Here is a 56,240-nt window from a genome sequence, read left to right as displayed (position 1 = left end):
GACCTCGGCCGCGGCGTCCTCGCCCAGGGACATCAGCAGCACCGCTGCCCGGGTCATGCCATCGATGGGTTTATCACTTGGCATCTTTGCTCATCCAGGTACGCAACACCATGGCCACTGCGCGCGGGTCTTTGCTGGCCATATCGCGGGCGCGTTTCATGTTGTCCTCGAAACGATCCATTTCCTTGGCCCTGGCATGCTCCTGGGCCTCGCGCACCGCTTCCTGCCGTTCGATCTCGGCCACTTCCGGGTCGATCGGCGGGTTCATATAGCGTTCGTAGATGGGCCGCACCAGGGAACGCCACACCCATATCGCCAGTATCGCGAGTACGAGCCAGCCCAATGCCGTCTTGGCCAGGGATATATTGGACGGATCCTTCCACCACGGTGTCGTCGGTTCGGCATCGTTGAACTGGCTGTTGACCACGTTCAGCGAGTCGCCGCGCGCCTCGGAATAGCCCATCGCTTCCTTGACCAGCGTGGTCAGCTTGTTCAGCTGGTCGGCCGGCATGGCCTTGGGCTCGCCATCCTTGTCGGGCAGGTAGTTGATGACCACCGCGACCGACAGGCGCTTGACCGAGCCGACCGGCTGCTTGATATGGCTGATGGTGCGATCGACTTCGTAGTTGGTCGTGTTCTCGCGGCGTGTGGTCGACGGACCCTGCTGGGCGGCGGTGGCGGTCTGCGCCTGGCCGGCCTGGCCCTGACCCTGGGCCTGGCCCGGCTGCTGCTGGGCGCCCGGCTGGCCGGGACGCTGGCCCGGCTGCGTCGCGGGGGGATTGGCGATGGGCGCCTGGGCGGCGGCTGGCGGTTCGTTGCTCAACGCACCGGGCACGCCCTGGGCGGGGTTGACGCCGTTCTGCTGGGAATCGTTGGTCTGCTGGCTGCGCACGGCGGCCTGGCCCGGTTCCTGGTTGGGCCGGTAGACTTCCGACGTTTCCTCGCGCCGGGAAAAATCCATATCGACGCTGGCCTGGGCGTGGACGTTACCCGGGCCCACCAGGGGGTTCAGGATGGCCAGGATGCGTTCGACGGTGCGCTGCTCGGTTTCGCGCACGTAGCGCGTCTGGTCGGCGTCCATGCCGCGGCCTTCGCCGCTGGGCGAGGACAGCAGTCGGCCGTTCTGGTCGACGATCGACACATTGCCGACCGTCAGTTCCGGGACGCTGGAGGCCACCAGCCACGAAATGGCCGATACCTGGGAGTCACCGATACTGCGGCCGGGGTACAAAGTCAGGATGATCGATGCCGTCGGAGGACGACGGTCGCGCACGAACAGGGTCTGGCGCGGCAGTGCCAGGTGCACCCGGGCATGCTGCACGGCGTTCATGGATTCGATCGAGCGGGCCAGTTCGCCTTCCAGGCCACGCTGGTAGTTGATCTGTTCGGTGAACTGGCTGGCGCCGAAGCGGGTATTGTCCAGCAGCTCGAAGCCGACCGAACCGCCGCGCGGCAAACCCTGTCCTGCCAGCTGCAGGCGCGCGTCGTAGACTTTTTCGGCGGGCACCAGGATCGCGGTCCCGGTTTCGTTGAAGCGATAGGGCACGTTCATCTGGTTCAGGGCGGCGACGATGGCGCCGCCGTCCCGGTCGTCCAGATTGGAGAACAGTACCTTATAGTTGGGGTCGCGTCCCCACATCACCGCCGCCACGATGAGCGCGACGACCGCCGCCGCCGCTCCCAGCAATAGCGGTTTCGGGACGGTCCGCAGCTTCTCCAGCACGGGAAACCGGGACATCAGGGACGAAGTCAGTGTGGCCTGCTGGTTCATCGGCTGCCCCCGCTCGCCAAACGGCGCGAGTTCCGGGGATGTACGTGGGGGGAGGGCAAGTTACACATGCAACGTGCTTCGGGTATCGGAGCGTGGATTATGGCCGGGGGGGACGACATCCCAAGGGCAGAAAAACCTGGGTTTTTGGCGTCATTTGCCATTTATGTCTTGCGCGATACAAGAGCCGCGCGTCAAGAAGCCGAAATATCGGGTTTTTTGACTTCATTTGTGCCATATGAGGATGGCCGCGGGACGGTAGTCTCTCGCCACCGACAATAAAGGATAGAGTTGCCATGGCAATAGCCGGACTGGCTGGTATCGAAAACATGCTGGAGCAGATGCGACAGGTCGTTCGCGTCGCGCAGGACGGCACGCCGGACGGCGTGGGCGGCGCGGGGCAGGTTGGCGACGGTTTCGCAGCGGAGCTTCAGCGATCCCTGAAGCGGGTATCCGGCGCGCAGACTGCCGCCGTGACCCAGGCCAAGGCGTTCGAGCTCGGCGCCCCCAATGTTTCCTTGAACGACGTCATCGTGGATATGCAAAAAGCCAACGTCGGATTCCAGACGGCGGTGCAGGTGCGCAATCGCCTTGTGGCGGCTTACAAGGAAATCTCGTCCCTGTCGGTGTGAGACTTGCCGGTTTTGTGCAAGAATCCTGCCCGTGCGGCACGCTTCGGACTAATTCCGTTATCGCCGTCGACGGTGTGCGATGCTTGACACTCTTACATTGCTTGTCGTAGCCGTAATCCAGTTCGAGATCATCGGCGTCGTGCTGCTGACGACATGGTTCATCTCCCGGCGCGCGCGCGGCGCCCTGGGGGGCGGCGGAGCCATGGCGCTGATCGCGGCGATGTGCCTGTTGCCGGTCTGGTATCTATGGGATGCCGGTATCGCCCAAATCGCCGGGTTTCATTGGATACTGCTTACGTTGATCGTAGTGGTGCCTTCCGGCCTGCTGCTTTTCCTCGCACTGCACCTGGTGCGCTCGGAAGCCATTCTGCGCGCCGTGCGCATTACGCGCAGCGGCCAGAGCGTGCTCGGCCTCTCGCAGGTCGCCGATTCCGAGGCCCTGGAAGAGGACCTGCGCCAGGCCATGCAGGAAGCGGGGCAACTTTATGTCCACTATCAGCCTATCTACAGCGCCGGTACCCGCACGCTGGTCGGCTTCGAGGCGCTCCTGCGCTGGAACCACCCGCATCGAGGGTTGGTCGCGCCCATGCAGTTCATTCCGCTGGCGGAACAGACGGAACTGATCGTGCCGCTGGGCGCCTGGGTGCTCGAAACCGCCTGCGCCGAGGCGGCCACCTGGCCGGAACCCTGGTATCTGTCGGTCAATCTTTCACCGGTGCAACTGGAGAAAATCCAGCTGGTGCGCGATGTGCGGGCCGTCCTGGATCGCACCGGGCTGGCCGCCGAACGGCTTGAACTGGAGATTACCGAAGGCGTGCTGGTGGCGGCCGAGGGCGGCGAGATCTCGCGCCTGGCCGAATTGCGCCGCGCGGGCGTGCGGATCGCCATCGACGATTTCGGAACCGGCTATTCCAGCCTGGGCTATCTGCGCCAGCTGCCGTTCGACACTATCAAGATCGATCGGTCTTTCGTGCGCAACCTGGAAAGCGATTCCAGTGCCCAGGCCATCGTCGGTACCATCGTCGAACTATCTCGCCGCCTGAATCGCGAGATCGTCGCCGAAGGCGTGGAGACGGAAGGGCAGTACGCCATCCTGAACGCGCTGCAATGCCACCGCGTGCAGGGATGGCTGCTGGGCAAACCCATGCCCCCGGAAGAGATTGCCGTGCACTATTTCCCCACCACCCCCGAGGAAGCCGAAGTCCGGGAAGTGCCCTGGGTGGACGGGCCGGACACGGCTTAGGGCGGAACGGGCGCACGCCCCGCCCGGGCCAAGCCGGGGCGGCATCGGGCGCAAGGCGCCTTGGATCAGTTTGCCGTGCGCGCTTTTTCCAGGCGCCACACCACCTGTTGCAGCCACGCTTCCTGGCGTCCGTTCAACGCGGCGAATTCCGCGCCGATATGCGTCAGCGGATCCTGGATGCTCAGGCTGGGGCGCAGGGGCGGAGCAGCGCCGGTGGCCGCCGACGAGGCCGGGTCCGCCGCGTTCTCGTCGGCCGCCGGCAACGGCTGGCCGGACAACGGGATCACCGTGCGGACCTGCAGGTCCGTCGTGATGTTGCCGAAGTCGCCGAAGTCCAGGTAAACCTCTTCCATGATGGCGCCCGCGGCCGGTAGCTCGGCCGCCATGCGCTCCACCCGCAGCCCGATACCTTCCACCGAAATGTCGCGGACCGCGAATAGGATGGGCTTGGACTTGGGGTCCGGGCGCCATTGTCCGGCGCAGCGTACCGTGGTGCCTATGATGGACGCGCGGAACAGCTTGCGCCGCTGGATGCGCGAGACACGTTCCGGCAAGGGCGATACGAAGGCCGCGCTGCCATCGTCGAAGCGCACCAGTTCGGGGCGCGGGACCCGGAAGTGGATCTGGACGCCGCCGTAGCCGTTGCCGTGGAATTGCAGCACGGTGCCGACACGCAGGCCGCGGCTATCGTTGGCGGCGAAATCCGAGCCGGCGAAATCGCGCGGGCGCCAGAAAAAATGATCGGTTTGCTTGTCGATGCCCAGCACCAGTATGGCGGTCTCGCGATCGGCGGCGTCGCGGACCAGGGTGGTGCAGTCCTGGTGGGTAAGTTCGAAGATGGCGGAGCGTATTTCCTCCGGCCGCGTCAGCAGAAAGTCCGGTTCAGGCTCTTTCAACGGCATGGCGATTCCAGCGTAGAGATCAATCGATTTTGTTGGGTGGCATGCCCGGCAGCGCTTTGTCGGGCCTTGCTTCGAGTCGGTAAAGCCACGCCAGAAGCTCGGCGACCGCCAGGTACAGCTGGGGCGGTATGTGCGCGTCAAGGTCCACCTGCATCAACAGGCCGACCAGTTCTGGCGACTGATGTACGTACATGCCGTTCTCGCGCGCCGTACGTATGATCGTGTCGGCGAGCGTTCCATAGCCCTTGGCGACGACGCGCGGCGCGGCCTCGCCATCCTGGTAGGAGAGGGCGACCGCGGCAGGGCGGGCCGCCTCATTGTCGCCCGCGGAAGAAGGCTGGCTCATGGCAGGGGTTCCGGTTCGGGCGCGTGCGCACTGACGGACAATTGGGCCAGCTGCAGGCCGGCGTTTTCCAGGCGGTGGCGCAGGTCGTTGCCGCCGGCGGCGATCTCGCTCTGGCTCTCGGGCGCGACGATCTGCAAGGCCAGCCGCTGGCCGGACAAGGAAAGGCTGACCTCCACGGTTCCCAGACGAGGCATGCTCAGAACCATCCGGGTCGACCAACCCGCGGGCGTGTCGGCGGCCGCATAGGCGTTTTCGTCGCGCGGCTCGCGCCGGATCTCCCACCACATGTCCGTGCCAGGCCAAGCCGTGCCTTCCCATGCCAGCGTCTGGTTGGCCAATACCTCCAGTTGCTGACGCACCAGCAGCGTGGCATCGGGGTGAATGCCGGGCGGCGGGGCGGGCGCATGGCCGGGCGTGGATGCCGACCAGGTCGATACCGTACCGCCGGCAGGCGATCCATCGGCCTGCGCCATGGTGGGCGCGGCGCTGGTGGGCAGGTTGAAGCGGGGGTTGTCCGCCAGGATGGACTGCTTGGGCACCGGCGTCTGGATGGACTGGGCCTGCCCGGGATCCAACGCGGCTTGCGGCTCGCCGCGCAGCTGGCCGATGCCGCGCTGCCCATAGGCGACGTCGCTCAGGTGCGATTCGTAGAACAGCCCGCTGTTTTCGATGGCTTGGCGCAGCGCTTGGGCTAGCGGGCCGGGTTGCGGGCCGCTGGTACCCAGGGCCGTCGCGCGCGCCGCATCCGCGCCCTGCGCGCCTGCGCTTTGCCGTGGAGCCGCGGCCGTACCGGCTGGATCATCGGCGGGCAGCCGTGCGGCCCGCGCAGCGGCGGCCTGGTCCGCGCCGCCTGCCGCGGCATTGCGCGCGGATCCCGCGGACGCGTTCATTCCGGGGTCGTCCGCTCCGGCATCCTGCTGTCCGCCATCATCGCCCGGCGGACCCTGCACGGCCTTCGGTCCGTCCTGGGTCGTGCCCGCGTGGGCGGGACGTCCGCCGGCACCTTGCGGTGCGCCGTCGCGGCCGGCATCCGGTCCCTCTTCGTTGGACCATAAAGGGGCCTTACCCGCCAGGGCGGGTGCGCTTTCGGGATACTGGGCCAGCAATGTCAGGATGACGCGCGCCGTCTGTCCCAACGTGGTGGGGGCGGACGGGGTGGTATCGGTGCTGACGAATCGGCTGCGCAGCGCGGCGGCCAGATCGGCCTGTTCGGCGGCTTCGCGCAGCGCGGCGCGTTCGCGTCCGGTCAGGTTGCCCAACTGGTCGGCGCCTCGGCCCTGCGGATCCGGGCGCAGGCCATCGGCGCCGCCGGGTGGAATAACCGCGTCGCGCAAGGTCGTCCCGTTGGCGTTCCCGTGCTGCGCCAACTGCGTTCCCAGCACGGCGTCCAGCCGCTGCACCAGCAGCGAACTGAGCGCGGTAGGGCCCACGCTCATTGCCGCACCCTCGTGTCGCTACACGGCGCCTCCCCGAGGAGGGGAGTGTTCCCTTCGGGCGGCCGGGCGGGAACACGAATGGGTGTACCCACCTGTCGCTTCGCGACATCCTCCCCGAGGGAGGGAGTGTTCCCTTCGGGCGGCCGGGCGGGAACACTCATGCCACCGGCGCCTTGAATCCATAAGCGTTGAGGGCGGCTTGTTGGCGTTTCATGCGGCCCAGAAGGTCGCTCATGCGCGCCAGTTCGGGGATCGCGAGATCGCGGGTGTTGGCGTCGTTCTCGAGGATCTGCACGAGCATGTCATGCTTCTGGCGGCGTTCCGCGTCGTCCAGCGGCTCCGTCACACCGATGGTGCGCAGGCGTTCGACCATCTCACAATATGTTTGCCCGAACTGCAGGACGCTGCTCCAGTCCTGAGCGCGGGCGGAATTCAGCATTGCCGCGGTGATCGCGACGATCTCGCGATAAAGCTCAAGAATGATTTGCGGGGACTGGGACGACATAGATGGCCTTGTGGAGGCGACTGGTGATGTTTATTAGGGTCGCGGGGATCAGGTCCTGGCGGCTTCGCCGGGGCGATCCACCGATGTCTGCCACGCTTCCTGAAGTTGGGCGAGCAACGTGTCGGCCGTTTCCAGCAGCGCAGGGTCTGCTTTCAGATTGGCATTGATCAGGGTGCGGAGAACATAGTCGTACAGGTTGTTCAAGTTGGCGGCGACTTCGCCGCCGGCTTCCAGGTCTAGCGCCTGCTTCAAACCTTCGTCCACCAGCCGGATCGCCTTGCTGAGGGTGGCGGCGCGCGCCGCGCCATTGCCCTGCTCGATATGGATGCGCGCCTGGCCGATGGCCGCGCGGGCGGCCGTGTAAAGCAGCGTGATCAGCCTTTCCGCGCTGGCGCTCATCACCTGCGTTTCGAGTCCTACATCCGCGTACGAGCGCACGGAGTAGGCGTTATCGGGACGGCGGGATGCGTAGGCCATTATTTGTTCGAATTCGAAAGAGCGGCAAACTGCTGCGTCAGGTAAGAACTCGTGCTGTTCATTTGGGCGACGAAGGCATCGAGCTGCACGAACTGCGCGCGGGTATTGGCGATATCGGCGTCGATACGGTCGTTCACGCTGTCGTACTGGTCCTGCAATGACTTCTGCGTCGCCGTCAGTCCGGTCGTTCGCGTGTCAAGCAGGCCGCCCGTGCCCAGGATGCCCGTGATCGCGGTGCCGAGGCTGGTGCCCAGGGCGGTCAGGATGTCGCCGACATCCTTGGGGTTGCTGGAAAGCGAGTCGTTCAACGAATGCAGGTGCGTGCTGTCGATCGTATTCAGGTTCAGGGTCAGCGTACCGTCGCTCGGGTTGGTGGTAATGCCCAGGTCCTGGATCGTCTTCAGCGTGTCCGTACCGGAGGCCAGCACGCGCAGCGCGCCGGATAGCGTGGACGAAATGGAACGGGTGGTGCTGTCGCCGGTCAGCGCCGACCCCTGGTTCGTCGTGGGATCGTACTTGGTCAGCGACGTCACCAGCGTCTGCAGGGTGTTGTAGGCACTGACAAAGCCCTGCACCGCCGTGACGACGCCGGAGGAGTCGGTCGCGACGTTGACCGTCACCGGGCCCGTTGTCACGTCGCTGAGCGTGATGGTGACGTTGTCGATATTCTTGTCCAGCGTATTGGAGCCACTGACGATCTGGACGCCGTTGATGGTGGCCTTCGCGTCGGTCGCCTCTTCCTGTTGCGTCATGCCGCCGGTGGGCGTCGCCGATGCGTCGTAGCCGATGGCGTTCTGGATGTCGGCATTGGTCGAGGTGATTGTGGTCACCGCCGCCTTCGTGCCCGTCGACGACGATGTCAGCTGCAGGTAGCTATTGCCGTCGCCATCGGTCAGGATGGCCGCCGTCACGCCGGCTTTGTCGTCCGCATTGATCGCCTTCGCGATGCCGTTCAGCGAAGTGTCCTTGCTGACGTCGATGGTCTTGCTGGTGCCGTCGGCCAGCGTCACGGTGATGGTGCCGCCAGTGCCGATCTTGGCGGTGCGGTCCGCGATTGCGCCGGACTTCAACTGTTCCGCCGTGGCCAATTGATCGACCGTGATCTTGTACTTGGCCGGCGTGGCGCCAGCCTGAGTCTTGACGGTAAACGCCGTGCTGTCGCCGACGATGGTCGCCGTCGTTGCGTTATAGGTTTTGGGATCGGCCAGCGTGGTCGCCGCCGTCTGCAGCGTTTCGATCGCTTGTTGAAGGGTGCCGTAGGCGGAGAGCTGGGTGGTGACCAGCGTCTGCTGGTTCTGGATGGGAACCAGCGCCAGCTTCTCATTGTCCTGCAGGCTGTCCAGGATGCCCTGCAGGTCCAGGTTCGAACCGGAACCGAGAGATGTGATCGGCGGAAGAGAGGAAGTGGCCATCGTGCTGTTTCCTTGATGCGCTTATTCTGTCAAACACCCGGCCGGCCCGATACGTCGGGCAAGCGGCATAAGGCGGGCTTGTTCGGTGCTTTCCGTGAATGCCGGTAAGGAAGGGCGCCTGCTCAGGCGCTGGTTTCCACCCCGCCTCCTTGCAATTTGGTGATCATTTTGGCGATGTTCAGCACGGTTTCGCTGGGGATCGTCCTGAGGACGTCCCCGGTTTTCGAGTCCTTGATGGAAACTACCACCCGATGAGTGTCGGGATCGATGTCGAACTGCATTTGCGTCGACCACGCTTCCATTTGCTCGTTGATTTTCTGCAGCGCGCGGTCCAGCGGCAACTGCTGCTCCGACGACTGGCCGGAAAAGCCTCCGCCGGTGGACGCGCCACCCGTGCCGGCGCCTTTTTGGGCGTCTCCGGCCGGGGTTGCCAGAACGGCGGCATCGGGCAGCGGTGCGGGATTTGCCTCGGCGGGCTGGACCGGGAGGGCCGCGGGGGCGATAGGGCTGACAGCCATAAGGACTCCACTTTCTGCTGTGCGTCGATGACGCGGGTTTCTGGGTAGACAACCTCGTAACGGCAGCTCTGCGGGAAACTTTAGCCTGACGGGACAGCCTTATCCGGAAGCCGCCCCTGTTAAAATCCGGTTTGCTTCAGCTCGATTTTCCGCCATGTCCCTTTCCGTCCGTCCGGCCGCCGATGCCACGCTCTCCCAGTGGCTGGCATACCTGGAATCGCTGCATCCGAAAACCATCGATCTCGGCCTGGATCGGGTCCGCCAGGTGGCGCAGCGCCTGCGGATCGAATTGGACTGCGTCAAGATCGTCGTCGGCGGCACCAACGGCAAGGGGTCCACCTGCGCCATGCTTGAGGCCATGCTGCTGGCGGCGGGTTTCAGGACGGGCTTGTATACCTCTCCGCATCTGATCGATTTCAACGAACGCGTGCGGGTAAATGGCGAACTCGCCTCGGACGCCGACCTGGTGGCGCAGTTCCAGGCGGTGGAAGCCGCGCGGGGCGATACCTCGCTGACGTATTTCGAATTCACCACACTCGCCGCCCTGCGGCTGTTCGCGCAGTCCAGGCTGGACGCAGTGGTACTCGAAGTGGGCCTGGGCGGCCGCCTGGATGCCGTCAATATCGTCGATGCCGATTGCGCCGTCGTGACCAGCGTGGACCTGGACCACATGGATTGGCTGGGCGACACCCGCGAAAAGATCGGCTACGAAAAAGCGCACATTTATCGTCCCGGTCGGCCCGCCATCTGCGCCGACCCCGTGCCGCCGCAAAGCCTGCTCGACCATGCCGCGGCCATCGGCGCCGACCTGTGGCTGTTCGGGCGCGATTACAACTATTCGGGCGATCGCCAGCAATGGGCCTATGGCGGTCGCGCCCAGCGCCGCAGCGCGCTGGCATATCCCGCCTTGCGCGGCGCCAATCAGCTGCTGAATGCCGCCGCCGCTCTGGCCGTGCTGGAAGCCCTGCGCGACCGTCTTCCGGTACCGCAGCAGGCGGTGCGGCAGGGCTTGCTGCAGGCCACGCTGCCCGGCCGCTTCCAGATACTGCCGGGCCAGCCGACCGTCATCCTGGACGTCGGCCACAATCCGCACGCGGCAGCCGTCCTGGCGCAGAACCTCGACAACATGGGATTCCATCCTTATACCTACGCGGTGTTCGGGATGCTGAATGACAAGGATGTGGCGGGCGTGGCGGCCAAGCTGGCCGGCCGTATCGACCGCTGGTATTGTGCCGGCCTGCCCGGGCCGCGCGGCGGCAGCGGCGATGGCCTGGCCGAGCAGGTGCGCGCAGCGCTGCCGGCCCCCGGCGCCGGGGACGACGTGCCATTGATCGCCGCCTATGCCGATCCGGCCGCGGCCTATGCCGCGGCGCGCGCCCAGGCGGGCGAGGGTGATAGAATCGTGGTGTTCGGATCGTTCTTCACGGTCGCCGCCGTGCTCCAGTCGCTGGGGCGTAAATCCTGAGTTTTCCACCGCGCATCGGCGCGCCGGCTGCAAGGAATTCGTGCTTCATGGGCTTGTTTAATCGGAAAGATTCCGCAGCCGACGCGCAGACGGGCCGGCCGCGCCCGTCCGTATCCAGCGAGGCCCAGGCGGCCGAGCTCCGTTCCCGGGCGCGTCGCCGCCTTGCCGGCGCTGTCGCCCTCGTGCTGGCGGCAGTCATCATCCTGCCGATGGTGCTGGATTCCGAACCGTCGCGTGTCAGCGACGATATCCCCATCCGGATTCCTGACCGCAACTCGCCATACCAACCGCCGGTTTCCGACCCCCAGGCACCCGCCGCCGATAATGGCGCCGCCAGTGGCGCGACGCCTGCCACGGCGGGCGTCGCCGCGCCTGCGCCTGCCACACCGCAGGGCCAGGCAGGGGGCCAGTCGTCCCCGACGGGACAGCAGCAGGATAGTACCGGGCAACAACAGGCAGGCGCCTCGCCGCCCCCGGCCCAAGCCCGCTCGGATGCCTCTCGCGGCGCCGATCCAGCGCATGCCGATGCGGGACGCGCCGCGCCGCGTCCGGACACGCGCACAGAGACCAAACCCGAAAGCCGGCCGGAAAGCCGGCCCGAAGCCAAACCCGCCGCCAAGCCGGAGCCGACCCCCCGTACCGACGACGGCAGCAAAGCGCTGGCGCTGCTGGAGGGCCGAGGCACGGCGCCCAGCGCGCCGAAGACGGCCCCGGAAGCCCGATCCGGCGCGGACGCCAAGGGCAATTTCGTGCTGCAGATCGCGGCATATACCACCCAGACCGACGCGCAGGCGCGCCGCGACAAGCTGCACGCAGCCGGCGTCACCAATGCCTTCGTCCAGGAAGCCAACGTCGGCGGCAAACAGCAATACCGGCTGCGCGTGGGGCCGTTCCCCTCGCGTGAGGCGGCCCAGGCGGCCCAGGCGAGGCTGCGCACCCTGGGCTATGACAACGGTTTCATTGCCGCGCAGTGACCGGGTTCGATTTCGTCGTGCTGGCGATCATCGCCGTATCGGGGCTGTTGGGGCTGGTGCGCGGTCTGCTTAAGGAAATCCTGTCGCTGCTGGCGTACATCCTGGCTTTCGTGGCGGCAATCTGGTGGGGGCCCACGGTGTATGGCTGGCTCGCTCCGTGGATCGAAACGACGGTGCTGCGCATGGGCGCGGCCTATGCCGCCGTGTTCCTCGTCGTGCTGCTGGGCGTGGGGCTGGTCAATATGACATTGTCCGCGCTCATCCGTACGACTGGCCTGTCGCCGGCGGATCACGGCCTGGGCGGCTTGTTCGGGCTGGTACGGGGCGCGCTCATCGTGCTCGTACTGGTGACGGTTGCCGGTTATACGCCGCTGCCCCAGGAGGCCTGGTGGCGCGACGCGATGTTTTCCCATACGGCCACAGAAGCCGTCAAACATACCAAAGTGTGGCTTCCGCCTTCGCTGGCGTCGATGCTGCCATATTGAACGTGGCCGCTTTGCCGCCATATTTCGGATAGAACGCAGTAGGATCAACAGGAAATTGCCATGTGTGGAATCGTAGGGGTCGTAGGGCGCGGGCCGGTCAACCAGCTGCTCTACGACAGTCTGCTGCTACTGCAGCATCGGGGCCAGGACGCAGCCGGCATTGCCACCGAACAAGGTAGTCAATTCAACCTTTACAAGGCGCATGGCCTGGTGCGCGATGTTTTCCGCACCCGCAACATGCGCGCGCTGCCGGGCACCAGCGGGGTCGCGCAGGTACGCTATCCCACCGCCGGCTCCAGCGCCAGCGAAGAGGAAGCCCAGCCTTTCTACGTCAATGCGCCGTTCGGCATCATGATGTCGCACAACGGCAACCTGACGAACTGGCGCGAATTGCGCGAATCCCTGTTCCGCATCGACCGCCGCCACATCAACACCAATTCCGATTCCGAGGTCCTGCTGAATGTGCTCGCGCACGAATTACAGTCGGCGGCCAGCGGTATTTCCCTGGACGACGATGCGATGTTCCGCGCCGTCGCGGCGGTGCACCGCCGTGTGCGCGGCGCCTACGCCGTGGTGGCGCAGATCGCCGGCTATGGGCTGCTGGCTTTCCGCGATCCCTACGGCATACGCCCCCTGTGTATCGGCCGGCAGGAAACCGAGCAGGGCGTCGAATGGATGGTTGCCTCGGAATCCGTTGCCCTGGAAGGCAGCGGATTCAACTTCGTGCGCGACGTGGCTCCCGGCGAAGCCGTATTCATCGACCTGGACGGCAAGTTCTATAGCCGCCAGTGCGCCGAAAACGCCCAGCTCGTTCCCTGCATTTTCGAATACGTTTACTTCGCCCGCCCCGATTCGCTGATGGACGGCGTTTCCGTCTATGACGCCCGTCTGCGCATGGGGGAATACCTCGCCGACAAGGTGGCGCGCAGCCTGCGCCTGGGCGACATCGACGTGGTCATGCCCATTCCGGACTCCTCCCGTCCCGCTGCCATGCAGTTGGCCGCGCGGCTGAACCTGGATTACCGGGAAGGCCTGATCAAGAACCGCTACGTCGGTCGCACTTTCATCATGCCCGGCCAGGCCGTGCGCAAAAAGTCGGTGCGGCAAAAGCTCAACGCCATCGGCCGCGAATTCCAGGGCAAGAATGTTCTGCTGGTCGACGATTCCATCGTGCGTGGCACGACCAGCCGTGAAATCGTCGATATGGCACGTGCCGCCGGTGCCAATAAGGTGTTTTTTGCCTCCGCTGCGCCGCCGGTGCGTTTTCCCAATGTCTACGGTATCGACATGCCGACGCAGCGCGAGCTGATCGCCACCGGTCGCAGCGACGAGGAAATCGCGCGCACCATAGGCGCCGACGCGCTGGTGTACCAGGACCTCGCCGATATGCAGCAATCGGTGCGCGACCTGAATCCGGCGATGTCCCGCTTCGAGGCATCCTGCTTCGACGGCCAGTACATCACCGGGGATATCACGCCGGAATATCTCGAGCGCCTGGGCCAGAGCCGCAGCGAAACCGACGAAGAGTCGCGCGGAGGCCTGTTGTTCAACATGGGCTACGCCGCCAACGACGCCTGAACCGACGCGCCGACGCGGGGATCCGCCACACTGGCTGCGGTGGATCCGGCGCCTGCCGGCGCGTCACGGCGCGGCGTCAGGCGCGCTTGAACAGCGCGCGCAGGCTCAGCAGCGCCAGGATCGCGAACAGCGCCAGGCTCCACAGGGCGTATTCGACGCCCAGCACCTTTACCGTGGCATCCATGCAGGTTGCGTAGATGCCGAAGACGGATGGCACCGCGGCATCCAGTCCGCTACCGGCAATGAATTTGTCCGCGAAAGTCTGCGCGCACGACAGCAGCTTCGACGCGACGGTGTATTGGTAATAGGCGGCCCATATCCCGCACACCGCCAGGATAAGCGCGAGCAGCGCTCCCACTTTCCGCAGGGCCGGCCCCGCGAACGCCAGGACCAGGCATACGACGCCGATCACGATATAGATCAGGCGCTGCAGTACGCACCATGCGCAAGGTTGCAGCCCGAAGACGTATTGGGACACAAGCGCGATGCCGACGGCGCCGAAAGCCAGGATGGCAATCAGTGTCAGCGTGCGTTGCGAAGTCGATGGCATGACGGTTTCTATCCTGTGACGGGAAACGGAAGGGGGCGCGGCCGCCGCGCACGCGTGATGCGTCGCGGCGACGGGCCGGCTAATTCCGGCCGACGGCCGGGACCTGAGTGTAGGCTTCGACAAGCACACTCAGCAGGAGTTCGTGCACGCCGTCCCAGACGATCTGCACGCCCAGGCACAACAGTACGAAGGCAGAGAGCCGCATGAAGACGGCGGTGCCGTTATCGCCCAGGCGGTAGAGGAACTGGGCGGCAAAGCGCAGGCACACGTAAAGCGTCAGGGACGTGATCAGGATGCCGGGCAGCGAACCCGCCAATTTGACCAGGCTGACGATGCGGTCCGGCTCGCGCAGCGATGCGCCTACCGTGATGGCCGCCGCGATGGAGCCCGGGCCGCAACTGATGGGAAACGTCAGGGGATAGAAGGCTCGCGCCCTGGCCATTTCCGGGGTGAAGGATTCCGCCGCGCGCGCCGCGTTGCGGGCGCCGGCGTCGGGAGAATTCACCAGCCGCCACGCGCTGGTGATGACCAGCAGGCCCCCGCCGACACGGACAATGGCCAGCGACAAACCGAAAAAAGTCAAAAGAACGTTGCCGGCCACCATCGCGATGGTCAGCATCACGCCCACGTTGATGGCGACGCGCTTGGCCAGGGCCGTCCGCGTCGCGCTGGAGGCGCCTTCGGTCAGCGTCCAGAAGATCGGCGCGACCGCCGGGGGATTCAGGAAGGGCAGCAGCGTGGCCAGCGCGAATAAAAAACTACGGCCGAAGACCAGCAGATATTCGTGCAGGAACATGGATAAAAGTGGCCGGGCCGAATGGACAAGTGGCGATTGTAGGGGGACGCAACCCTTTCCGCCATGCCGGCATGGCGCTAATCGGACGTTCACTTCCGCCGTCGGGATGATGGAATTTTCCGCTGGAGAACATTCTGATAGCGGTTGCCGAACGATGGCCGAGGGCCGCGACCGCGACGGGAGAGGATGAGGCGGGCGCAGCAGGGACGGGCGCAGAATCAGGGGCGGCCCTTTCCGGCTTCTTCAGGCGAGGCCGGCATCCCTGGCGGTGCGCCGGTCAGGCGGCCGCGCGCTGCGTGCCGTCTCCGGCGAGTGCATCCAGGATCGCGCGTTCGAATTGCATCTGCGTCCGCGGCCTTTCCAGGGCTTCGCCTTCGATAATGAAGACGTCCTCCACGCGATCGCCCAGCGTCATGACCTTGGCCATCTGCAGGTTCACGCCGTGTTCGACGAAAACCCGCGCCAGTGCATGCAGCAGGCCGGGCCTGTCCGTTGCCGTGACGGACAGGCGCCACGATTTGCTGCGCTCGTCCGGCTGCAGCTCGGCCTGCGGCGGAACCGGGAATACGCGCGACATGCGTGACTGCCGCGAGCGCCCGTAAGGTGCCGTCCGGGTCGTACCGGCCTGCGAGAAGGTGCGCGGGTCCTTCAGGCGTACCGCCAGTTCGTGTTCCACCAGCGCCGCCTGCGCGCGCAGGTCGCTGGCGCCGTCGGGCAGCAGCACGATGAAGCTGTCCAGTGCCCAGCCGTGCCGCGTCGTGTGGATGCGGGCGTCCTGGATACTCAGGGACTTGGCGTCGAAATATCCGCAGATGGCGGCGAACAGGTCGGGCGTGTCGCGCGTATAGACCATGATCTGCAAGCCTTCGCTCTGCTCCGTGGGGCGTGCCTTAACCACCGCATGTTCCGGCGCGGGCTGGTGGTACAGATGGCGCGTATGCCAGGCGATATCCGATGCGTCGTGGCGCAGGAAGTAGGCGACGTCCAGCTGCTTCCAGAACGCTTCCCGCGCGTCGTCGCGCAAGCCGGCCAGGCGCGTCAGTCGCGCGGCCTCTGCCTTGCGGTGATTGAGCACGGTACTGGCGTCGTGATGTGCGCCGCCCAGCGCGCCCAGCGTCAGGCGATACAGATCTTCCAGCAACTTGCCTTTCCAGGCATTCCAGACCTTGGGACTGGTACCGCGGATATCGGCCACCGTCAGCAGATACAAGGCGGTAAGGTGGCGCTCGTCTTTCACCGAGGCCGCGAATTCGCGCACGACTTCCGGGTCGGACAGGTCGCGCTTCTGCGCCACGGTGGACATCAGCAGATGCTGGCGGACCAGGAATTCGACCAATTCCGCGTCTTCCGGAGACAAACCGTGCTCGTGGGCGAACTTGCGTACTTCCCGGGCGCCCAGTTCGGAGTGATCGCCCCCGCGGCCTTTGGCGATGTCGTGGAAAAGCGCCGCGACATACAGCAGCCAATGGTGGTCCAGTTCGGAAATCAACTGGCTGGCGAAGGGATACTCCTGCGCGTGCTCCGGCATGGTGAAGCGCCGCAGGTTGCGGATCACCGTCAGCGTATGCTGGTCTACCGTATAGACATGGAACAAATCATGCTGCATCTGGCCGACGATGCGGCGGAAAACCGGCAGGTAGCGCGGCAGGATGTTCAGCATCGTCATGCGGCGCAGTTCGTGCACGATGCCTGAGGGCTGCTGCAGGATCTGCAGGAACAGGCGGCGGTTGACCGGATTGCGGCGAAACTGCGCATCGATGCGATGCCGCGCGTGCCAGATCGCGCGTACCGTGCGTGCCGACATGCCTTTCAAATGGGGATGCTGCTGCATCACCAGAAAAGCCCGCAGCAGCAGCGTCGGATTGCGCTCGAAGGCGTCGTCGCGGATGATGTCCAGCCGGTCATGCAGGCTGCGGAAGTCGTCATCGATATCGCGCGCGTCGGAGGCGGGGCGGGGAAACAGCCTTTCCTCGATATTCTGGACCAGGATGGAATTCAACTGCGTGACCAGCCTGGCCGCCCAGTAGTAGCGCTGCATCATCAATTCGCTGGCGCGCCGCGTGGCGGTGGCCTTGATGCCGTAGACCTCCGCCAGCGCGGGCTGCAGGTCGAACAGCACACGATCTTCGCGCCGCCTGGACATCAAATGCAGTTCGATGCGCAGCCGCTTGAACGCCTGTTCCGCGCGCCGCAGGCCGCGTGCTTCGGATTCCGTCAGCAAGCCCGCCCTGGCGATCTCCCGCCAGCTTTCGCCGAAGCCGGCCGCGCGCGCCATCCACATGATGACCTGCAGGTCGCGCAGGCCGCCCGGGGATTCCTTGCAGTTCGGTTCCAGCGCGTAGGGCGTGTCCTGGTAGCGCGCATGGCGTTGCTGCATTTCGGCGCGCTTGGCGCGAAAGAACACGGCGGGATCCAGGCGCGCCCGCATGGCCGCATCGAAGGTTTTCATCAGGGCGCGATTGCCCGCCAGCCAGCGCGATTCGAGCAGGGCTGTTTCGACCGTAATGTCCGCGTCGGCCTCGCGTTCGCAATCGGCGATGGTCCGCACGCTGTGGCCAGGCTCCAGCCCGAGGTCCCACAGGGCCGCCACCAGCCTTTCGATGGCAGATTCTTCGTCCGGAGACGGCCGGTGCGGCAGCAGGATGAGCAGATCGACATCGGAATGCGGATACAGCTCGCCGCGACCGTACCCGCCTACCGCGGCCAACACTGCGCCGGGCGGCAAAGGACATTGCTTGATCAGGTCCCGCAGCGTCTGGTCTGTGATGCGCCGTAGCTCGTGCAGCAGCGGATCGGGCCGTTCGTGCTCGCGGAAGGCCGCGATGGCTGCGTCGCGCCGGGCGCGCATGCGCGCGCGCAGCGCCGGCAGATCGGCGACGGCAGCGTCGGCCGACGGCGCGAAGGAAGGTTCGGCTTGCGTACTCATACGGCGGGGTCCTTCCGGTGTCGGCGGCGCTCAGGCCACTGGAACGGGGATACTTTCCGTCACGAACTCGGGCGGGGCGGGCATTCCGGGCGAGACGGTCAGGACCTCGTAGCCGGATTCCGTCACCAGGATGGTGTGTTCCCATTGGGCGGACAGGCTGTGGTCACGGGTGACGACCGTCCAACCATCCGAGAGCTGACGGATTTCACGCCGTCCCGCATTGATCATGGGTTCGATCGTGAAAATCATGCCCGGGACCAATTTCACGCCGGTTCCGGGCTTGCCATAGTGCAGGACCTGGGGATCTTCATGGAAGCGCCGTCCCACGCCGTGGCCGCAAAATTCCCGCACCACGGAAAAACCGTTGCCTTCGGCATGCTTCTGGATGGCATTGCCGATGTCGCCCAGCGTGGCGCCGGGGCGTACCTGGCGGATGCCCAGCCACATGCATTCATAGGTGATGTCGGACAGGCGGCGTGCCAGGATGGACGGCTCGCCGACATAGAACATCCGGCTGGTATCGCCGAACCAGCCATCCTTGATGATGGTGACGTCGATATTCAATACGTCCCCATTTTTCAGCACCTTGTCGCCCGGGATGCCGTGGCAGACCTGATGGTTGACCGAAGTGCAGATGGCGCCCGGGAAAGGGGGGTAACCCGGAGGCGCATACCCAACGGTGGCGGATTTGACCTGCAACTCCGTGGTCAGATAGTCCAGCGCCAGGCGGTCCAGCTCGCCTGTCGTGACGCCGGGCTTCACGAAGGGCGTCAGGTAATCCAGTACGCGAGCGGCGTCCTGGCAGGCCAGGCGCATTTTGTCGAGGTCGGCGGGGTCGGTGACTATGCCCATGTATCAGCTTGAGGATTGGCTTGGAAAAATAGTAGAATTATAGGCTTCCCTGAAAAAGCAGGGGGAAGTCGTTCGGGTAATCAACTCAGTGATCTGGTTCGGTGAGCTGACTCGATGATCTGACTCGACGGCTGCTTTGTCGACTGCTTTGAAATCGCGCGCCACGCCAACGAGGGTGTCGAAGGTAGTGCCGGTTACGGTCCCTGGGTCCCTGGGTCCCAGGACCGCGGTGTACCGGACGATACGGGCATGGCGCAAGTCCAAACCCTTGGAGATTACTATGTCCCTCATGCGCGAAATGCTGGAAGCCGGTGTCCACTTCGGTCACCAGACCCGTTACTGGAACCCGAAGATGGCCCCGTTCATCTTCGGTCAGCGTAACAAGATCCACATCATCAATCTCGAACAGACGGTTGGCAAGTATGTCGAAGCCACCAAGTTCGTCAAGCAATTGGCCGCCCGGGGCGGCAATATCCTGTTCGTCGGCACCAAGCGCGCCGCGCGCGAGCTCATCGCCGCCGAAGCCGCCCGTTGCGGCATGCCCTACGTCGATGCCCGCTGGCTCGGCGGCATGCTGACCAACTTCAAGACGGTCAAGACCTCGATCAAGCGCCTGAAGGATATGGAAGCGGTGGTCGCCGAGGGCGGCGCCGAGCGCATGATCAAGAAGGAAGGCCTGCTGTTCCAGCGCGAGCTGGAAAAGCTGAACAAGTCCATGGGCGGTATCAAGGATATGACCGGCCTGCCTGACGCGATGTTCGTCATCGACGTCGGCTACCACAAGATCGCCATCGCCGAAGCACGCAAGCTGGGCATCCCGGTCGTGGCCGTGGTCGATACCAACCATTCCCCGGACGGTATCGATTACGTCATCCCCGGCAATGACGACTCCGCCAAGGCCATCGCGCTGTATGCCAAGGGCATCGCCGACGCTGTGCTGGAAGGTCGCGAGCAGAACCTGAACGGTCTGGTCGAAGAGGGTGGCGAGGGCCAGGAAGAGTTCGTCGAAGTCCAGGACGGCCAAGCCTGATTTTAAAGGGTCCGCGGCGCCGGCAAGCCGGCTTGCCGCCGCCGCGTGGGGCAAGGCCCGGGCGTCCGCATGGACGCGCCCCCCGTATCGAAACGCCATGCCCCGGCTTGCCGGGGCATGCTTTAGGAAGAATGGAGCGAACATGGCTGAAATTACCGCCTCGATGGTCAAGGAACTGCGCGAGAAGACCGACGCGCCCATGATGGAATGCAAGAAGGCGCTGACCGAAGCCCAGGGCGACCTGGCTCGCGCCGAGGAAATTCTGCGCGTCAAGCTGGGCAACAAGGCCAGCAAGGCCGCCGCGCGCGTCACCGCCGAAGGGCTGATCGGCCTGTATATCTCGCCCGACGCCAAGCAAGGCGCCGTCATCGAAGTCAATTGCGAAACCGACTTCGTGGCCAAGAACAACGACTTCGTGGCCTACGTCAATACGCTGGCCGAGCTGGTCGCGACCAAGAACCCGGCCGATGTGGCCGCGCTGTCCGAATTGCCCCTGGAAGGCGGCACGGTGGAAACCGTTCGTACCGCCCTGGTCGGCAAGATCGGCGAGAACATCTCCATCCGCCGCTTCCAGCGCATGGAGACCGCCAATAAGCTGGCCAGCTACGTGCATAGCGGCAAGATCGGCGTGCTGGTCGACTTCAACGGCGCCGACAGCGTCGGCAAGGACCTGGCCATGCACATCGCGGCCACCAAGCCCAAGGCGCTGAACGCCGACGGCGTGCCGGCCTCCGATATCGCTACCGAGCGCTCCGTCGCCGAGCAGAAAGCCGCCGAATCGGGCAAGCCCGCCGAAATCGTGGCCAAGATGGTCGAAGGGTCGGTGCAGAAGTTCCTGAAGGAAGTCACGCTGCTGTCGCAGCCCTTCGTCAAGAACGACAAGCAGACTGTTGAGCAGATGTTGAAGGCCGAAAGCGCCGGTATCGCCGCTTTTGCGCTTTTCATCGTCGGCGAAGGTATCGAAAAGAAAGCCACCGACTTCGCGGCGGAAGTCGCCGCCGCCGCTGCCGGCCGCGCCTGATAAGCTTCCTTATCCGTACGCATTGCAGCTTTTTTATTACAGGCCGGCGACTGACCGGCCTGTTTCTTGTCTTACACTTCCGTCGGGTCGTTTCCAGGGATATCGCTCATGGCCAGCAGATCGTATAAGCGGGTTCTTCTAAAACTGTCCGGCGAAGCGCTGATGGGTGAGGACGCGTTCGGCATCAACCGCGCCACCATTGCCCGGATGACCGAGGAAATCGCGGAAATCGTCAACCTGGGCGTGGAGTTGGCCATCGTCATCGGCGGCGGCAATATTTTCCGCGGCGTGGCGCCGGGTGCCCAGGGCATGGACCGGGCCACGGCCGATTACATGGGTATGATGGCCACCATCATGAACGCCCTGGCGCTGCAGGATGCGCTGAAACACCGCAGCGTCGATACCCGGGTGCAGTCGGCCCTGAATATCGAGCAGGTCGTCGAACCCTATATCCGCCCCAAGGCGTTGCGGTACCTGGAAGAGGGCAAGGTGGTGATCTTCGCCGCCGGCACCGGCAATCCGTTTTTCACCACCGACACCGCGGCCGCGCTGCGCGGCGCCGAGATCGGGGCGGAAATCGTCCTGAAGGCGACCAAGGTGGATGGCATCTACAGCGCGGATCCCAACAAGGATCCCACCGCCACGCGGTATTCCCGCATCAGCTTCGACGAAGCCATCGTGCGCCGTCTCGAAGTCATGGACGCGACTGCGTTCGCGCTGTGCCGCGACCAGAAGCTGCCCATCAAGGTGTTTTCCATCAACAAGTCAGGCGCGCTGAAGCGCGCGGTGACCGGTGAAGATGAAGGTACCCTGGTACACGTTTGAATTGAAGGAGTCGCAATGAGCGTCGCAGACATTAAAAAATCGGCCGAGTCCCGGATGGCCAAGTCCATCGAAACGCTCAAGGTCAATCTGTCGAAGATTCGTACCGGCCGCGCGCATACCGGTATCCTGGATCACGTGCACGTCGAATACTACGGCTCTCCCGTGCCGATCAGCCAGGTGGCCAACGTCAATCTGGTGGACGCGCGCACGATCAGCGTGCAGCCCTACGAGAAAAACATGGCCGGCCCGATCGAGAAGGCCATCCGCGAATCCGACCTCGGCCTCAATCCCGTCTCGATGGGCGAAACCATCCGCGTGCCCATGCCCGCGCTGACCGAGGAGCGTCGCCGCGACCTGACCAAGGTCGTCAAGAACGAAGGCGAGGACGCCAAGATCGCCGTCCGCAACCTGCGCCGGGAAGGCAACGAGGCCTTGAAGAAGCTGGTCAAGGACAAATCCATCTCCGAGGACGAGGAACGCCGCGCGCAGGACGAAATCCAAAAACTGACCGATCGCTGCGTTGCGGAAATCGACAAGCTGATCGCCACGAAAGAAGCGGAGATCATGACCGTTTGACGCGAAACCCGCGCACGATCTTTTCATCCTCATGACTATCAGTTCCACCCAGGCGGTGCCCCAGACCTCGGCCATCCCGAAGCATGTCGCCATCATCATGGACGGCAACGGCCGCTGGGCGACGCGCAGGCACCTGCCGCGCACCGCCGGGCACGCCAAAGGCGTGCAGGCCGTGCGGCGCGTCGTGGAAGCTTGCGGGCGCCGCGGCGTCCGCTACCTGACCCTGTTCGCCTTCAGTTCCGAAAACTGGCGCCGGCCGGCCGAAGAAGTCTCGCTGCTGATGCGGCTTTTCGTGCAGGCGCTGGAACGGGAAGTCGGCAAGCTGGATGCGCAGGGTGTGCGGCTGCATGTGGTGGGCGACCTTGCTCCCTTCGAGCCCCGCCTGCGGGACCTGATCGAACAGGCCCAGGCACGCACGGCGCACAACGACCAGCTGCATCTGTCGGTCTGCGCCAACTATGGCGGACGTTGGGACATCCTGCAGGCCATGCGCCGCATGGTCTCGGAAAACCCCGCCCTGGCGCAGGCGCCGGAGCAGATCGACGAAGCCACGCTCAGCCGCTACCTTTCCATGGCCTGGGCGCCCGAACCGGACCTGTTCATCCGCACCGGCGGCGAGCAGCGCATCTCGAACTACCTCATCTGGCAGCTCGCGTATACCGAGCTCTACTTCACCGATCTCTACTGGCCGGATTTCGGCGCCGCCGAATTGGAAGAGGCCTTCGAGTGGTACCGGACCCGGGAAAGGCGCTTCGGGCGCACCAGCGCCCAGGTCAATGCAACCACGAATCGCTGATCGGGTACTGTTCCAATAAAAAGGCGGCAGAATACGCCATACCCGCCATCGCGGCGGGCTGCCCCAGACCAGGAGACTTCATGCTGCGCCAGCGTATCGTCACAGCCGTCATCCTTCTTGCCGTCCTGGCCGCCACCATGGCGGCTCCGACGCCCTGGCCCTTCATGGCCCTGCTTGCGCTGGCGACGGCCTGTGCCGGCTGGGAATGGGCGCGCCTGACATTGCCCGCGCAAGGCGGGCCCGGGGCCGTGGTCGTCGGTGCCGCGCTGGGTATCGCGGCCTTGTGCGTGACGGTCTGGTGGACGGGCGGCAGCCGCTACGAATTCGCCGACGAGGCGTCGCGCGCCTTGCTGTTCAATTGGTTCGTCCCCTTGTCGGCGCTGCTGTGGATCTTCGGCGGGACGACCGCGGTGGTGCGCGGGCGCAGCGATGCGCCGCCGGCCAGTATGGCCCTGACGATGTTCGCCATCCTGGCACTGATGGCGGCATGGGCGGTGCTGGCCCTGCTTTTCATGATGCGTGGGCCGGTGTTCCTGCTGACTCTGCTGGCCCTGGTATGGGCGGCCGATATCGCCGCCTACTTCGGCGGGCGCGCGCTGGGGCGGCACAAGCTGGCCCCGCGCGTCAGCCCCGGAAAAACCATCGAGGGGGCCATCTGCGGCATCCTCGCAGCCGTCGCGTGGATTGGTATCAGCAGCCATTGGGACGGCACTTTCGGCCATGCCCTGGTCGAGCGCTGGACGCTGTGGGGCGCACTGCCGATCGCGGCGCTGCTGGGTGCGGTCTCCATCATCGGCGACCTGTTCGAATCCTTGCTCAAGCGGCGCGCCGGCCGCAAGGACTCCAGTAACCTGTTGCCTGGGCACGGTGGGGTCTATGATCGCATCGACGCCATCCTGCCGGTGGCGCCGATAGCCTTGCTTCTCAGTGGAGTATTGTTTTGACTGCGTTTCAGCGTATCGCCGTGCTGGGTTCCACGGGATCGATCGGCGAAAGCACCCTGGACGTGATTGCCCGGCATCCGGACCGCCTCGCGGTGCATGCGCTGTCCGCGCATAGCCGCATGGAGAAGCTGGCGGAGCAGGCACGGGCCAGCGGCGCGCGTGTCGTGGTCGTGCCCGATGCGGCAGCCAGGGAGCGGTTCCTCCTGGCCTGGGGCTCGGATACGCCGCTGCCGCAGGTCCGGGTAGGCGCCCAGGCCCTGGCCGATACGGCCGCCGATCCCGATTGCGATACAGTCATGGCCGCCATCGTGGGCGCGGCGGGCCTGCCTTCGGCGCTGGCGGCGGCTCGCGCCGGCAAGCGCGTACTGCTGGCCAACAAGGAAGCGCTGGTCGCCGCGGGCTCGTTGTTCATGGGCGCGGTCCGCGACCACGGGGCCGAACTGCTGCCCATAGACAGCGAGCACAACGCGATTTTCCAATGCCTGCCCCATGGCGAGCGCGCCTCGGCCCCCACGCGTCCCGCCGCGGGTGTGCGCCGGCTGATCCTGACGGCGTCGGGCGGGCCATTCCGCCAGCACGATCCCGAACTGCTGCACCGCATTACCCCGGCACAGGCCTGCAAGCATCCGAACTGGAGCATGGGACGCAAGATCTCGGTCGATTCCGCCACCATGTTGAACAAGGGCCTGGAAGTTATCGAGGCCCATTGGCTGTTCGCCATGCCGCAGGATCGCATCGAGGTCCTGGTCCATCCCCAGAGCGTCGTGCATTCCATGGTGGAGTACCAGGACGGTTCCGTCCTCGCGCAATTGGGCCAGCCGGACATGCGTACCCCGATTGCCTACGCGCTGGGCTTTCCCGACAGACTGGCCAGCGGGGTGGGCTTGCTCGACCTGGCCCGCCTGGGACGCCTGGATTTCGAAACGCCCGACCTGCGGCGCTTTCCTTGCCTGCGTTTGGCGTTCGACGCCCTGGCGGCGGGGCAGGGCGCCTGCATCGCGCTGAATGCCGCCAACGAGATTGCCGTGGACGCCTTCCTGCGCGAACGCCTGCCCTACACCCGTATTTCCGCCGTCATCGCCGAGACCCTGGAGTGGCATGCCGGTCGGCCATCTGTTACCCTGAACCACCTCGACGACGTCCTTGCGGAAGATGCTGCGGCCCGTGCGCAGGCTGAACAAATCCAGGCGCGTTCCGTCCCCGCCGGCCACTGATTAGCCGTCTCGCCGGGCCGCTCCGCCCCGGCGCCCGCGCGGGTGGCCGGGTGGTCTCACCAATTCGGTACTCGCTACATGCTTTTCACCTTGCTCGCCTTTGCCGTCGCGCTGGGCATCCTGATTACCTTCCACGAGCTCGGCCACTATTGGGCGGCCCGGCTGTGCGGCGTACGGGTGCTGCGATTCTCCATCGGCTTCGGCCGCGTGCTCCTGCGCCGGGTCGACCGCCATGGCACGGAATGGGCTGTGTCGGCAATTCCGCTGGGCGGCTACGTCAAAATGCAGGACGACCCGCCACCGGGCGCGACGGCGGCCGAGGCCGCGCAGGCTTTCCATCCCCAGCCTGTGGGCAAGCGCATCCTGATCGTCGTCGCCGGGCCGGTCTTCAACCTGATCCTGGCCGTATTCCTGTACGCCGGGCTGAACTTCGCGGGCGTACAGGAGCCGGTCGCCCTGGTTGCCCAGCCCGCGGCCGGCACGGCGGCCGCTCGCGCCGGTTTCCAGGCGGGCGACCAGATCGTTTCGATCGACGGGCAGGCGATAAACTCGTGGAACGACGCGCGCTGGCAGTTGATGGATCATGTTTCCACCGGCGGTCGCATCCAGATCGGCGTGAAAACTGCGCATGGTGTGGCCCAGGAGCGCGATCTCACCCTGGGTGAAAGCTCCCTGGATCCGGCGCAGGGCGATCCCTTGGCGCTGGCCGGCCTGCGCTTGCGCGAACCGCAGCCCGTGGTGCGCGGCGTGATCGCCGGCAGTGCGGGGGAGCAGGCCGGCCTGCGTGCCGGCGATGTCATTCTGGATGTCGACGGCAAACCGGTGCAGGATGTCAGCGCGGTGGTGGGCAGCGTGCAGCAGCGGGCCGGCCAGCCGGTGCCGCTGCGTGTTCGGCGAGATGGCGCGGACGTCACCCTGACCGTGACGCCGCGGGCCGAACGCATTGAAAACGGCGAAACGGTCGGGCGCATCGGCGTTCAGTTAGGCGGCGACGTCCCCATGGTGAGCGTGCGCTACGGCCCGGTGGACAGCCTCTGGCAGGGCGCCACCCGCACGGCGGATACGGCGTGGTTCTCGCTACGCATGATGGGGCGCATGGTCACGGGCGCCGTCTCGTGGCGCAACATCAGCGGGCCGGTCACCATCGCGGACTACGCGGGGCAGACAGCCCGCGTCGGCCTGGCGGCCTATATCGCTTACCTCGCCTTGATCAGTATCAGCCTGGGCGTACTTAACCTGTTGCCCATTCCCATGCTGGATGGGGGGCATCTGCTGTATTACCTGATCGAAATCGTGCGCGGCAGCCCGCCGCCTTCACGTTGGCTGGACATCGGCCAGCGTGCCGGGTTGGGCCTCCTTGCGGGGCTGATGGGCCTGGCGCTATTCAATGATTTCGCGCGGCTTTTCACCTAGGTGGTCATCGACGGACGCCCGCGGGACGGCCTGCGCCTTTCGCTTGGGCGTGTTCTGCCTTAAAATCCCCCGCCATTTGCACCAATAACTCCGCCGTTTGGACCACCAAGGATCGCCCAGGATGTTTTTCCGCTGGATGTTTAAGCCCAACAAGGGTGTTTGGGCGGGCCTCATCGCCATGTTGCTGCTGTTGCCGGCAATGGCGCAGGCCTTCGAACCCTTTGTCGTCAAGGACATCCGGGTGGAGGGCATACAGCGTATCGACGCCGGCACGGTCTTCGGCTACCTGCCGTTCAAGGTGGGCGACACGTTCACGGAAGACACCGCCACCGAATCGGTGCGCCGCTTGTACGGCAGCGGTTTTTTCAGCGACGTTCGCATCGATACCAACAACAATGTCGTGGTCGTGGTGGTGCAGGAGCGCGCGACCATCGCGTCGATCACGTTCAACGGCATGCGGGAATTCGACAGCAAGGCGATTCTCGAGTCGTTGCGCAACGTCGGCTTCGCCGAGGGGCGCATCTTCGACCGGTCCATGCTGGAACGCGCCGAACTTGAACTCAAGCAGCAGTACATGTCCAAGGGCAAGTACGGCGTGGAGGTCACTTCCACGGTGACACCGCTACCTCGTAATCGCGTGGGTATCAGCTTCGACATTTTCGAAGGCGATGTGGCCCGTATCCGCGAAATCCATTTCGTCGGCAACAAGGCCTTCTCGCAGAGCGAATTGCTGGACCAGATCCAGATGACCACGCCGGGCTGGCTGACCTGGTACACCGACACCGACAAGTATTCGCGCGAAAAGCTCGAAGGCGACGTCGAACGCATCCGCTCGTTCTACCTGGATCGCGGCTACCTGGAAGTGGCGGTCGAGCCGCCGCAGGTCACGATCTCGCCTGACCGCAAGGACATCTTCATCACCTATACGCTGCACGAAGGCGAGCCCTACAAGGTTCGCAGCGTCAAGCTGGCGGGCAACCTGCTGGGGCTGGACAAGCAGATCGAAGCCTTGCTGCAGGTCAAGCCGGGCGAAACGTTCTCCGCCGCCAAGACGAACGATAGCGCCAAGGCCATCACGGATTACCTGGGCCAGCTCGGCTACGCGTTCGCCAACGTCAATCCGAACCCGCAGCTGGACCGCGCCAAGCACGAGGCCGATCTGACGTTCTACGTCGATCCCAGCCGCCGCGTTTACGTGCGCCGTATCCAGATCGGTGGCAACACGCGCACCCGCGACGAAGTCGTGCGCCGCGAAATGCGCCAGGAAGAAGCCGCGTGGTACGACGCCGGCGAGATCAAGACCTCGCGTGACCGTATCGACCGCCTGGGCTATTTCAACGACGTCAACGTCAAGACCGATCCGGTCCCCGGGTCGCCAGACCAGGTCGACGTCAACGTGGACGTCAAGGAAAAACCCACCGGCATGGTCAACCTGGGTGTGGGCTATGGCTCCACCGACCGCGCCATCCTTAGCGCCGGTATCAGCGAAGACAACGTTTTCGGCAGCGGTACCAACCTGACGCTGCAGTTCAACACCAGCAAGACCAACCGCGCCGCGGTGCTGTCCCATACCGACCCGTACTGGACGAAGGACGGCATCAGCCGTACCACCTCCCTGTACTACCGCCAGACCCGTCCGTTCATCGATAACGATGGCGAGTACCGGGTGGACACCATGGGCCTGGGGATGAACTTCGGCGTGCCCATTTCGGAGTACGACCGTATCATCCTGGGCGCGTCCTTCGAGCGGAACAGGGTTCACCTCAACAGCAACTCGCCGCTGGCCTACCAGGAATATGTCGACCAGTACGGCGAATCGACCAACGCGGTGCTGCTGACCACCGGCTGGAACAAGGACACCCGCGACAGCGCGCTGGCGCCGACCCGGGGTTACTTCACCAAGCTGCAGGCCAACGTGTCGACGATGGACCTGAAGTACACCATGCTGTCCGCGCAGCAGCAGTACTACCTGCCGCTGGGCCGCAGCTATACGCTCGCACTCAATGGCATGGTGGACTGGGGCACCGCTTATGGCGGCAAGGACTTCCCGGTGATCAAGGACGTGTATGCGGGCGGTATCGGTTCCGTGCGCGGTTACGAGGGCGCGTCCCTGGGTCCGCGTGACTCGCTGACCGGCGATTACCTCGGCGGCGCGCGGCGCATGGTGGCCAATGCGCAGCTTTACCTGCCTTTCCCCGGCGCCACCAAGGACAAAACCTTGCGCTGGTTCCTCTTTACGGACGCGGGGCGCGTGCAACCGGGTACCGGCATGACCTGCACGGGCGGCAAGAACAACGAGGTAGAGGATCCCTGCGGATGGCGCTATTCGGCCGGTGTCGGCCTGTCGTGGCAGTCGCCGCTGGGGCCGCTGCAATTGTCCTACGGCCATCCGCTCAACGCGAAGCCGGGTGACGACACCCAGACCTTCCAGTTCCAGATCGGTACTGGTTTCTAAACGCTAGTCAAAGGTGGCCGGATGTTTCCGGCCGCCCATAACCGCACAAGTTTAGTGGCACAATAGCGGTTTGCTTGACCTTATCGGAAGGTGAAATTTTCATGATGTCTATTTTCGTACGCAAATTGTCCCGTTCATCGCGCAAAAGCACGGCCTCTCTGACGGCCGTGCTGGCGCTGGCGGGCGCGCTGCTGCTGGGCGCGTCGTACGCGGCGCCGGCAACTGCGCAAGGGACGAAAATCGGCTTCGTCAATACCGAGCGTATCCTGCGCGAATCGGGACCGGCCCGTGCCGCCCAGGCGAAGATCGAATCGGAATTCAAATCGCGCGACGCCGATCTGCAGCGCATGGCGGCCAATCTGCGCACCCAGGCTGAAAAGTTCGACAAGGACGCGCCTGTGCTGTCGGAATCCGACCGCGCGAAGCGCCAGCGCGATCTCAGCAACATGGATGCGGACCTGCAACGTCGCCGCCGCGAGTTCCAGGAAGACTTCAACCGCCGCCGTAACGAAGAGTTCTCGGCTATCGTCCAGAAGGCCAACGCGGCCATCAAGAACATCGCCGAAAAAGAGAACTACGATCTCATCGTGCAGGACGCGGTAACGGTCAGCCCGCGTGTGGACATCACGGACAAAGTGATCCAGGCCCTTGGGAAGTAAGCGCCGCCTATGCCGGTTCTGCTAGATCCCGTTCGCGCGCCGTTACTCGACGAGCTATTGGCGGATACCGACACCCAAGGCCTGACATGGCAGCTCAGCGTCCCGCCCGGCGGGGCGCTTCCCAGGATCCAAGGACTGGGAACGCTGGCCTCTTCCGGGCCGGGCGAAATCAGTTTTCTCTCCAATCCCCGCTACCAGAGCCAGCTACCCGCGACGCGGGCTGGCGCGGTGATCGTCACGCCGGATGTGGAGCAGGCCTTGTCGGCCCAGTCCCCTCCGCCTGGCTTTGCCCGGGTGGCAACCGCCAATCCTTACCTGCTATATGCCCGTATCGCCCAGTGGTTCGACCGGGCGCGGCAGCCGTCACTACCGGCCGGTGTACACCCGTCAGCGGTCGTCGCTGAGGACGCGGTGATCGAGGCGGGTGTACGCATCGGCCCGCATTGCGTGGTCGAAACCGGCGCGCGCGTGGGACGGGATAGCGTGCTGGGACCCGGTTGCGTCATCGGTGCGGGGTCCTCTATCGGTCCCGCGGCGCACTTGCACGCCCGGGTGACGTTGTATGCAGGCGTAACGGTTGGGGCACGGGCGATCATCCATTCCGGAGCGGTACTCGGGGCGGATGGCTTCGGTTTCGCGCCGGATCCGGTACGGGGCAAGGGTGCCTGGGGCAAGATCCCGCAGTTTGGCGGGGTGAGCGTCGGCGACGACGTGGAGATCGGGGCAAACACGACCATCGACCGCGGCGCGCTGGAAGACACCGTCATCGGCGACGGCGTCAAGCTGGATAACCAGATCATGGTGGCGCACAACGTGCGGATCGGTGCCCATACTGCGGTTGCCGCCTGCGTCGGGATTGCCGGGTCCACTACGATAGGCGAACGTTGCACCATAGGCGGGGCTTCGATGCTGTCGGGCCATCTGACGCTGGCGGACGACGTTCACATTTCCGGCGGTACCGCCATTACGTCGAATATTTCCAAGCCAGGGCGTTATACAGGGGTGTATCCGTATGCGGAGCACGGCGACTGGCAGCGCAACGCCGCCGTCATTCAGCAACTGGGTCAGTTGCGACGCCGTGTGCGGACACTCGAACAGGGATAACATCGCGTGCACGGCTGGCAGGCCGCGCCGTAAAAGAATTGCAATGCAGGAACATACTCATGGAACTCGACATTAAGGGGATCCTGGATCGCTTGCCGCATCGATATCCGATGCTGTTGATCGACCGCGTGATCGACATCCAGCCCGGCAAATCCATCGTCGCCCTGAAGAACGTCTCGATCAACGAACCGTTCTTTACCGGACATTTTCCGCATCACCCCGTGATGCCGGGTGTGCTTATCCTCGAAGCCATGGCCCAGGCGGCCGCGCTGTTCTCGTTCTCGGACGAGTCCGCGCTCAAGAACGACGAGGCCTCAGGATCATCCACGGTGTATTACTTCGTCGGTATCGATGGGGCGCGCTTCCGGCGGCCCGTTGTGCCCGGCGACCAGTTGCGCATCGAAGTCGACGCCGAGCGCCTGAGCCGCAGCATCTGCAAATATTCGGGACGTGCGCTCGTGGACGGGCAGTTGGTCGCCGAAGCCAAACTCATGTGTGCCATCCGCAGCCTGGAAGCATAAATGACCGGTCACATTCATCCCACCGCCGTGGTCGACCCGGCCGCGGAAATCGACAGTTCCGTGGTTGTCGGTCCGTACAGCGTTGTCGGGCCGCAGGTGCGCATCGGCGCGGGGACTGAGATCGGACCCCATTGCGTGATCGACGGCGTCACCACCATTGGACGCGACAACCGGTTCTACCGGTTCTGCTCCATAGGGGGCATGCCGCAGGATAAGAAGTACCAGGGAGAACCGACCCGTCTGGAGATCGGCGATCGCAACACCGTCCGCGAATTCACGACCTTCAATACCGGTACCGTGCAGGACGGCGGGGCTACCACCCTGGGCGATGACAACTGGATCATGGCGTATGTGCATATCGCGCATGACTGCCATATCGGCAACAACACCATCCTCGCGAATGCCGTGCAACTGGGCGGACATGTGCGGGTCGGAGACTGGGCGATCCTGGGCGGACTGACGGGCGTGCACCAGTTCAGCACGGTCGGCGCGCACAGCATGACCGGTGGAAACAGTTCGCTGATGCAGGACACGCCGCCCTATGTGCTGGCGGCGGGCAACCCCTGCCGCCCGGTGGGCATCAATGTCGAAGGGCTGAAGCGCCGTGGGTTTTCGCCCGCCGTCGTATCGGCGCTGCGCGATGCGTACAAAGCCATCTACCGTCGCGGCCTGTCGCTGGACGAGGCGCGCGCCGAACTGCGCGAGCGTCAGCAAACAGAGCCCGAAACGCGCGAAGTCCTGCAGGTCATGCTGGACTTCCTGGATCAATCGCGCCGCGGCATCATCCGGCCGTGAACATGCGTATCGGCATGGTGGCCGGCGAGCCCTCCGGGGATTTGCTCGCCGGCCGCATCATCGAGGGCCTGCGCGCGCGCGATGCGTCGGTCTCGTGCGCCGGCATAGGCGGCCCGCGCATGCAGGCGCAGGGTTTCGAAAGCTGGCATCCCATGCATGCGCTGACGGTTTTCGGCTACGTCGACGCGCTCAAGCGCATTCCCAGCCTGCTGTCCATCTACGCCGACGTCAAACGCCGCATGCTGGCCGAGCGGCCGTCGGTTTTCGTGGGCATCGATGCGCCGGACTTCAATCTGAAACTCGAACTGCAACTGCGGCAGGCGGGCGTTCCCACCGTGCATTTCGTGGGGCCGTCCATCTGGGCCTGGCGCTACGACCGTATTCACAAGATCCGGCAGGCCGTTTCCCACATGCTGGTGCTGTTTCCCTTCGAAGTCGATATTTATCGGAAAGAGGGCATCCCGGTCACCTATGTGGGTCATCCGCTGGCGGGCACCATTCCCATGACGCCGGACAGGGATGCCGCGCGAGGGCGGCTGGGCATCGACCGTGGCGCGCGGGTACTGGCCATGCTGCCAGGTAGCCGATCATCCGAAATACGCGTGCTGGCGCCGCGGTTCCTGCAGGCCGTGCAACAGTTGCAGGCGCGCGACCCCGCGCTGCAATGCATCGTGCCCATGGTCAATGCCGCGCGCCGCGCGGAATTCGAAGATTTCCTGCGCCAGCATCCGGTAAGGAATCTGCGCATCGTGACGGCGCAGGATATGGCGGCCGGCACCGGCGGCAGCGTAGCCGACGCGACGGGTGGCCAGGCCGGTGCCACGGCGACGGCGGACTCCCCAGCCCATGCCGCGCCGTCGGGATCTCCCGTTGCCTGGGCCGTCATGGAGGCCGCGGACGCGGTGCTGGTGGCCAGCGGTACGGCCACGCTCGAAGCGGCTTTGTACAAGCGGCCCATGGTTATCTCTTATGTGCTGTCGCCCTGGATGCGCCGTATCATGGCGTGGAAATCCGGGCAGCAGCGTCCCTATTTGCCCTGGGTAGGCTTGCCGAACGTATTGCTGCGCGACTTCGCCGTCCCGGAACTTCTGCAGGACGATGCCACCCCGGACAAACTGGCGGCCGCGACCTGGCGCGCGCTTACCGACGAGGCTGGCGCCGCGCGTATCCAGGCGCGCTTCACGGCCTTGCACGCGGACCTGCTGCGCGATACGCCCGCGCTGGCCGCGCAGGCCATAATCGAGGTGGCGCATGGCGCAAAGTGACATGTTCGGCGACGAAGGCCTGCGCGAGGTCATTATCACGGGTGTCGACGAAGCCGGCCGCGGGCCGCTTGCCGGCGCCGTCTACGCCGCTGCCGTCATTCTGAACCCGGCACGTCCCATCGGCGGGCTGGCCGATTCCAAGGTGCTGTCGGCACCGCGCCGCGAAGAACTCGCCCTCGAAATCAAGGAATACGCGCTGGCCTATTGCGTGGCCAGCGCCAGTGTCAAGGAAATCGATTCGCTGAATATCCTGCGCGCTTCGCTGCTGGCGATGCGCCGCGCGGTGCTGGGCCTGGGCATCAAGCCGGGGTTGGCCCTGGTCGATGGCAATCAATCGCCACGCCTGCCCTGCGGCGTCAAGACGGTAGTGCAGGGCGATGCCTCGGTGCCGGCGATATCGGCGGCGTCCATCCTGGCGAAGACGGCGCGCGACGCCGACCTGGTGCGCCTGCATGGTGTCTATCCTGATTATGGTTTCGACCAGCACAAGGGGTACGGTACCGCGATGCACCTGGAACGGTTGCGCGCGCACGGCCCTTGCCCGGAACACCGTCGCAGCTTCTCACCGGTCAGGGATCTTCTGATCGCGCCATGAAACACATCGCCTCGCGCGAGAATCCGCTGGTCAAGTCCTTGCATCGCATCGCGGGGTCGGGCGGGCGGCGCGATTCGCAGGTCTTGCTGGACGGCGTGCATCTATGCCAGGCCTGGCTGCGGCACCATGGCAAGCCGCTGCGCGCGCTCTTCGATGCAGCCCGCCTGGACCAGCCGGAGCTCGCGGACCTTGCCCGGACCCTGCCTGACGAGGTCTGTGTCAGCCTGGAAGGCCGGCTGCTCCACGCCCTGGCCAGCGTGGAAAGCGACCAGGGGGTCGCCTTCCTCGTCCAGCCGCCGCAGCCCGAGTTGCCGTCCCGGATCGAGGATTCCTGCGTGCTGCTGGATCGCGTGCAGGACCCTGGCAACATCGGCACGCTGATACGCACCTGCGCGGCCGCCGGCATCCGGCGCATCCTGCTGTCCGAAGGCTGTGCGGCGGCCTGGTCGCCCAAGGTGCTGCGCAGCGCGCAGGGCGCGCATTTCGCCGTCGCTCTGCACGAACGGGTCGCCCTGGACGAGGTCTTGCCGCGTTTGGGCGTTCCGCTAGTCGCCACCGCCTTGCTGGAATCGATCTCCCTCTACGACGCCAACCTGCCGCCGCGCTGTGGCTGGATCTTCGGGCACGAGGGGCAGGGCATCGCCCCTGCGCTGCTGCAGGCGGCCGACCTGCGGGTCCGCATTCCCCACGACGTGCAGGCGGTCGAATCGCTGAACGTCGCCGTGGCGGCCGCCATCTGCCTGTTCGAGCAGCGGCGCCGCTTCCCCGGTGGGCCGGCGGGGGAATAGTCCCACGGTGTTGCAACGCCTGGCGCTATCCCGCGCGATGCGTGACCGCGCCAGGACGCCGGCCGCGCCGCGGCGTCAGTAGGCACCACGCTCCAGGCCGACTTCCTGCAGGACGGTCGTCGAGATCTCCTCGATGGATTTGGTCGTCGTGGACAGCCATTCGATGCCTTCGCGGCGCATCAGGCGTTCGGCCTCCGCGACTTCATAGCGACATTGCTCGATCGAGGCATAGGGGCTGTTCGGGCGGCGTTCGTGGCGCACCTCCGCCAGGCGCTCCGGCTGGATCGACAGACCGAAAAGCTTTGCCCGGTGGGGGGCCAGCGTTGCGGGCAGGACGCCGCGTTCGAAATCGTCCGGGACCAGCGGGAAGTTGGCGGCCTTGATGGCGTACTGCATGGCCAGGTACAGGCTGGTCGGCGTCTTGCCGCAGCGCGAGACGCCGACCAGTATGACATCCGCCTGCCCCAGGTTTGTAACGAACTGCCCGTCGTCATGGGACAGGCTGAAATTGATGGCGTCAATGCGGTTGCGGTATTTTTCGCTATTGGCGGCCATGTGCGAGCGGCCGATGGAATGGCTGGATTTCAGGCCCAATTCCTGTTCGATATGGCTTACAAACGTTCCAAACAGATCCAGGAAGATACCGTTGGCCTGGCGTACCCGCGCCATGATTTCGGGATGGACCAGCGTGCTGAACACGATGGGCTGCATGCCCGTTTCCGCGGCATTGCGGTCGATGCGCAGGGCCGCTTCCTCGGCCTTTTGCAGGGTATCCACGAAGGGGAGGCGGATCTGCCGGAAGTTCACGTTCTCGAACTGCGCCAATACCGAATGGCTGAAGGTCTCGGCCGTGATACCGGTGCTGTCCGAGACGATGTAGACGGTCCGTTCGAGCGGTGTGGTGGTCATATGTAAAAAATTCCAACGAGGCTGGAGGTAAGGCAGATCCCAACGGGTACAATCAGGCCCCGAAAAGTCACCCCAATGCGGTCCCAAGGCCAGTTTGGCCAGCGCGCCTTTCGCGCCCTGACCAAACTCGCTTTCTTTCCATTGTAAAAGGTGACTTCAATGTCGTATGTCGTTTCGTTCGAGCAGCTCCGCATGGCGGACGTGGACTCGGTAGGAGGCAAGAACGCATCACTCGGAGAAATGATCAGCCAGCTGGCGGGCGCAGGTGTGCGTGTGCCCGGCGGCTTCGCGACCACGGCCGAGGCTTTCCGCGATTTCCTGAAGTCGTCGGGCCTGGACAAGCGCATCGCCGATCGTCTCGCCTCCCTCAATCCCGAAGATGTACGCGAACTGGCGACCGCCGGCGCGGAGATCCGCCAATGGCTGATCGACGCCCCGTTCTCCGCCGAGTTCGAACAGCAAATCCGTACCGCTTTCGCCGCCCTGGACGCGGACGGGAAGGGTACGTTCGCGGTCCGCTCCTCGGCCACCGCGGAAGACCTGCCCGACGCCTCGTTCGCCGGCCAGCAGGAGACCTTCCTTAACGTGGTCGGCATCGAAGACGTGCTGGACAAGATCCGCCACGTCTTCGCGTCGTTGTACAACGATCGCGCCATTTCCTATCGCGTGCACAAGGGCTATGCGCACGCCGACGTCGCTTTGTCCGCCGGCGTGCAGCGCATGGTGCGCTCGGACAAGGGCGCCGCAGGCGTGATGTTCACCATCGATACCGAATCCGGCTTCAAGGATGTGGTGTTCATCACCTCGTCCTACGGCCTGGGCGAAACCGTGGTGCAGGGCGCCGTCAATCCCGACGAGTTCTACGTGTTCAAGCCGACGCTTGAAAAAGGCCTGTACCCCATCGTCGGCCGGCGCATCGGGTCCAAGCTGATCAAGATGGAATTCGATCCCGAGCGTCCTGAAGGGCGTGCCGTCCGCACGGTCGATGTGCCGGTGTCGGAGCGCAACCGGTATTCGCTGACCGACGACGAGGTCTCCGAGCTCGCACGCTATGCCGTGATCATCGAAAAGCATTATGGCCGTCCGATGGATATCGAGTGGGGCCGCGACGGCGTGGACGGCAAGCTGTACATCCTGCAGGCGCGCCCGGAAACCGTGAAGTCGCAGCTGAATGGCAACGAGGTGCAGCAGCGCTATCGCCTGAAGGCCACCGGCCGGGTGGTGGTGACGGGCCGCGCGATCGGCCAGAAGATCGGTGCCGGTCCGGTGCGCATCGTCGCCGACGTGTCGGAAATGGACAAGGTGCAGCCGGGCGACGTGCTGGTCACGGATATGACGGATCCCAATTGGGAGCCCGTGATGAAGCGTGCCGCGGCCATCGTGACCAATCGCGGTGGGCGGCCCTGCCATGCGGCCATTATCGCGCGCGAGCTGGGCATCCCGGCGGTAGTGGGCTGCGCCACGGCCACCGACGACCTGAAGGAAGGGCAGGCCGTGACGGTATCCTGCGCGGAAGGCGACGAGGGACGTATCTACGATGGTTTGATCGAAACCGAGGTCGAGGAAGTGCGCCGCGGCGAAATGCCGGCCATCGATGTGAAGATCATGATGAACGTCGGCAATCCGCAGCTGGCTTTCGATTTCGCGCAGATTCCCAATGAAGGCGTAGGTCTGGCCCGCCTGGAATTCATCATCAACAACAATATCGGCATCCACCCCAAGGCGGTGCTGGACTATCCGAATGTCGATCCCGAGCTGAAAAAGGCCGTGGAGTCGGCGGCGCGCGGCTATGCCAGCCCACGCGCCTTCTTCGTGGAAAAGCTGGCCGAAGGCATCGCGACGATCGCGGCGGCGTTCTGGCCCAAGCCGGTCATCGTGCGCCTGTCGGACTTCAAGTCCAACGAGTACCGCAAACTGGTCGGCGGTTCGCGCTACGAACCCGAAGAGGAAAACCCCATGCTGGGCTTCCGCGGCGCCTCGCGCTATATCGCGGAAGAATTCGACGACTGCTTCCGCATGGAATGCGAGGCCCTGAAGCGCGTGCGCGGCGAAATGGGCCTTACCAACGTAGAAATCATGGTCCCCTTCGTGCGGACATTGAAACAAGCGGAGCGCGTGGTGGACCTGCTCGGTAAAAACGGCTTGAAGCGGGGCGAAGACGGCCTGAAGCTGATCATGATGTGCGAAGTCCCGTCCAACGCGATCCTGGCCGAACAGTTCCTGGATTACTTCGACGGCTTCTCCATCGGTTCGAACGACATGACGCAGCTGACGCTGGGCCTGGACCGCGATTCGGGCATGGAGCTGCTGGCAGCCGACTTCGACGAACGCGACGAGGCCGTCAAGTTCATGCTGCGCCGTGCCATCCAGGCTTGCCTGGCGAAGGGCAAATACGTTGGCATCTGCGGACAGGGCCCCAGCGACCATCCGGATTTTGCCCAGTGGCTGAAGGATGAAGGCATCCTGTCGATGTCCCTGAACCCGGATACGGTGGTCGATACCTGGCAGCGCCTGGCCGGCTGATCGGTCCCGCGGCGCGGCCTGGTGGCCGCGCCCGCCATGTTTCTCCTGGATAGCCGGTCCAGGCCGTCCGGCCTTACCGGCCCGTTGGCCCGCTGGAGCCCGGTTCACCGATTCCAGCGTGGCTTTCTCGCGAGAGCAGCTTCAGCTTGCGCGAGACCCCCCAGCGATACCCGCCCGCAGCACCATCGGTGCGGACGACGCGGTGGCAGGGGATGGCCAGGGCGATTTCGTTGGCCGCGCAGGCGCGCGCCACCGCGCGCACGGCGGTCGGGGCACCGATACGCCGCGCGATCTCGGCATAGGATGCCGTGCTGCCCATCGGGATGTTGCGCAAGGCCTCCCACACCCGTTGCTGAAAGGCCGTGCCGCGCACATCCAGGGGCAAGGAAAGCCCCATGCCTGGGTTTTCTATGAAGCCGACCACTTGCGCCACCCACCGTTCGAACGCTTCATCGCCGCCCTCCAGGCTGGCCAGCGCGAACCGGTCCTGCAGGTTCTTCACCAGGGCTTGGGGATCGTCGTCCAGGGCGATCTGGCATATCCCCTTGTCGGTGGCGGCGACGAGGAGCGCACCCAGGGAGCATTGGGCGACGGCGAAACGGATGCGCACGCCCGCCCCGCGCTGTCGGAACTCCGTCGGTGTCATGCCCAGAATGCCGGGCACGCTTTCATAGAAGCGGCCGCTCGAATTGAATCCGGCTTCGTAGATGGCGTCGGTTACCGACCGCCCGTGGTCCAGTTCCTGCCGCGCCCGCGATGCCCGCACAGCCTGCGCATAGGCCTTGGGCGTAATGCCCGTGACGGCCTTGAATACCCGATGAAAGTGGAAGCGGCTCATGCCCGCCTGTTCGGCCAGGCTGGTCAGGTCCGTCGCGACCCCCGATTCCATGGCCCGGCAGGCCTGCTCGACCAGGGTCGCATGGGGATGCGCGGGCGGGGCGGGATGGGTCATGGGGCGCGCCGTGGGAGAAGATGCCATCATCGTACCCTGCATCGCTGTGTCCTTTTTGACCGTCACGGCTACAGGATGAGGGATGCGGGCGCCCTTCGCACTCCGGTTTTTGCGATGGACCTATCTGCTGTCCATGCCCCTGCGCCTGCCGGACACGAGGGGCGCTATCAGGCAGCCACGGCGACGTGCAATTCCAGGAAGCGGCGCAGCAGGGTGGCGGCCTCCGGAGTGGGGCGGACATCCCGTTTCAGTGCCGCGACGTCCAGGTTTTCCGCCGCATACTTCACCGTATTCCGCTCCAGGTTGTCCAGTACGAATTCCGGCGGGAACTCCGGATGGAACTGGGTGGAGACGATGGTGGGTCCAAGGCGCAGCATCTGATGAGCATCCATGTCGGAACTGGCCAGCACGATCGCGCCGGGCGGAGGCTGGATGACCGATTGCATGTGCATGGTTTGCGCGGAAAAGGGGCGCGGCAGATCCGCCAGCAATGGGTCCTGCGCCAGATGCTGGATCATCTGGGTGCCGACTTCGCGGCCGGCGGGGTTGTAGCCCACTTCGCCGCCCAGGGCGTGAGCCAGCAACTGATGGCCGTAGCATATGCCGAACATGGGCAGGCCCTGCGCGGCGGCGTCGCGCAGCCATTGGGCGGTCTGTTCGCTCCAGGGCGCGCGGTCGGTCACCATCGCGGGCGAGCCGGTGATGAAGGCGGCGCGGTAGCGGGCCGGTTCGGCCGGCTGTTCGCCCAGGAATACCGGAACGACGTGGGCGTCGTGCGGCGCCAGGCCGGCGGCCCGGCGCACGAAACCGGCGTAACTGTCGTGCGCGGATTTGACGGCGTCCTCGGGGTCGCCGGTGTGGATGATGAGAACGGGCAGGTCGATAGCAGTCATGATGATGTCGTCGCCCCGAAATTGGCTGGGCGGTGCACGATCATAATGTAACGCCGGGGAGTGCCCGTTGAAGAAGCGTGGATGCGAGGTTTTCATCCGGACAGCCGGCCGCGCGCCGCGCCGGCCTCCCCAATTTCTACAAACTCGTACAATCGGTGCCTGACGGCGAGAATAGGCGCAAGCGATGTGGATATGGTTCGGGCTGGCGGTGCTGGCGCTCATCGGTGAGGTCGCCACGGGAACGTTCTACTTGCTGCTGGTCGCCACCGGCCTGGCCGCGGGTGGCGTGGCGGCGATAGGCGGTCTTTCGCTGGAGGGCCAACTGCTCGTATGCGGCGTGGTGGTGATCGCCGGCCTGCTGGTGCTGCGCGCCACCGGCGTGCTGTCGCGGCGCGGCGTCGATTCGCATCGCAATGCCAACGTCAATCTGGATATCGGCCAGGTGGTCACGGTGTCCGACTGGGCCGGGGCCCGCACGGCGCGGGTCTCGTATCGCGGTGCAAGCTGGGACGTGGCCCTGGCGCCCGGCAGCGATCCCATCGCCGGCGAGCAGGTCATCACCGAAGTCCGTGGCAGCCAGTTGATCGTCAAGCCGCGGCACCCTGTTTCTTCTTCTTCCGTCCAAGGCTGATGCCATGCTAGATCCCTCTACCATCGTCCTGATCGTCGTTGTTCTGCTGGCCATTCTGATCGTCGTCAAATCGATCGCGATCGTGCCGCAGCAGCACGCGTGGGTCGTCGAGCGCCTGGGCAAATTCGACCGCGTGCTGTCGCCCGGCGCGGGCTTCGTGATCCCCTTCGTCGAACGCGTGGCCTACAAGCATTCGCTCAAGGAAATCCCCCTGGATGTGCCCAGCCAGGTGTGCATCACACGGGACAACACGCAGCTGCAGGTGGATGGCGTACTGTACTTCCAGGTAACCGACCCCATGCGCGCGTCGTATGGGTCTTCCAACTATATCGCCGCCATCACGCAACTGTCGCAGACCACGCTGCGTTCGGTGATCGGCAAGCTGGAGCTGGATCGTACGTTCGAAGAGCGCGATTACATCAATACGACCATCGTCGCCTCGCTGGACGAGGCCGCGCTGAACTGGGGCGTGAAAGTCCTGCGCTACGAAATCAAGGACCTGACGCCGCCCGGCGAAATCCTGCGCGCCATGCAGGCGCAGATCACCGCCGAACGCGAGAAGCGCGCCCTGATCGCCGCGTCCGAAGGCCGCCGCCAGGAACAGATCAATATCGCCACCGGCGAACGGGAAGCCTCGATCGCCCGTTCCGAAGGGGAAAAACAGGCACAGATCAACCAGGCGCAGGGCGAGGCCGCCGCGGTGCTGGCGATTGCCGAAGCGACGGCACGCGCCGTCACCCAGGTTGCCGAAGCCATCCGCCAGCCCGGTGGCATGGAGGCCGTCAATCTGCGCGTGGCCGAACGCTACGTCGAGGCTTTCGGCAACGTGGCGCAGAAGGGCAACACGCTGATCCTGCCGGCCAATCTGGCCGATGTGGGCGGCCTGATCGCCTCGGCGATGTCCATTGTGAAATCGACGGGTCAGAAGTAAGGCCGACGGCCGGCAGCAACGCACGCCGGTTCTTGCTCGACACGTCCGTCGATGTCCCCCTCCGTCGGCCTGCTCATACTCACGGCCCTTGCGAACTGCCTGATGCTGGCGGTGCTCGGGTCGTTGGCACGCAGTGGCATCCGGGGTATCCGCGAAGCAATACGCGGTGCCTCGCTGGTCTTCGTCTCGCTCATCGGTTTCGCAGCCCAGCCGATGCTGCCCCCGCTGCTGGGTATCGTCGCGGCCAATCTATTGATGGGCAGCGGCGTCGCCTATTTCTACGCGGCGGTGCTGTTGTTCTTTGGCAGGCCGGTACCGTATCGCCTGCTGGTCGCGGCGGTCGGCGTTACGACACTCGGCATCGCGGTATTCTGGTACGTATGGCGCGACACCAACACGCGGATCCTGATCGTTTCCGTCCTGCATGCCGTATTGATGGCGGCCACGGCTTTGGCGATCCAGCGCGACCGCCCGCGCAACCGGCCCGCCTATCCGTACCTGTTCGCCCTTGCCGTGGCATGGTTCGAGGCGGTGGGCCACGCGGTGCGCGGCCTGGTCTATGGCGTTCGCTGGGAGGTCATGCCTGCGCTGGCCGTCGATACGCCGCTGCATCTGGTGTTCCTGTCCATCGGGGTGCTGGTCGTGCCCAGCCTGACCTTGGGCATGGTGATGATGGTGCATGACCGCATGCTGCAGGAGCGGGAAAGCGAAGCCAACACGGATTCCCTGACCGGCATGCTGGCGCGCAAGGCGTGGTGGATTCTGGCCGAGAAGACGCTGGCGCGCGCCGTCAGGTCGGACCAGCGGCTGTCCCTGCTGATGCTGGATATCGATCGTTTCAAGGATATCAACGACACCTATGGGCACGCCCGCGGCGATGCGGTGCTCAGGCATTTCGGCCAGCTTGCCGCCACGGCGATGCGGCGGGAAGACATCATCGGGCGGCTGGGCGGGGAGGAGTTCGCGGCGCTTTTCCCGGATACGCGCATCGATGCGGCGGCCTTTGCCACGAATCGTCTGCTGGAGGCCGTCCGCGCCACGCCTTGTGCCCATGACGGGGGAGAAGTCTTCTATAGCTTCAGCGGCGGACTGGTGGAGTGGGACGGCGAGGAGCCCCTGGACGCGCTGGTTCAGCGCGCGGATCGCGCCCTTTATGGGGCCAAGCTGGGGGGGCGCGATCGCGTCGAGGTGGTCAGGTAGGCCGGGGTCAGGAATCCGCGCGGCGAGAGGCGCGTGTATCGTGCTTCATCAGGCGTTCCTTTTCGCGCGCCCAGTCCTTGTCGCGCGCCGTATCGCGCTTGTCGTGCAGCTTCTTGCCGCGTCCCAGCGCGAAATCGAGTTTCACGCGTCCTGCCTTGTAGTGCAGATTCAATGGCACCAGCGTATAGCCGCGCTGTTCCACCTTGCCGATCAGCTTGCTGATTTCCTCGCTGTGCAGCAGCAGTTTGCGCGTGCGCGATGCGTCGGGATGGATATGCGTGGAAGCCGTGGGCAGCGGGCTGACATGCATGCCGATGATGAAAAGCTCGCCGTCGCGTACGATGACGTAGCTTTCGCTCAGCTGGACGCGTCCCTCGCGTATTGCCTTCACTTCCCAACCCTGCAGGACCAGGCCCGCCTCGAAGCGGTCTTCGATGAAATATTCGTGGGACGCCTTGCGGTTTTCGATAATGCTCATTTAGCTCCCGCGCGAAACGCTGCGGATGGGGTCTTTCCGGGCAGGGCGGCCGGGCCGTCGCGGCGCCATCCGCGCATAGCCGGTAAAATCTTGCCATTCTAGCGATTTGCGACCGTCGATGCACAAAGTACAGCGTTCCGTTCTTGTCCCTTACAGCGATGCTCAGATGTTCGAGCTGGTTGCCGGTGTGGAACACTACCCGGAATTCATGCCGTGGTGCGGCGGGGCAGAAGTCCTTTCGCGCGACGAGCACGGCATGCAGGCGTCGATCACCATCAGTTTCGCGGGCATCAAACAGCGTTTCACGACGCGGAACACGCACGTATTTCCGGAGCGCATCGATCTGGCGCTCGTGGACGGCCCGTTTTCCATGCTGGTGGGGCATTGGCATTTCCAGCCGCTGGCGGCGGATGCCTGCAAGGTGCTCTTCACGATGGAATACGAGTTCTCGAACCGGGGCCTGGAAGCATTGGTCGGGCCCGTCTTCAACCGCATCGCCACCAGCTTCATCGATTCCTTCACCAAGCGCGCCCAGGCCGTGTATGGAGAGTGAAGGGGCGATGTTGACCGTGTGGGTGTATTACGCCCATCCGCGTCAGGCGTGGAGCCGCCAGCTCCAACTGCCCGCCGGCGCGACGGTGGGAGATGCGGTGGCCGCCTGCGGTTTTGCCCAGGCGTTTCCGGATATCGATCCCTGGGCATCCGGTGTCGGCGTGTTTGGCCGTATCGTTCCAGCCAGCCGGCCGCTGGTCGACGGGGACCGCGTGGAGATCTACCGCGCCCTGGTTTTCGATCCCATGGAATCGCGCCGCCGGCGTGCAGCGCATCGGGCGCGCAAGTCCCCCGCCGCGCGGCCGCCACGCACGCCCAAGGCGGCCCGCTAGCATGCTGCTCGTCGTCGCATGCCTCTTGTCACCTTCTTTCCGTTTACGTTAACGTAAGATGTCACTAACGATCCGGATGGCCGCCGCCGCAGGGCGCCTACCGGTCCCTTGAGGAGACGGATCATGGATATGGAACTGAGCGACGAGCAGCAGGCCTTCGCGCAGGCGGCACGCGAATTCGCCGTGGGCGAGCTGGCTCCCCACGCGGCCCGCTGGGATGCGGAAGGCATTTTCCCCAAGCCGGCTTTCCACCGGGCGGGTGAATTGGGCTTCTGCGGCCTGTATGCGCCTCAGGACATCGGCGGCTTGGGACTGCCGCGCCTGGACGCCACGCTGGTCTTCGAGGAAATGGCGGCGGTGGATCCTTCGACGACGGCTTTCCTGACGATCCACAACATGGCTGCCTGGATGGTCGGCACCTGGGGTCAGCCGGCATTGCGCGAGCGCTGGGGCCCATTGCTGTGCGCCGGCAGCCGCCTCGCCTCGTATTGCCTGACCGAGCCGGGCTCGGGCTCGGATGCCGCGTCGCTACGCACCCGGGCGGACGAGGACGGCGCGGAGTATGTCCTGAACGGCTCGAAAGCGTTTATCTCCGGCGGCGGCGATACGGACCTGCTGATCGTCATGGCGCGCACGGGCGGCGGGGGCGCCGGCGGCGTCAGCGCCTTCGCCGTGCCGGCGGACAGCCCCGGGATCGCCTACGGCCGCAAGGAGGACAAGATGGGCTGGAATAGCCAGTCCACGCGCGCGATCACGTTCGAGAACGTCCGGGTTCCGGCCGCCCATATGCTGGGCGAACCGGGGCAGGGCTTCAAGATCGCCATGCGCGGACTGGACGGCGGACGCATCAATATCGCGACCTGCTCCGTGGGCGCGGCCCAGGGCGCGCTGGATGCCGCGCGCCGCTATATGCGGGAACGGCGGCAGTTCGGCGCGCCGCTGGCCGACTTCCAGGCGTTGCAGTTCAAGCTTGCGGACATGGCGACCCACCTCGTGGCCGCGCGCCAGATGGTGCGCCTTGCCGCGTGCAAGCTCGACAGCGGTTCGCCCGACGCCAGCGCGTACTGTGCGATGGCCAAGCGTTTCGCCACCGACATGGGATTCCAGGTCTGCCTGGATGCGCAACAGATCCATGGCGGCTACGGTTACCTGAAAGACTATCCATTGGAGCGGCTGGTGCGCGATACTCGCGTGCATCAGATCCTGGAGGGCACCAACGAGATCATGCGTGTGATCGTGGCCCGCCAGCTGTTGGAGAAGGGAGCGGATTTGCGATGAATGAGCCGGTGCTTTTCGAGGAACGTCCGACCGAAAACGGGATGCGCATAGGGGTTGCCACGCTGAATGCGCCGCAGACATTGAACGGCCTGTCCCTGGAAATGGCGCACCTGCTGGACCGGCGCCTGGTCGCATGGGCGGCCGATCCCGGCGTGGCGGTGGTGGTGCTGCAGGGCGCCGGCGACAAGGCATTCTGCGCCGGCGGCGATCTGCAGGGGCTGTATCGCAGCATGCGCGAGGCTCCCCGCGACGATCCCTGGGCCAACCGCTATGCGCGGGAATTCTTCGAAGTCGAGTACCGGCTGGATTACCGCATCCACGCCTATCCCAAGCCTATCGTCTGCTGGGGCAACGGGTTCGTCATGGGCGGCGGCATCGGCCTGATGATGGGAGCCAGCCACCGGGTGGTCAGCGAGACGGCCAAACTGGCCATGCCGGAAATCAGCATCGGTCTTTTCCCGGATGTGGGCGGGAGTTGGCTGCTCAATCGCATGCCCGGCAACGCCGGTATGTTCCTGGCTTTGACGGGCGCGCAGCTGAACCCGTCGGACGCGTTCTTTGCCGGTCTGGCGGATTTCCATGTGCGCCAGGCGGATTGGCCGGGCTTTCTCGCGCAGCTGTCGACCCTGCCCTGGGCCGGCAGCACCGGTGCGATCGGGGTGGGGGAGGGAGGCCGGTCATTCGCGCCGCGTTCCATCAACGATGGGCTGTTGCGCCAGGCTTTGCTGGCGCTGGAGCCGGCCGAAGCGCTGGCGCCGGGCCCGCTGAAGCAGCATTCCTTCCAGATCAACCATCTGTGCTCCGGTACCGATCTGGACGAGATCTACGAGAACGTCGCAGCGCTGGCGCAGCATGACGATCCATGGCTGGCCAAGGCGGCGCACACGATGCTGGCCGGATCGCCGGGTACGGCGCGGCTGGCCTTTACTTTGCTGCAACGTATGCGCCAGCGATCGCTGGAGGACGTATTCCGCACCGAATACGTGGTGGCGCTGCACGCGGCGGCGCACGGGGATTTCGCCGAAGGTATCCGCGCCCTGCTGATCGACAAGGACCGCAAGCCGCGCTGGAATCCCGCCACCATCGAGGCGGCGGACAAACGCTGGGTACTGAAGTTCTTCGATGAACCCTGGCCGGAGGGCCAGCCGCATCCGCTGGCGGATCTGGGGGCGGACGCGGGGGTAGGGTAAAGCGCATAGAAGCGAAAGCCCCTCGCGAGAATCCTCGAACGGGCGCGGTCGGCGGCGACAGGGCGCCCGATCACAAAGCAAAGGAGACAGCCGTGAGCAAGATCGCATTCATCGGATTGGGCAACATGGGCGCGCCGATGGCCACGAACCTGGTCAAGGCCGGCCGCGACCTGGTGGTTCACGACCTGGTGCCGGCCAGCGTGGCGACGCTGGCGCGGGCCGGCGCACGCGCCGCGACGTCGGCGCGGGATGCGGTGGACGGAGCGGAGATCGTCATTACGATGCTGCCCGCCAGCCAGCACGTCGAAGGGCTGTACCTGGGACACGACCTGCTGGCCCACATCGACCCGCGGGCGCTGGTCATCGAATGCAGCACCATTGCGCCGGATACCGCACGCAAGGTGGCCGCCGCCGCCCAGGTCCGCGGCATCGCCATGGTGGATGCCCCGGTATCGGGCGGCACGGCAGGCGCCGCGGCCGGTACGCTGACCTTCATCGTGGGCGGCGACGCGCAGGCGCTGGCGCGCGCGCGGCCGGTGCTGGAGCAGATGGGCAAGAACATTTTCCATGCGGGGCCGGCCGGCGCGGGACAGGTCGCCAAGATCTGCAACAACATGCTGCTGGGCATCCTGATGGCGGGCACGGCCGAGGCCCTGGCCCTGGGCGTCGCCAATGGCCTGGATGCCACGGTGCTTTCCGACATCATCGCCAAGAGCTCCGGCCGCAACTGGGCGACGGAGCTGTACAACCCCTGGCCCGGCGTCATGGACCACGCGCCGGCGTCCAAGGGCTATGCGGGTGGTTTCGGCAGCGACTTGATGCTGAAGGATCTGGGGCTGGCCGGAGAGGCCGCCCAGGCTACCCGCTCGGCCATTCCGCTGGGCGCGCTGGCCCGCAATCTATATGCGATGCACGGTTCGGCGGGGCACGGCAAGCTGGATTTTTCCAGCATCCTGAAACTGTACAAGCCGGACTGAACCGATCGGGTAGTATCTCGGCGATTGATTCGCCTGCCGGCTGGCAGGCTTGTGCTATCCATCGACATGTCCGAGGTACCGATGCCGGCTTCGCATTTTCATCGTATCCATCGCAGCGGGTGGCTGCGCGCCGCCGTGCTCGGTGCCAACGACGGCATCGTGTCCACGGCCAGCCTGATTGCCGGCGTGGCGGCAGCGCAAGGCAGCCACGGCGCCATCCTGACCGCGGGGCTCGCCGGTCTCGTGGCGGGAGCGCTTTCGATGGCGGCGGGTGAATACGTTTCTGTCCAGTCACAGTCCGACGTCGAACGCGCTGATTTGAGCATGGAACAGAGCTCGCTGTTGCGCAATTCCGCGGTGGAACTGCAGGAGTTGGCCGACATTTATGTCAATCGGGGGTTGCCGGCCGGCCTGGCGATGCAGGTTGCCCAGGCGCTGACCGCGCACGACGCCCTGGACGCCCATGCCCGCGATGAACTGGGGATCTCCAAAATCACCCGGGCGCGGCCGGTACAGGCGGCCTTGGCATCGGCATCGAGCTTCGCCGCCGGGGCGGCGCTGCCGCTGGCGTTGGCCGTGCTGGTGACCGATCCCGCCTTGAAACTGCCGGTGACCGCGGTCGGATCGGTCGCCTGTCTTGGTCTGCTGGGCGCGGTTGCCGCCTGGGCGGGCGGCGCGCCCAAGCTCAGGGCGGTGGTGCGCGTGACGTTGCTGGGTGTCGTGGCGATCGCCGTCACCGCGGGCGTGGGTTCGCTATTCGGCGTGGCGGCCTGAGCCCCATCCGCGCGGCCATTTGCCGCGTTGCGGGGGCTGGCGCCATCGAAACCATGTTGCAGCTGTCATGCGCGGCCGGAGGGCTGTATCGCTATCTGTCACCCGATCCATACAGATCCGCCGATATTGGGGAATACACCCAGTGACAGCCTGAATGGCAGCTTTCAGAATACGCGCCACATCGTGGTTTGCCCAAGAAGCCGGTGATGCACGATAAGGCCACAAGGATCATCCTTCCGAACGGCCGCCACGTGCAGAGTCGCTCAACCTAGCGGAGATCTCTCGCATGACTATGCTGCAACGCCTTACCCCGATCGCGCTTACGCTGGGGGCGCTGACGCTCGCCGGCGCAGTGCACGCCGCCGATACGATCAAGATCGGCATTCCCCAGCCCATGACGGGGCCCAATACGCAGTACGGCGACCAGATCCAGGCCGGCGCGTTGACCGCCATCGAGACCATTAACGCCAAGGGTGGCGTCAAGGGCAAGAAACTCGAACCCATTCTTATCGACGATGGCTGCGAACCCAAGCAGGCCGTGCCGGCCGCCAACCGCGTCGTCAATTCCGGCGCCAAGTTCGCCGTGGCGCACGCGTGTTCCGGTGTGACGGTGCCGGCGGTGAATGTCTACGAGCAGGAACATATCGTCGGCATCACCCCGGGCGCCACCTCGCCGCTGGTGACGGATACCATCAAGCCGCATTACTTCTTCCGCACGATCGGCCGCGACGATCAGCAGGGGCCGTTCGCCGCCAACTACATCGCCAAGAACGTCAAGCCCAAGAAAGTCGCCGTGCTGCATGACAAGCAGACCTACGGTTCCGGCGTCGCGACGCAGGTGCGCGATACGCTGCAGAAAGACGGCGTGAATGTCGTCATGTTCGAAGGTATCAACGTCGGCGACAGCGATTATTCCGCCGTCATCACGAAGCTGAAGGCCGCGGGCGTGGACTTCGTTTATTTCGGCGGCTATCACCCCGAATTGGGCCTGTTGCTGCGCCAGTCGCGCGAACAAGGGCTGAACGTGCAATTCATGGGGCCCGAGGGCACCGCCAACCAGGATCTGGTGGCCATTGCCGGTCCCGCCATCGAAGGCCTGCTGGTGACGCTGCCGTCGGACTTCACCAAGCTTCCCGGCAACGAAGGCATCGTGAAGGCCTTCCACGACAAGAAGCGCGATCCCGACGGCGCATTCCAGATGCCGGCCTATGCGGCGGTGCAGATCCTCGCAGACAGCATTACCGCGGTCGGCGAAGACCCCACAAAGGTTGCGGACTACATGCACCAACATGCTTTCAACACCGCTATCGGCAAGGTCGAATACGACGCGAAGGGCGATCTGAAGAACTTCGAGTTCGCGGTATTCAAATGGGATAAGAACGGCAAGAAAACGCAGCTGTAATGGTGATAGCCCCGTGCCAGGGGCCTCATTCCAACGCCCAGGTTTCCGGCTCCGGGTCGTATTACCGGGGCCGGTGCTATTTGGAGCATACATAAGACATGTCTGACCTTCTCCCCCAATTGACGCAACAGTTCTTCAATGGACTGTCGCTGGGCGCCATTTATGCCTTGATCGCCATTGGCTATACGATGGTGTACGGCATTATCGGCATGATCAACTTCGCGCATGGCGAGATCTACATGATCGGCGCCTATGTCGGCCTGGTGACGCTGACAGCCATCGGCACGCAAAGCGGCGCGCCGGTGCCCTTGATCGTGGCGGCGATGCTGATCGCCGCGATGGCGGTCACGGGCGTGTACGGCTTCACCATGGAGCGCGTGGCATATCGTCCGTTGCGCGGCAGCCCGCGCCTGGTGGCGTTGATCTCCGCCATCGGCATGTCGATTTTCCTGCAGAACTGGGTGGCGCTGGGGCAGGGGGCCCGGGACATGGCGGTGCCGAATATCATCTTCGGCGCCGTGAATTTCACGATGGGCACCAAGTTCGACGTGACGGTGCCGTATTCGCGCATCATGATCATCGTCGTGACGGTCGTTCTGATGGTCGTCCTTTCGCTGTTCATCAAGTATTCGCGCATGGGCCGGGCATCGCGCGCCTGCTCGCAGGACATGCACATGGCCAACCTGCTGGGCATCGACACCAATCGCGTCATTTCCTTCACCTTCGTGCTGGGCGCGGCCCTGGCCGCCGTCGGCGGCGTGCTGATCGCGCTGACCATCGGCAAGCTCAATCCCTTCATCGGGTTCATCGTCGGCATCAAGGCCTTCACGGCCGCGGTGCTGGGCGGCATCGGCAGCATACCCGGCGCCATGCTGGGCGGCGCCTTGCTGGGGCTGGTGGAAACGTTTGCCGCGGCCTACATCTCGTCGCAGTACAAGGACATCATCGCTTTCCTGCTGCTGGTCCTGATCCTGCTGTTCCGCCCCACCGGTCTGTTGGGCAAACCCGAGGTGGAAAAAGTCTGATGGCGAATCAAATCAAGAACGCATTCATCGCGGCCATCCTGACCGCGTTCATCGTCACGCCGGTGTTCGGCCTGCAACTGGTGCGCCAGGGGGCGCGCACGTTGATGGATCCGCACTGGAGCAATGTCCTGATCGCCATGGCGGTCGTGTTCGTGGGCCAACTGGTGCGGCCCTGGCTGGCGCTGCCGTTCAAGCGCCTGAAACGCGAGCTGCCGACCTTGCCCGCCGCGCCGGTGCAAGGCCACAAATGGCTGATGGCGGCGATCGTGGTCGTCGCCGTCGTCTGGCCGTTCTTCAGCGACCGCGGGTCCGTTGACATCGCCACGCTGGTTCTGATTTACGTCATGCTGGGCCTGGGCCTGAATATCGTCGTCGGTTTCGCCGGCCTGCTGGACCTTGGCTTTGTCGGTTTCTATGCCGTCGGCGCCTATACCTATGCCTTGCTGTATCACTGGGGCGGCTGGAGCTTCTGGGAGTCGCTGCCGTTTTCCGGAGCCGTGGCGGCGTTGTTCGGCTTTGTGCTCGGCTTTCCGGTGTTGCGCCTGCGCGGCGACTACCTGGCGATCGTGACGCTGGGCTTCGGCGAAATCATCCGCCTGCTGCTGATCAACCTGAACTGGCTGACGGGCGGCCCGGACGGGATTTCCGGCATTCCCAAGCCTACGGTATTCGGTTTCGAGATGGCACGCAGCGCAAGCGTGGAAGGGCAGAAAACCTTCCATGAACTGCTGGGCCTGACCTTCCAGAACCAGCACGTCATCGTGTACCTGTACCTGATGGCGCTGATGCTGGCGCTGATCACACTGTTCGTCGCCACCCGCCTGAAGCGGATGCCGGTGGGCCGAGCCTGGGAGGCCCTGCGCGAGGACGAAATCGCCTGCCGTTCCCTGGGCCTGAATCCGACGCGCATCAAGCTGTCGGCCTTTACCCTGGGCGCCATGTTTGCCGGCTTCGGCGGTGCCTTCTTCGCCGCGCGCCAGGGACTGGTCAATCCCGAATCCTTCACCTTCATCGAATCCGCGCTGATCCTGGCCATCGTGGTGCTGGGCGGCATGGGCTCGCAGGTGGGCGTCATCCTGGCGGCCATCCTGTTGACCGTCCTGCCGGAACTGGCGCGCGAGTTCGCCGAATACCGCATGCTGATGTTCGGCCTGGTCATGGTGCTGATGATGATGTGGCGTCCGCAGGGCTTGTTGCCGATGAAACGTCCTCACGTGGAGCTGGATAAATGAGCGACGTGCTATTGAAAGTATCGGGACTGTGCATGCGCTTCGGCGGCTTGCTCGCCGTGGACCACGTGGATTTCGAGGTCAAGAGCGACGAGGTGTTCGCCATCATCGGGCCCAACGGGGCAGGCAAGACGACCGTCTTCAACTGTGTCGGCGGTTTCTACAAGCCGACCGAGGGCGACATCACCATGGACGGCCAGCGCATTACCGGACTGTCCAGCCATATGGTGGCGCGCCACGGCCTGGTGCGCACCTTCCAGAACGTGCGCCTGTTCAAGCAGCTGACGGTGCTGGAAAACCTGCTGGTGGCACAGCATACCCAGGTGGAAACGCGCCTGTTGCCGGGCCTGTTGAAACTAAAGTCCTACCGCCAGGCCGAGACGGATGCCTTGTCCCGCGCCGCGCAGTGGCTCGATTTCATGGGGCTGCGGCAGTACGCCAACCGCGAGGCCGGCAATCTGGCCTACGGCCATCAGCGCCGCCTGGAGATTGCCCGCTGCATGATCACCAAGCCGCGGCTGCTGATGCTGGATGAACCGGCTGCCGGCCTGAATCCCCAGGAAAAGCAGGACCTGCAGCGCTTGATAGACCGCCTGCGCCGCGAGTTCGGCGTGGCGGTGCTGCTGATCGAACACGACATGAGCCTGATCATGGGCATCTCGGACCGCATCCTCGTCATGGAGCATGGCAAACCCATCATGACCGGTACGCCGCAGGCAGTGCGCAGCGATGAGCGCGTCATCAAGGCGTATCTGGGAGAAGAATGATGCTGAAGTTGAAGAACGTGCACACGTATTACGGCGCCATCCAGGCGCTGAACGGCGTGTCCGTCGATGTGGAGCAGGGCGAGATCGTGACGCTGATCGGCGCCAACGGCGCCGGCAAGACCACGCTGCTGATGACGGTGTGCGGCAATCCGCGCGCGCAGTCGGGCAGCATTACTTTCGAAGGCCAGGACATCACCCACAAGGAAACGTCGCGCATCATGCGCAGCGGGATCGCGATTTCCCCGGAAGGCCGGCGCGTCTTCAAGGACCTGACGGTGGTGGAAAACCTGATGATGGGAGGCTTTTTCTCCAGCCGGGCGGAAATCAACCAGGGACTGGACTATGTCTATGGCTTGTTCCCACGCTTGAAGGAGCGGGCCGAGCAGCGGGCGGGAACGATGTCGGGCGGCGAGCAGCAGATGCTGGCCATAGGACGCGCGCTGATGTCGCGCCCGCGCCTGCTCTTGCTGGACGAACCCACGCTGGGACTGGCGCCCCTGATCATCGCGCAGATCTTCGAGATCATCCGTACCATCCGCGACCAGGGAGTCACCGTGTTCCTGGTGGAACAGAATGCCAACAAGGCACTGCAGGTGGCCGATCGCGGCTATGTGCTGGAAAACGGCAGGGTGGTGCTGCAGGACACGGGAGCCAATCTGCTGGCCAACGCGGACGTGCGCAAGGCTTATTTGGGCGGGTGACGGCGACGGGCCGATCCGGGATTTTTCCGTGTGTTCCAGGGAGAGCCGGCCCGGCCGCCGCCGCGGGCCTGATTCCGCCCGCCGTCGTATGTACTATGCCGCGCGGGTAAGCCCCGCCGCCTGGTCCGCCTGATAGCGCTGGATGACCGCCAGGGCCAGCGCGTCGATGGAGTCCGTCAGTGGTACGTCGAATTCCGGGCGCCGGTCGTGCGGGATCGCCAGGGGCAATTCGGTACAGCCCAGGGCGACCGCCACGGCGCCGCGCGATTCGAGCAGGCGCACGCAGGCGGCGGCGGGCTCGTAGGCTTCGGACAGCCGGTTGGCCTTGACCGCCAGAATCGACCTGGTGCAGTAGGCGACCTGTTCTTCCTCGGTCGGCACCACGCATTCGTAGCCGTGACGCTGCAGATGCCGCTGGTACAGGCCCAGGCGCAGGGTGGCTTCCGTGCCCATCAGGCCGATGCGGCCTTCGCGTATGCCGCGCCGATGCAGGTCTTCCACGACCGATTCGATGATGTGCAGGACCGGCGCGCGCGACGCCTCGACCATATCGTCGTACCAAAGGTGGGCGGTATTGCAGGGAATGGCGATCAGCCGCGCGCCGCTGTCGTTCAGGAAACGAATGCCGCGCAACAAATACGGAAGCGGGTCTTCGCCGCCACGAGTCGCGGCGGTGCGGTCGGGCACCCGGGGATCGTTCAGCAGCACGGCCGGGATATGGTCCTGGTCGCGCTCGGCGGGGGTGAGGGCGGATAGCCGCAAGGCGAAGGCGGCTCCGGCCATCGGGCCCATGCCGCCCAGAATGCCGAGATAGCAGCCGGGATGCGCGTCGTTCAATGCAATGACTCCGGTTTTCGGGTGGGGGCCAGCACGAGTCCGGGCCGTTCGGGGCCCGCGGCGCCATCGTTCCAGACCCGGCGTCCGTTGACCCATACGCCCAGGATGCCCTCGCTGGCCTGAACGGGCTGTTCGAAGGTAGCGCGGTCGGAAACGCGGTCCGGGTCGAACAGCACCAGATCCGCATAATAGCCCGCCCGCAGCAGCCCGCGCTCGGCCAGCCCGTAGTTGCCGGCGGCGTGGCCGGTCATCTTGTGTACCGCCTGCTCCAGCGACAACAACGACTGTTCCCGCACCAGCGTTCGCAGCACATTGGTGAAGGTGCCCCATTGGCGGGGGTGCGGATGCGAATCGAAGGGCAGGCCGTCCGATCCCACCATCGCCAGCGGATGGGTCATGATGCGCTTGACATCCTTTTCGTCCAGCAGGAAGTAGATCGCGCCGGCGGGCGACAGCTTATTCAGGGTCTCTTCGTCGCTCAATCCCAGTTCGTGCATAACGTCGGCGAAGTCGCGGCCCTTGGCCTCGGGATAGCCCTTGGACCAGGTGATCATCGTGCGGCGCGAGATGCGGACGCGGTCCAGGCGTAGCATGGTGGACGTCGCCGGATACGGGTGGCAGTCCAGGCAGACGGGCTGCATGGCGCCGGCGCGTTGCATCAGCGCCAGTGTTTCGGCCGAACGCCCGTGGTTTTTTTCCCCCGCCAGTTTGTGGTGGGAGAACACCACCAGGCAATCCAGCGCGCGGCCTATTGCCAGGGCTTCCTCCATGGCGGGAACGATGTGGTCGGCCTCGTCGCGCAGATGGGTGGCGTATAGCCCGCCATGCGCGCGGATGGGCGCGCCCACGCCGATGATCTCTTCCGTCGGGGCGTGCGCGGCGGGAGGATAAAAGGTGCCGGTGGACATGCCGAACGCGCCGGCTGTCATGGCTTCTTCCATCATCGCGCGCATGGCCGCGATCTCTTCATCGGTGGCGGGACGGCCGGTATCCGCCATGGCGGCGACGCGCAGGGTGGTGTGGCCGACGAGCGGGATGACGTTGACCGCCGCGGGCGCCGCGCGCAGCGCCTCCAGCCAGCCGGCGAAAGTGTTGAAGCGGAACAGCGACGGCGGGCCGAGCAGGTCCAACGGCTGGGGAATCTGTTCGGAAACCAGCGGCGCCAGGCTGACACCGCAATTGCCCGTTACCACCGTGGTAATGCCCTGCGAGACCTTGGGCGTCATATCCGGATGCGCCAGCAGGTAGCCATCGTCGTGGGTATGGGAGTCGATGAAACCGGGAGCGACCACCAGGCCATGCGCGTCCAGCGTTTGCGCGCCGGAGGATTCGAAGCTGCCGATGCCGGCGATGCGCTCGCCGGCGATGGCGACGTCGGCAACATAGCGTTGCGCGCCGCTGCCGTCGATCACGGTAGCCCCGCGCAGAATCAGGTCGGCATCCATTTCATTTCTCCATTACGCTTCAAACGACCCGCCTCCCAAGGAAACGGGCATCACAGATTGCACCACGACCGCCCCACACAGGCCATCGAAAGACAGCCCCGCAGCACTTCCGGGGGTAGACCTATCCCCCACGCAAAGAACAGGTGCCGCCGATCGGGGACGCCGAGGATCCGGCTCCGCCGGTCCTCCAGCGTCGCCCCCTTGAGGGGGAAGCGCGCAGCGCTTCGGGGGTGGGCTCTCTCTAATCCAGTCTCTCGATCTTCGCGGTTTCGATGATCTCGCGCCACTTGGCGGTCTCGCTGTTCATCAGTTTCTTGAAGTCTTCCGGGCTGCCGCCGGCGGGCAGGG

Annotated in this window: 56 protein-coding genes (1 of these 56 running past the window's edge); 37 read left to right on the top strand and 19 right to left on the bottom strand. The window is 64.9% G+C overall.

The annotated features are described in order from the left end of the window. Positions 1-84, bottom strand: the start of a protein-coding gene (gene fliG / locus ACO1P8_RS04455; RefSeq protein ID WP_486294709.1) for a flagellar motor switch protein FliG. 924 nt of this gene lie to the left of the window's left edge; only the first 84 of its 1,008 coding nucleotides appear in the window; the start codon lies at positions 82-84; the stop codon falls past the left edge of the window. Beyond that, a complete protein-coding gene (gene fliF / locus ACO1P8_RS04450) occupies positions 74-1,771 on the bottom strand; it encodes a flagellar basal-body MS-ring/collar protein FliF (RefSeq protein WP_486294708.1) in 1,698 nt (565 codons plus the stop codon). The genes fliG and fliF overlap by 11 nt, the downstream gene beginning before the upstream one ends. Positions 1,772-2,064: 293 nt before the next feature. Here fliF and fliE point away from each other — a divergent pair, with 293 nt between their 5' ends. Then, a complete protein-coding gene (fliE, locus tag ACO1P8_RS04445) occupies positions 2,065-2,400 on the top strand; it encodes a flagellar hook-basal body complex protein FliE (protein ID WP_094841740.1) in 336 nt (111 codons plus the stop codon). Between the two features lie 79 nt (positions 2,401-2,479). Continuing rightward, entirely contained in the window at positions 2,480-3,643 is a 1,164-nt protein-coding gene (locus tag ACO1P8_RS04440; protein WP_486294707.1) for a putative bifunctional diguanylate cyclase/phosphodiesterase, read from the top strand. A gap of 65 nt (positions 3,644-3,708) precedes the next feature. On the opposite strand, the gene ACO1P8_RS04435 is transcribed toward ACO1P8_RS04440, so the two are convergent. The 7 genes from ACO1P8_RS04435 to ACO1P8_RS04405 all read right to left on the bottom strand — a co-directional run bounded on the left by ACO1P8_RS04435 (position 3,709) and on the right by ACO1P8_RS04405 (position 9,239). After that, on the bottom strand, positions 3,709-4,545 hold the full coding sequence (locus tag ACO1P8_RS04435; protein ID WP_486294706.1) for a flagellar brake protein: 837 nt from the start codon (positions 4,543-4,545) through the stop codon (positions 3,709-3,711). Positions 4,546-4,564: 19 nt separating this feature from the next. After that, the gene (locus tag ACO1P8_RS04430) at positions 4,565-4,891 is read right to left on the bottom strand and encodes an EscU/YscU/HrcU family type III secretion system export apparatus switch protein (protein ID WP_486294705.1); all 327 of its coding nucleotides are present in this window, start codon (positions 4,889-4,891) and stop codon (positions 4,565-4,567) included. After that, positions 4,888-6,327 carry a flagellar hook-length control protein FliK gene (gene fliK / locus ACO1P8_RS04425; RefSeq protein ID WP_486294704.1) on the bottom strand — a complete coding sequence of 480 codons (1,440 nt, stop codon included), beginning with the start codon at positions 6,325-6,327 and terminating at the stop codon, positions 4,888-4,890. Before fliK ends, ACO1P8_RS04430 begins: the two co-directional genes overlap by 4 nt. A gap of 157 nt (positions 6,328-6,484) precedes the next feature. Further along, on the bottom strand, positions 6,485-6,832 hold the full coding sequence (locus ACO1P8_RS04420; protein WP_486294703.1) for a flagellar protein FliT: 348 nt from the start codon (positions 6,830-6,832) through the stop codon (positions 6,485-6,487). A 48-nt stretch (positions 6,833-6,880) separates the two neighbouring features. Next, positions 6,881-7,309, bottom strand: a complete 429-nt coding sequence (gene fliS / locus ACO1P8_RS04415; protein ID WP_486294702.1) for a flagellar export chaperone FliS — start codon at positions 7,307-7,309, stop codon at positions 6,881-6,883. Beyond that, positions 7,309-8,721 (bottom strand): flagellar filament capping protein FliD, encoded by a 1,413-nt coding sequence (gene fliD, locus ACO1P8_RS04410; protein WP_486294701.1) that lies wholly within the window; start codon positions 8,719-8,721, stop codon positions 7,309-7,311. The genes fliS and fliD overlap by 1 nt, the downstream gene beginning before the upstream one ends. 122 nt (positions 8,722-8,843) lie before the next feature. Next, positions 8,844-9,239 (bottom strand): flagellar protein FlaG, encoded by a 396-nt coding sequence (locus tag ACO1P8_RS04405; protein WP_486294700.1) that lies wholly within the window; start codon positions 9,237-9,239, stop codon positions 8,844-8,846. Positions 9,240-9,393: 154 nt separating this feature from the next. Here ACO1P8_RS04405 and folC point away from each other — a divergent pair, with 154 nt between their 5' ends. Genes folC through purF form a run of 4 tightly spaced genes read left to right on the top strand, consistent with a single transcriptional unit; the run spans position 9,394 to position 13,741 of the window. Next, positions 9,394-10,704 (top strand): bifunctional tetrahydrofolate synthase/dihydrofolate synthase, encoded by a 1,311-nt coding sequence (gene folC, locus ACO1P8_RS04400; RefSeq protein ID WP_486294699.1) that lies wholly within the window; start codon positions 9,394-9,396, stop codon positions 10,702-10,704. Positions 10,705-10,751: 47 nt separating this feature from the next. Continuing rightward, complete coding sequence (locus ACO1P8_RS04395; protein ID WP_486294698.1) at positions 10,752-11,678, top strand: SPOR domain-containing protein; 927 nt, start codon at positions 10,752-10,754, stop codon at positions 11,676-11,678. Continuing rightward, positions 11,675-12,163: a CvpA family protein gene (locus tag ACO1P8_RS04390; protein ID WP_486294697.1), complete on the top strand. Its 489-nt coding sequence runs from the start codon at positions 11,675-11,677 to the stop codon at positions 12,161-12,163. The genes ACO1P8_RS04395 and ACO1P8_RS04390 overlap by 4 nt, the downstream gene beginning before the upstream one ends. Positions 12,164-12,223: 60 nt before the next feature. Beyond that, positions 12,224-13,741: an amidophosphoribosyltransferase gene (purF, locus tag ACO1P8_RS04385; RefSeq protein ID WP_486294696.1), complete on the top strand. Its 1,518-nt coding sequence runs from the start codon at positions 12,224-12,226 to the stop codon at positions 13,739-13,741. Between the two features lie 76 nt (positions 13,742-13,817). Here purF and ACO1P8_RS04380 read toward each other — a convergent pair whose 3' ends face one another. From ACO1P8_RS04380 to map, 4 genes are all read right to left on the bottom strand, one after another. Next, positions 13,818-14,291, bottom strand: coding sequence for a disulfide bond formation protein B (locus ACO1P8_RS04380; protein ID WP_486294695.1), 474 nt, complete (start codon positions 14,289-14,291; stop codon positions 13,818-13,820). A 79-nt stretch (positions 14,292-14,370) separates the two neighbouring features. Further along, complete coding sequence (locus ACO1P8_RS04375; RefSeq protein ID WP_486294694.1) at positions 14,371-15,087, bottom strand: MarC family protein; 717 nt, start codon at positions 15,085-15,087, stop codon at positions 14,371-14,373. Between the two features lie 277 nt (positions 15,088-15,364). After that, positions 15,365-18,013, bottom strand: a complete 2,649-nt coding sequence (locus ACO1P8_RS04370; protein WP_486294693.1) for a [protein-PII] uridylyltransferase — start codon at positions 18,011-18,013, stop codon at positions 15,365-15,367. Between the two features lie 30 nt (positions 18,014-18,043). Beyond that, a complete protein-coding gene (gene map, locus ACO1P8_RS04365; RefSeq protein WP_486294692.1) occupies positions 18,044-18,865 on the bottom strand; it encodes a type I methionyl aminopeptidase in 822 nt (273 codons plus the stop codon). Between the two features lie 280 nt (positions 18,866-19,145). Here map and rpsB point away from each other — a divergent pair, with 280 nt between their 5' ends. The 16 genes from rpsB (at position 19,146) to ACO1P8_RS04285 (ending at position 34,866) form a co-directional block, all read left to right on the top strand. Next, complete coding sequence (gene rpsB / locus ACO1P8_RS04360; RefSeq protein WP_094841757.1) at positions 19,146-19,895, top strand: 30S ribosomal protein S2; 750 nt, start codon at positions 19,146-19,148, stop codon at positions 19,893-19,895. A gap of 142 nt (positions 19,896-20,037) precedes the next feature. Then, entirely contained in the window at positions 20,038-20,916 is an 879-nt protein-coding gene (gene tsf, locus ACO1P8_RS04355) for a translation elongation factor Ts (protein WP_486294691.1), read from the top strand. A gap of 108 nt (positions 20,917-21,024) precedes the next feature. Next, on the top strand, positions 21,025-21,741 hold the full coding sequence (gene pyrH, locus ACO1P8_RS04350) for a UMP kinase (protein ID WP_094847147.1): 717 nt from the start codon (positions 21,025-21,027) through the stop codon (positions 21,739-21,741). Positions 21,742-21,756: 15 nt separating this feature from the next. Beyond that, entirely contained in the window at positions 21,757-22,317 is a 561-nt protein-coding gene (gene frr / locus ACO1P8_RS04345) for a ribosome recycling factor (RefSeq protein WP_486294690.1), read from the top strand. Between the two features lie 31 nt (positions 22,318-22,348). Beyond that, positions 22,349-23,113: a polyprenyl diphosphate synthase gene (uppS, locus tag ACO1P8_RS04340; RefSeq protein WP_486294689.1), complete on the top strand. Its 765-nt coding sequence runs from the start codon at positions 22,349-22,351 to the stop codon at positions 23,111-23,113. Positions 23,114-23,193: 80 nt separating this feature from the next. Then, positions 23,194-24,057, top strand: a complete 864-nt coding sequence (locus ACO1P8_RS04335; RefSeq protein WP_486294688.1) for a phosphatidate cytidylyltransferase — start codon at positions 23,194-23,196, stop codon at positions 24,055-24,057. Further along, positions 24,054-25,271 carry a 1-deoxy-D-xylulose-5-phosphate reductoisomerase gene (locus tag ACO1P8_RS04330; RefSeq protein ID WP_486294687.1) on the top strand — a complete coding sequence of 406 codons (1,218 nt, stop codon included), beginning with the start codon at positions 24,054-24,056 and terminating at the stop codon, positions 25,269-25,271. Before ACO1P8_RS04335 ends, ACO1P8_RS04330 begins: the two co-directional genes overlap by 4 nt. 78 nt (positions 25,272-25,349) lie before the next feature. Next, on the top strand, positions 25,350-26,684 hold the full coding sequence (gene rseP, locus ACO1P8_RS04325) for an RIP metalloprotease RseP (protein ID WP_486294686.1): 1,335 nt from the start codon (positions 25,350-25,352) through the stop codon (positions 26,682-26,684). A gap of 121 nt (positions 26,685-26,805) precedes the next feature. Then, positions 26,806-29,139, top strand: coding sequence for an outer membrane protein assembly factor BamA (gene bamA, locus ACO1P8_RS04320; protein WP_486294685.1), 2,334 nt, complete (start codon positions 26,806-26,808; stop codon positions 29,137-29,139). A gap of 101 nt (positions 29,140-29,240) precedes the next feature. After that, a complete protein-coding gene (locus ACO1P8_RS04315; RefSeq protein WP_486294684.1) occupies positions 29,241-29,798 on the top strand; it encodes an OmpH/Skp family outer membrane protein in 558 nt (185 codons plus the stop codon). Between the two features lie 9 nt (positions 29,799-29,807). Continuing rightward, on the top strand, positions 29,808-30,902 hold the full coding sequence (gene lpxD, locus ACO1P8_RS04310) for a UDP-3-O-(3-hydroxymyristoyl)glucosamine N-acyltransferase (RefSeq protein WP_486294683.1): 1,095 nt from the start codon (positions 29,808-29,810) through the stop codon (positions 30,900-30,902). Positions 30,903-30,961: 59 nt separating this feature from the next. Beyond that, entirely contained in the window at positions 30,962-31,423 is a 462-nt protein-coding gene (gene fabZ, locus ACO1P8_RS04305; protein ID WP_486294682.1) for a 3-hydroxyacyl-ACP dehydratase FabZ, read from the top strand. Then, positions 31,424-32,218, top strand: a complete 795-nt coding sequence (gene lpxA, locus ACO1P8_RS04300) for an acyl-ACP--UDP-N-acetylglucosamine O-acyltransferase (RefSeq protein WP_486294681.1) — start codon at positions 31,424-31,426, stop codon at positions 32,216-32,218. Continuing rightward, complete coding sequence (gene lpxB, locus ACO1P8_RS04295) at positions 32,215-33,483, top strand: lipid-A-disaccharide synthase (protein WP_486294680.1); 1,269 nt, start codon at positions 32,215-32,217, stop codon at positions 33,481-33,483. The genes lpxA and lpxB overlap by 4 nt, the downstream gene beginning before the upstream one ends. Next, positions 33,470-34,078 (top strand): ribonuclease HII, encoded by a 609-nt coding sequence (gene rnhB / locus ACO1P8_RS04290; RefSeq protein WP_486294679.1) that lies wholly within the window; start codon positions 33,470-33,472, stop codon positions 34,076-34,078. Before lpxB ends, rnhB begins: the two co-directional genes overlap by 14 nt. Then, entirely contained in the window at positions 34,075-34,866 is a 792-nt protein-coding gene (locus tag ACO1P8_RS04285; RefSeq protein ID WP_486294678.1) for a TrmH family RNA methyltransferase, read from the top strand. The genes rnhB and ACO1P8_RS04285 overlap by 4 nt, the downstream gene beginning before the upstream one ends. 75 nt (positions 34,867-34,941) lie before the next feature. On the opposite strand, the gene ppsR is transcribed toward ACO1P8_RS04285, so the two are convergent. Next, positions 34,942-35,775: a posphoenolpyruvate synthetase regulatory kinase/phosphorylase PpsR gene (gene ppsR, locus ACO1P8_RS04280; protein WP_094841772.1), complete on the bottom strand. Its 834-nt coding sequence runs from the start codon at positions 35,773-35,775 to the stop codon at positions 34,942-34,944. Positions 35,776-35,934: 159 nt separating this feature from the next. Between ppsR and ppsA the strand changes: the two genes are divergently transcribed. After that, positions 35,935-38,298, top strand: coding sequence for a phosphoenolpyruvate synthase (gene ppsA, locus ACO1P8_RS04275; RefSeq protein WP_486294677.1), 2,364 nt, complete (start codon positions 35,935-35,937; stop codon positions 38,296-38,298). 73 nt (positions 38,299-38,371) lie between these two features. On the opposite strand, the gene ada is transcribed toward ppsA, so the two are convergent. Together ada and ACO1P8_RS04265 are read right to left on the bottom strand one after the other, a co-directional pair. After that, positions 38,372-39,250: a bifunctional DNA-binding transcriptional regulator/O6-methylguanine-DNA methyltransferase Ada gene (ada, locus tag ACO1P8_RS04270; protein WP_486294676.1), complete on the bottom strand. Its 879-nt coding sequence runs from the start codon at positions 39,248-39,250 to the stop codon at positions 38,372-38,374. Positions 39,251-39,417: 167 nt separating this feature from the next. After that, positions 39,418-40,143 (bottom strand): glutamine amidotransferase, encoded by a 726-nt coding sequence (locus ACO1P8_RS04265; protein ID WP_486294675.1) that lies wholly within the window; start codon positions 40,141-40,143, stop codon positions 39,418-39,420. A gap of 184 nt (positions 40,144-40,327) precedes the next feature. Here ACO1P8_RS04265 and ACO1P8_RS04260 point away from each other — a divergent pair, with 184 nt between their 5' ends. The 3 genes from ACO1P8_RS04260 to ACO1P8_RS04250 are packed head-to-tail and all read left to right on the top strand — an operon-like array spanning position 40,328 to position 42,905. Next, positions 40,328-40,774, top strand: coding sequence for an NfeD family protein (locus ACO1P8_RS04260; protein ID WP_486294674.1), 447 nt, complete (start codon positions 40,328-40,330; stop codon positions 40,772-40,774). Positions 40,775-40,778: 4 nt separating this feature from the next. Further along, positions 40,779-41,705, top strand: a complete 927-nt coding sequence (locus ACO1P8_RS04255; protein ID WP_486294673.1) for an SPFH domain-containing protein — start codon at positions 40,779-40,781, stop codon at positions 41,703-41,705. 51 nt (positions 41,706-41,756) lie between these two features. Beyond that, complete coding sequence (locus ACO1P8_RS04250) at positions 41,757-42,905, top strand: GGDEF domain-containing protein (protein WP_486294672.1); 1,149 nt, start codon at positions 41,757-41,759, stop codon at positions 42,903-42,905. 7 nt (positions 42,906-42,912) lie between these two features. On the opposite strand, the gene smpB is transcribed toward ACO1P8_RS04250, so the two are convergent. Continuing rightward, positions 42,913-43,383 carry an SsrA-binding protein SmpB gene (smpB, locus tag ACO1P8_RS04245; protein WP_094841777.1) on the bottom strand — a complete coding sequence of 157 codons (471 nt, stop codon included), beginning with the start codon at positions 43,381-43,383 and terminating at the stop codon, positions 42,913-42,915. 118 nt (positions 43,384-43,501) lie between these two features. Here smpB and ACO1P8_RS04240 point away from each other — a divergent pair, with 118 nt between their 5' ends. The 11 genes from ACO1P8_RS04240 (at position 43,502) to ACO1P8_RS04190 (ending at position 53,610) form a co-directional block, all read left to right on the top strand. Then, positions 43,502-43,936, top strand: coding sequence for a type II toxin-antitoxin system RatA family toxin (locus ACO1P8_RS04240; RefSeq protein ID WP_486294671.1), 435 nt, complete (start codon positions 43,502-43,504; stop codon positions 43,934-43,936). 7 nt (positions 43,937-43,943) lie between these two features. Next, complete coding sequence (locus ACO1P8_RS04235; protein WP_486294670.1) at positions 43,944-44,267, top strand: RnfH family protein; 324 nt, start codon at positions 43,944-43,946, stop codon at positions 44,265-44,267. A 123-nt stretch (positions 44,268-44,390) separates the two neighbouring features. Beyond that, on the top strand, positions 44,391-45,545 hold the full coding sequence (locus ACO1P8_RS04230; protein ID WP_486294669.1) for an acyl-CoA dehydrogenase family protein: 1,155 nt from the start codon (positions 44,391-44,393) through the stop codon (positions 45,543-45,545). Next, positions 45,542-46,735 (top strand): enoyl-CoA hydratase/isomerase family protein, encoded by a 1,194-nt coding sequence (locus tag ACO1P8_RS04225; protein ID WP_486294668.1) that lies wholly within the window; start codon positions 45,542-45,544, stop codon positions 46,733-46,735. Before ACO1P8_RS04230 ends, ACO1P8_RS04225 begins: the two co-directional genes overlap by 4 nt. A gap of 92 nt (positions 46,736-46,827) precedes the next feature. Next, positions 46,828-47,712 (top strand): 3-hydroxyisobutyrate dehydrogenase, encoded by an 885-nt coding sequence (mmsB, locus tag ACO1P8_RS04220; protein WP_486294667.1) that lies wholly within the window; start codon positions 46,828-46,830, stop codon positions 47,710-47,712. A gap of 81 nt (positions 47,713-47,793) precedes the next feature. After that, positions 47,794-48,486 (top strand): VIT1/CCC1 transporter family protein, encoded by a 693-nt coding sequence (locus ACO1P8_RS04215; RefSeq protein ID WP_486294721.1) that lies wholly within the window; start codon positions 47,794-47,796, stop codon positions 48,484-48,486. Positions 48,487-48,772: 286 nt separating this feature from the next. After that, positions 48,773-49,888, top strand: a complete 1,116-nt coding sequence (locus ACO1P8_RS04210) for a branched-chain amino acid ABC transporter substrate-binding protein (RefSeq protein ID WP_486294666.1) — start codon at positions 48,773-48,775, stop codon at positions 49,886-49,888. A gap of 98 nt (positions 49,889-49,986) precedes the next feature. Further along, positions 49,987-50,913, top strand: coding sequence for a high-affinity branched-chain amino acid ABC transporter permease LivH (gene livH, locus ACO1P8_RS04205; protein ID WP_486294665.1), 927 nt, complete (start codon positions 49,987-49,989; stop codon positions 50,911-50,913). After that, a complete protein-coding gene (locus ACO1P8_RS04200; RefSeq protein ID WP_486294664.1) occupies positions 50,913-52,145 on the top strand; it encodes a high-affinity branched-chain amino acid ABC transporter permease LivM in 1,233 nt (410 codons plus the stop codon). The genes livH and ACO1P8_RS04200 overlap by 1 nt, the downstream gene beginning before the upstream one ends. Then, the gene (livG, locus tag ACO1P8_RS04195; protein ID WP_486294663.1) at positions 52,142-52,909 is read left to right on the top strand and encodes a high-affinity branched-chain amino acid ABC transporter ATP-binding protein LivG; all 768 of its coding nucleotides are present in this window, start codon (positions 52,142-52,144) and stop codon (positions 52,907-52,909) included. The genes ACO1P8_RS04200 and livG overlap by 4 nt, the downstream gene beginning before the upstream one ends. Continuing rightward, positions 52,909-53,610 carry an ABC transporter ATP-binding protein gene (locus ACO1P8_RS04190; RefSeq protein ID WP_486294720.1) on the top strand — a complete coding sequence of 234 codons (702 nt, stop codon included), beginning with the start codon at positions 52,909-52,911 and terminating at the stop codon, positions 53,608-53,610. Before livG ends, ACO1P8_RS04190 begins: the two co-directional genes overlap by 1 nt. 93 nt (positions 53,611-53,703) lie before the next feature. Here ACO1P8_RS04190 and cuyB read toward each other — a convergent pair whose 3' ends face one another. Continuing rightward, positions 53,704-54,447 carry a cysteate racemase gene (cuyB, locus tag ACO1P8_RS04185; RefSeq protein ID WP_486294662.1) on the bottom strand — a complete coding sequence of 248 codons (744 nt, stop codon included), beginning with the start codon at positions 54,445-54,447 and terminating at the stop codon, positions 53,704-53,706. Next, complete coding sequence (locus ACO1P8_RS04180) at positions 54,444-55,892, bottom strand: N-acyl-D-amino-acid deacylase family protein (RefSeq protein ID WP_486294661.1); 1,449 nt, start codon at positions 55,890-55,892, stop codon at positions 54,444-54,446. The genes cuyB and ACO1P8_RS04180 overlap by 4 nt, the downstream gene beginning before the upstream one ends. Positions 55,893-56,240 lie beyond the last annotated feature (348 nt).

It is taken from the genome of Bordetella sp. (genome assembly GCF_057362025.1).
Note: the sequence above shows the minus strand (reverse complement) of the source record. Positions and strands in the feature narration are given on the sequence as shown.

Coding starts and splice junctions, on each gene's coding strand:
- uppS (WP_486294689.1), top strand. CDS start 22,349: ATGACTATCAGTTCCACCCAGGCGGTGCCCCAGACCTCGGCCATCCCG.
- rpsB (WP_094841757.1), top strand. CDS start 19,146: ATGTCCCTCATGCGCGAAATGCTGGAAGCCGGTGTCCACTTCGGTCAC.
- ACO1P8_RS04250 (WP_486294672.1), top strand. CDS start 41,757: ATGTCCCCCTCCGTCGGCCTGCTCATACTCACGGCCCTTGCGAACTGC.
- ACO1P8_RS04225 (WP_486294668.1), top strand. CDS start 45,542: ATGAATGAGCCGGTGCTTTTCGAGGAACGTCCGACCGAAAACGGGATG.
- ACO1P8_RS04380 (WP_486294695.1), bottom strand. CDS start 14,291: ATGCCATCGACTTCGCAACGCACGCTGACACTGATTGCCATCCTGGCT.
- ACO1P8_RS04200 (WP_486294664.1), top strand. CDS start 50,913: ATGGCGAATCAAATCAAGAACGCATTCATCGCGGCCATCCTGACCGCG.
- ACO1P8_RS04315 (WP_486294684.1), top strand. CDS start 29,241: ATGATGTCTATTTTCGTACGCAAATTGTCCCGTTCATCGCGCAAAAGC.
- ACO1P8_RS04260 (WP_486294674.1), top strand. CDS start 40,328: ATGTGGATATGGTTCGGGCTGGCGGTGCTGGCGCTCATCGGTGAGGTC.
- ACO1P8_RS04240 (WP_486294671.1), top strand. CDS start 43,502: ATGCACAAAGTACAGCGTTCCGTTCTTGTCCCTTACAGCGATGCTCAG.
- livH (WP_486294665.1), top strand. CDS start 49,987: ATGTCTGACCTTCTCCCCCAATTGACGCAACAGTTCTTCAATGGACTG.
- livG (WP_486294663.1), top strand. CDS start 52,142: ATGAGCGACGTGCTATTGAAAGTATCGGGACTGTGCATGCGCTTCGGC.
- ACO1P8_RS04210 (WP_486294666.1), top strand. CDS start 48,773: ATGACTATGCTGCAACGCCTTACCCCGATCGCGCTTACGCTGGGGGCG.
- bamA (WP_486294685.1), top strand. CDS start 26,806: ATGTTTTTCCGCTGGATGTTTAAGCCCAACAAGGGTGTTTGGGCGGGC.
- smpB (WP_094841777.1), bottom strand. CDS start 43,383: ATGAGCATTATCGAAAACCGCAAGGCGTCCCACGAATATTTCATCGAA.
- ACO1P8_RS04235 (WP_486294670.1), top strand. CDS start 43,944: ATGTTGACCGTGTGGGTGTATTACGCCCATCCGCGTCAGGCGTGGAGC.
- fliF (WP_486294708.1), bottom strand. CDS start 1,771: ATGAACCAGCAGGCCACACTGACTTCGTCCCTGATGTCCCGGTTTCCC.
- ACO1P8_RS04255 (WP_486294673.1), top strand. CDS start 40,779: ATGCTAGATCCCTCTACCATCGTCCTGATCGTCGTTGTTCTGCTGGCC.
- ppsA (WP_486294677.1), top strand. CDS start 35,935: ATGTCGTATGTCGTTTCGTTCGAGCAGCTCCGCATGGCGGACGTGGAC.
- ACO1P8_RS04230 (WP_486294669.1), top strand. CDS start 44,391: ATGGATATGGAACTGAGCGACGAGCAGCAGGCCTTCGCGCAGGCGGCA.
- fabZ (WP_486294682.1), top strand. CDS start 30,962: ATGGAACTCGACATTAAGGGGATCCTGGATCGCTTGCCGCATCGATAT.
- ACO1P8_RS04395 (WP_486294698.1), top strand. CDS start 10,752: ATGGGCTTGTTTAATCGGAAAGATTCCGCAGCCGACGCGCAGACGGGC.
- purF (WP_486294696.1), top strand. CDS start 12,224: ATGTGTGGAATCGTAGGGGTCGTAGGGCGCGGGCCGGTCAACCAGCTG.
- ACO1P8_RS04375 (WP_486294694.1), bottom strand. CDS start 15,087: ATGTTCCTGCACGAATATCTGCTGGTCTTCGGCCGTAGTTTTTTATTC.
- fliD (WP_486294701.1), bottom strand. CDS start 8,721: ATGGCCACTTCCTCTCTTCCGCCGATCACATCTCTCGGTTCCGGTTCG.
- ACO1P8_RS04370 (WP_486294693.1), bottom strand. CDS start 18,013: ATGAGTACGCAAGCCGAACCTTCCTTCGCGCCGTCGGCCGACGCTGCC.
- ACO1P8_RS04435 (WP_486294706.1), bottom strand. CDS start 4,545: ATGCCGTTGAAAGAGCCTGAACCGGACTTTCTGCTGACGCGGCCGGAG.
- ACO1P8_RS04215 (WP_486294721.1), top strand. CDS start 47,794: ATGCCGGCTTCGCATTTTCATCGTATCCATCGCAGCGGGTGGCTGCGC.
- ACO1P8_RS04335 (WP_486294688.1), top strand. CDS start 23,194: ATGCTGCGCCAGCGTATCGTCACAGCCGTCATCCTTCTTGCCGTCCTG.
- ACO1P8_RS04420 (WP_486294703.1), bottom strand. CDS start 6,832: ATGTCGTCCCAGTCCCCGCAAATCATTCTTGAGCTTTATCGCGAGATC.
- ada (WP_486294676.1), bottom strand. CDS start 39,250: ATGACCCATCCCGCCCCGCCCGCGCATCCCCATGCGACCCTGGTCGAG.
- rnhB (WP_486294679.1), top strand. CDS start 33,470: ATGGCGCAAAGTGACATGTTCGGCGACGAAGGCCTGCGCGAGGTCATT.
- map (WP_486294692.1), bottom strand. CDS start 18,865: ATGGGCATAGTCACCGACCCCGCCGACCTCGACAAAATGCGCCTGGCC.
- fliS (WP_486294702.1), bottom strand. CDS start 7,309: ATGGCCTACGCATCCCGCCGTCCCGATAACGCCTACTCCGTGCGCTCG.
- ACO1P8_RS04430 (WP_486294705.1), bottom strand. CDS start 4,891: ATGAGCCAGCCTTCTTCCGCGGGCGACAATGAGGCGGCCCGCCCTGCC.
- ACO1P8_RS04405 (WP_486294700.1), bottom strand. CDS start 9,239: ATGGCTGTCAGCCCTATCGCCCCCGCGGCCCTCCCGGTCCAGCCCGCC.
- ACO1P8_RS04440 (WP_486294707.1), top strand. CDS start 2,480: ATGCTTGACACTCTTACATTGCTTGTCGTAGCCGTAATCCAGTTCGAG.
- ACO1P8_RS04180 (WP_486294661.1), bottom strand. CDS start 55,892: ATGGATGCCGACCTGATTCTGCGCGGGGCTACCGTGATCGACGGCAGC.
- tsf (WP_486294691.1), top strand. CDS start 20,038: ATGGCTGAAATTACCGCCTCGATGGTCAAGGAACTGCGCGAGAAGACC.
- fliK (WP_486294704.1), bottom strand. CDS start 6,327: ATGAGCGTGGGCCCTACCGCGCTCAGTTCGCTGCTGGTGCAGCGGCTG.
- folC (WP_486294699.1), top strand. CDS start 9,394: ATGTCCCTTTCCGTCCGTCCGGCCGCCGATGCCACGCTCTCCCAGTGG.
- lpxD (WP_486294683.1), top strand. CDS start 29,808: ATGCCGGTTCTGCTAGATCCCGTTCGCGCGCCGTTACTCGACGAGCTA.
- ACO1P8_RS04265 (WP_486294675.1), bottom strand. CDS start 40,143: ATGACTGCTATCGACCTGCCCGTTCTCATCATCCACACCGGCGACCCC.
- ACO1P8_RS04285 (WP_486294678.1), top strand. CDS start 34,075: ATGAAACACATCGCCTCGCGCGAGAATCCGCTGGTCAAGTCCTTGCAT.
- rseP (WP_486294686.1), top strand. CDS start 25,350: ATGCTTTTCACCTTGCTCGCCTTTGCCGTCGCGCTGGGCATCCTGATT.
- fliE (WP_094841740.1), top strand. CDS start 2,065: ATGGCAATAGCCGGACTGGCTGGTATCGAAAACATGCTGGAGCAGATG.
- pyrH (WP_094847147.1), top strand. CDS start 21,025: ATGGCCAGCAGATCGTATAAGCGGGTTCTTCTAAAACTGTCCGGCGAA.
- ACO1P8_RS04190 (WP_486294720.1), top strand. CDS start 52,909: ATGCTGAAGTTGAAGAACGTGCACACGTATTACGGCGCCATCCAGGCG.
- lpxA (WP_486294681.1), top strand. CDS start 31,424: ATGACCGGTCACATTCATCCCACCGCCGTGGTCGACCCGGCCGCGGAA.
- frr (WP_486294690.1), top strand. CDS start 21,757: ATGAGCGTCGCAGACATTAAAAAATCGGCCGAGTCCCGGATGGCCAAG.
- ppsR (WP_094841772.1), bottom strand. CDS start 35,775: ATGACCACCACACCGCTCGAACGGACCGTCTACATCGTCTCGGACAGC.